Origin of the sequence: Methylobacterium sp. J-048 (assembly GCF_022829515.1) — a bacterium.
Lineage (GTDB): Bacteria > Pseudomonadota > Alphaproteobacteria > Rhizobiales > Beijerinckiaceae > Methylobacterium.
The window spans coordinates 54,683-98,376 of record NZ_JAKSYL010000294.1 but is presented as its reverse complement, the minus strand read 5'-3'; the positions used below and the strand labels follow the sequence as shown (position 1 = coordinate 98,376).

39 protein-coding genes and 1 pseudogene (1 of these 40 cut by a window edge) are annotated in these 43,694 nt (G+C 69.5%); 26 read left to right on the top strand and 14 right to left on the bottom strand.

Annotated features, from left to right (window positions below; all coding sequences use genetic code 11):
- Positions 1 to 482 precede the first annotated feature (482 nt).
- From MKL09_RS30210 to MKL09_RS30175, 8 genes are all read left to right on the top strand, one after another.
- Positions 483 to 2,099: an ABC transporter substrate-binding protein gene (locus MKL09_RS30210; RefSeq protein ID WP_244025641.1), complete on the top strand. Its 1,617-nt coding sequence runs from the start codon at positions 483 to 485 to the stop codon at positions 2,097 to 2,099.
- 9 nt (positions 2,100 to 2,108) lie between these two features.
- A complete protein-coding gene (locus MKL09_RS30205; protein ID WP_244025640.1) occupies positions 2,109 to 3,086 on the top strand; it encodes an ABC transporter permease in 978 nt (325 codons plus the stop codon).
- Between the two features lie 10 nt (positions 3,087 to 3,096).
- Positions 3,097 to 4,068: an ABC transporter permease gene (locus tag MKL09_RS30200; RefSeq protein WP_244025639.1), complete on the top strand. Its 972-nt coding sequence runs from the start codon at positions 3,097 to 3,099 to the stop codon at positions 4,066 to 4,068.
- 196 nt (positions 4,069 to 4,264) lie between these two features.
- Positions 4,265 to 5,245 carry an ABC transporter ATP-binding protein gene (locus MKL09_RS30195; RefSeq protein ID WP_244025638.1) on the top strand — a complete coding sequence of 327 codons (981 nt, stop codon included), beginning with the start codon at positions 4,265 to 4,267 and terminating at the stop codon, positions 5,243 to 5,245.
- A complete protein-coding gene (locus MKL09_RS30190) occupies positions 5,242 to 6,222 on the top strand; it encodes an ABC transporter ATP-binding protein (protein ID WP_244025637.1) in 981 nt (326 codons plus the stop codon). Before MKL09_RS30195 ends, MKL09_RS30190 begins: the two co-directional genes overlap by 4 nt.
- A 446-nt stretch (positions 6,223 to 6,668) precedes the next feature.
- Positions 6,669 to 7,214, top strand: coding sequence for an RNA polymerase sigma factor (locus MKL09_RS30185; protein WP_244025636.1), 546 nt, complete (start codon positions 6,669 to 6,671; stop codon positions 7,212 to 7,214).
- Positions 7,215 to 7,304: 90 nt separating this feature from the next.
- Positions 7,305 to 8,315 (top strand): FecR family protein, encoded by a 1,011-nt coding sequence (locus MKL09_RS30180; RefSeq protein ID WP_244025635.1) that lies wholly within the window; start codon positions 7,305 to 7,307, stop codon positions 8,313 to 8,315.
- 180 nt (positions 8,316 to 8,495) lie between these two features.
- The gene (locus MKL09_RS30175) at positions 8,496 to 10,985 is read left to right on the top strand and encodes a TonB-dependent siderophore receptor (protein WP_244025634.1); all 2,490 of its coding nucleotides are present in this window, start codon (positions 8,496 to 8,498) and stop codon (positions 10,983 to 10,985) included.
- Between the two features lie 398 nt (positions 10,986 to 11,383).
- On the opposite strand, the gene MKL09_RS30170 is transcribed toward MKL09_RS30175, so the two are convergent.
- Both MKL09_RS30170 and MKL09_RS30165 read right to left on the bottom strand, forming a co-directional pair.
- Positions 11,384 to 11,827, bottom strand: coding sequence for an MEKHLA domain-containing protein (locus MKL09_RS30170; protein WP_244025633.1), 444 nt, complete (start codon positions 11,825 to 11,827; stop codon positions 11,384 to 11,386).
- A 77-nt stretch (positions 11,828 to 11,904) separates the two neighbouring features.
- The gene (locus MKL09_RS30165; RefSeq protein WP_244025632.1) at positions 11,905 to 13,074 is read right to left on the bottom strand and encodes an SMP-30/gluconolactonase/LRE family protein; all 1,170 of its coding nucleotides are present in this window, start codon (positions 13,072 to 13,074) and stop codon (positions 11,905 to 11,907) included.
- Between the two features lie 677 nt (positions 13,075 to 13,751).
- Between MKL09_RS30165 and MKL09_RS30160 the strand changes: the two genes are divergently transcribed.
- Positions 13,752 to 14,456, top strand: a complete 705-nt coding sequence (locus tag MKL09_RS30160) for a ParA family protein (protein ID WP_244025631.1) — start codon at positions 13,752 to 13,754, stop codon at positions 14,454 to 14,456.
- On the opposite strand, the gene MKL09_RS30155 is transcribed toward MKL09_RS30160, so the two are convergent.
- Positions 14,447 to 15,832, bottom strand: coding sequence for a M20/M25/M40 family metallo-hydrolase (locus tag MKL09_RS30155; RefSeq protein ID WP_244025630.1), 1,386 nt, complete (start codon positions 15,830 to 15,832; stop codon positions 14,447 to 14,449). The two genes, MKL09_RS30160 and MKL09_RS30155, sit on opposite strands and share 10 nt — an antisense overlap.
- Positions 15,833 to 16,276: 444 nt before the next feature.
- On the opposite strand from MKL09_RS30155, the gene MKL09_RS30150 reads away from it, so the two are divergent.
- From MKL09_RS30150 to MKL09_RS30130, 5 genes are all read left to right on the top strand, one after another.
- Positions 16,277 to 16,801: a (2Fe-2S)-binding protein gene (locus MKL09_RS30150; protein ID WP_244025629.1), complete on the top strand. Its 525-nt coding sequence runs from the start codon at positions 16,277 to 16,279 to the stop codon at positions 16,799 to 16,801.
- Positions 16,798 to 17,805 carry an FAD binding domain-containing protein gene (locus MKL09_RS30145; RefSeq protein WP_244025628.1) on the top strand — a complete coding sequence of 336 codons (1,008 nt, stop codon included), beginning with the start codon at positions 16,798 to 16,800 and terminating at the stop codon, positions 17,803 to 17,805. Before MKL09_RS30150 ends, MKL09_RS30145 begins: the two co-directional genes overlap by 4 nt.
- 8 nt (positions 17,806 to 17,813) lie before the next feature.
- Positions 17,814 to 20,066 carry a xanthine dehydrogenase family protein molybdopterin-binding subunit gene (locus MKL09_RS30140; RefSeq protein WP_244025627.1) on the top strand — a complete coding sequence of 751 codons (2,253 nt, stop codon included), beginning with the start codon at positions 17,814 to 17,816 and terminating at the stop codon, positions 20,064 to 20,066.
- A gap of 143 nt (positions 20,067 to 20,209) precedes the next feature.
- Positions 20,210 to 20,647 (top strand): EamA family transporter, encoded by a 438-nt coding sequence (locus MKL09_RS30135; protein WP_244025626.1) that lies wholly within the window; start codon positions 20,210 to 20,212, stop codon positions 20,645 to 20,647.
- 64 nt (positions 20,648 to 20,711) lie between these two features.
- A complete protein-coding gene (locus MKL09_RS30130; protein ID WP_244025625.1) occupies positions 20,712 to 20,867 on the top strand; it encodes a hypothetical protein in 156 nt (51 codons plus the stop codon).
- A 9-nt stretch (positions 20,868 to 20,876) separates the two neighbouring features.
- Here the strand turns inward: MKL09_RS30130 and MKL09_RS30125 are convergent, their stop codons facing one another.
- The 3 genes from MKL09_RS30125 to MKL09_RS30115 all read right to left on the bottom strand — a co-directional run bounded on the left by MKL09_RS30125 (position 20,877) and on the right by MKL09_RS30115 (position 23,916).
- Complete coding sequence (locus MKL09_RS30125; RefSeq protein ID WP_244025624.1) at positions 20,877 to 21,557, bottom strand: glutathione S-transferase family protein; 681 nt, start codon at positions 21,555 to 21,557, stop codon at positions 20,877 to 20,879.
- A 74-nt stretch (positions 21,558 to 21,631) separates the two neighbouring features.
- Positions 21,632 to 23,119 (bottom strand): M48 family metalloprotease, encoded by a 1,488-nt coding sequence (locus tag MKL09_RS30120; protein WP_409567017.1) that lies wholly within the window; start codon positions 23,117 to 23,119, stop codon positions 21,632 to 21,634.
- Positions 23,120 to 23,124: 5 nt separating this feature from the next.
- Complete coding sequence (locus MKL09_RS30115; RefSeq protein ID WP_244025623.1) at positions 23,125 to 23,916, bottom strand: thermonuclease family protein; 792 nt, start codon at positions 23,914 to 23,916, stop codon at positions 23,125 to 23,127.
- 588 nt (positions 23,917 to 24,504) lie between these two features.
- Here MKL09_RS30115 and MKL09_RS30110 point away from each other — a divergent pair.
- The 4 genes from MKL09_RS30110 (at position 24,505) to MKL09_RS30095 (ending at position 29,076) form a co-directional block, all read left to right on the top strand.
- Positions 24,505 to 24,915, top strand: coding sequence for a helix-turn-helix domain-containing protein (locus tag MKL09_RS30110; RefSeq protein WP_244025622.1), 411 nt, complete (start codon positions 24,505 to 24,507; stop codon positions 24,913 to 24,915).
- Between the two features lie 169 nt (positions 24,916 to 25,084).
- Positions 25,085 to 26,263, top strand: a complete 1,179-nt coding sequence (gene metK / locus MKL09_RS30105) for a methionine adenosyltransferase (protein ID WP_244025621.1) — start codon at positions 25,085 to 25,087, stop codon at positions 26,261 to 26,263.
- Between the two features lie 190 nt (positions 26,264 to 26,453).
- Positions 26,454 to 27,188 (top strand): tRNA (guanine(46)-N(7))-methyltransferase TrmB, encoded by a 735-nt coding sequence (locus MKL09_RS30100; protein WP_244025620.1) that lies wholly within the window; start codon positions 26,454 to 26,456, stop codon positions 27,186 to 27,188.
- 172 nt (positions 27,189 to 27,360) lie between these two features.
- On the top strand, positions 27,361 to 29,076 hold the full coding sequence (locus tag MKL09_RS30095) for an HWE histidine kinase domain-containing protein (RefSeq protein ID WP_244025619.1): 1,716 nt from the start codon (positions 27,361 to 27,363) through the stop codon (positions 29,074 to 29,076).
- Positions 29,077 to 29,089: 13 nt separating this feature from the next.
- Here the strand turns inward: MKL09_RS30095 and MKL09_RS30090 are convergent, their stop codons facing one another.
- Positions 29,090 to 29,923: a hypothetical protein gene (locus tag MKL09_RS30090; protein ID WP_244025618.1), complete on the bottom strand. Its 834-nt coding sequence runs from the start codon at positions 29,921 to 29,923 to the stop codon at positions 29,090 to 29,092.
- A gap of 388 nt (positions 29,924 to 30,311) precedes the next feature.
- Here MKL09_RS30090 and MKL09_RS30085 point away from each other — a divergent pair, with 388 nt between their 5' ends.
- From MKL09_RS30085 to MKL09_RS30070, 4 genes are all read left to right on the top strand, one after another.
- Complete coding sequence (locus MKL09_RS30085) at positions 30,312 to 30,911, top strand: superoxide dismutase (RefSeq protein ID WP_058195058.1); 600 nt, start codon at positions 30,312 to 30,314, stop codon at positions 30,909 to 30,911.
- Between the two features lie 382 nt (positions 30,912 to 31,293).
- Complete coding sequence (gene murJ, locus MKL09_RS30080) at positions 31,294 to 32,820, top strand: murein biosynthesis integral membrane protein MurJ (protein WP_244025617.1); 1,527 nt, start codon at positions 31,294 to 31,296, stop codon at positions 32,818 to 32,820.
- A gap of 79 nt (positions 32,821 to 32,899) precedes the next feature.
- A complete protein-coding gene (locus tag MKL09_RS30075; RefSeq protein ID WP_244025616.1) occupies positions 32,900 to 33,571 on the top strand; it encodes a haloacid dehalogenase type II in 672 nt (223 codons plus the stop codon).
- A gap of 77 nt (positions 33,572 to 33,648) precedes the next feature.
- Positions 33,649 to 33,996: a hypothetical protein gene (locus MKL09_RS30070; RefSeq protein WP_244025615.1), complete on the top strand. Its 348-nt coding sequence runs from the start codon at positions 33,649 to 33,651 to the stop codon at positions 33,994 to 33,996.
- A gap of 209 nt (positions 33,997 to 34,205) precedes the next feature.
- On the opposite strand, the gene MKL09_RS30065 is transcribed toward MKL09_RS30070, so the two are convergent.
- From MKL09_RS30065 to MKL09_RS30055, 3 genes are all read right to left on the bottom strand, one after another.
- Positions 34,206 to 34,949 carry an NADPH-dependent F420 reductase gene (locus MKL09_RS30065; protein ID WP_244025614.1) on the bottom strand — a complete coding sequence of 248 codons (744 nt, stop codon included), beginning with the start codon at positions 34,947 to 34,949 and terminating at the stop codon, positions 34,206 to 34,208.
- Complete coding sequence (locus MKL09_RS30060; protein WP_244025613.1) at positions 34,939 to 35,844, bottom strand: aldo/keto reductase; 906 nt, start codon at positions 35,842 to 35,844, stop codon at positions 34,939 to 34,941. The genes MKL09_RS30065 and MKL09_RS30060 overlap by 11 nt, the downstream gene beginning before the upstream one ends.
- 394 nt (positions 35,845 to 36,238) lie before the next feature.
- The gene (locus MKL09_RS30055; RefSeq protein WP_244025612.1) at positions 36,239 to 36,577 is read right to left on the bottom strand and encodes a hypothetical protein; all 339 of its coding nucleotides are present in this window, start codon (positions 36,575 to 36,577) and stop codon (positions 36,239 to 36,241) included.
- Positions 36,578 to 36,842: 265 nt separating this feature from the next.
- On the opposite strand from MKL09_RS30055, the pseudogene MKL09_RS30050 reads away from it, so the two are divergent.
- Positions 36,843 to 37,995 (top strand): annotated as a pseudogene (locus tag MKL09_RS30050) (IS110 family transposase).
- Between the two features lie 327 nt (positions 37,996 to 38,322).
- Here the strand turns inward: MKL09_RS30050 and mdcE are convergent.
- From mdcE to mdcA, 4 genes are all read right to left on the bottom strand, one after another.
- Positions 38,323 to 39,039: a biotin-independent malonate decarboxylase subunit gamma gene (mdcE, locus tag MKL09_RS30045; protein WP_244025611.1), complete on the bottom strand. Its 717-nt coding sequence runs from the start codon at positions 39,037 to 39,039 to the stop codon at positions 38,323 to 38,325.
- Entirely contained in the window at positions 39,026 to 39,955 is a 930-nt protein-coding gene (locus tag MKL09_RS30040; RefSeq protein ID WP_244025610.1) for a biotin-independent malonate decarboxylase subunit beta, read from the bottom strand. Before MKL09_RS30040 ends, mdcE begins: the two co-directional genes overlap by 14 nt.
- A 2-nt stretch (positions 39,956 to 39,957) precedes the next feature.
- The gene (mdcC, locus tag MKL09_RS30035; RefSeq protein ID WP_244025609.1) at positions 39,958 to 40,266 is read right to left on the bottom strand and encodes a malonate decarboxylase acyl carrier protein; all 309 of its coding nucleotides are present in this window, start codon (positions 40,264 to 40,266) and stop codon (positions 39,958 to 39,960) included.
- Positions 40,267 to 40,465: 199 nt separating this feature from the next.
- Entirely contained in the window at positions 40,466 to 42,112 is a 1,647-nt protein-coding gene (gene mdcA, locus MKL09_RS30030; RefSeq protein WP_244025608.1) for a malonate decarboxylase subunit alpha, read from the bottom strand.
- A 225-nt stretch (positions 42,113 to 42,337) separates the two neighbouring features.
- Here mdcA and madL point away from each other — a divergent pair, with 225 nt between their 5' ends.
- From madL to MKL09_RS30015, 3 genes are all read left to right on the top strand, one after another.
- On the top strand, positions 42,338 to 42,775 hold the full coding sequence (madL, locus tag MKL09_RS30025; protein ID WP_244025607.1) for a malonate transporter subunit MadL: 438 nt from the start codon (positions 42,338 to 42,340) through the stop codon (positions 42,773 to 42,775).
- Positions 42,776 to 42,798: 23 nt separating this feature from the next.
- A complete protein-coding gene (madM, locus tag MKL09_RS30020) occupies positions 42,799 to 43,563 on the top strand; it encodes a malonate transporter subunit MadM (RefSeq protein ID WP_244025644.1) in 765 nt (254 codons plus the stop codon).
- An 84-nt stretch (positions 43,564 to 43,647) separates the two neighbouring features.
- Positions 43,648 to 43,694 carry the 5' end (the start) of a GntR family transcriptional regulator gene (locus tag MKL09_RS30015; RefSeq protein WP_244025606.1) on the top strand. Its footprint extends 625 nt past the window's final position, so the window shows 47 of its 672 coding nt (coding positions 1-47); its start codon is at positions 43,648 to 43,650; its stop codon lies beyond the right edge, outside the window.

The window sequence follows — 43,694 nt, the reverse complement described above, 5'->3', positions numbered from 1 at the left end:
CGCCCGCGCCCGGTTGGGGGGGGTTTTTGGCCCGGTGTCTTTTGGGGGGTGTGGCGCCCGGTTCCGGGGCAAGGGGGGGGGGGGGGGGGGGGGGGGGGAGGGCCCGGGGGGGGGGGAGGGCCATCGGCCCCACCCACCGGGGGGCGGGGAGGGGGGGGGCAAGGGCCAAACCCGCGCCGCCTTTTTCCCCCCCCCCCCCCCCCCCCCCCCCTCTGCGGGGGAGGGCTGGCGCGTGTCACCTCCGGATCGGCCCTCCTTCGAACCACGGATCATCCGACATCTGATGTACGAAGCCGTTGGCTTGCACGAGCCGATCCGTGAACACCGCACCCATCGACCTCGCATTTTGTATACGGATGGTCCGAACCTTGCTGTGGGTGTGTGGCCGGTGCGGTTTGCCCGCGCGCTTCAGTGGGCCTAGGCTCAACCCCTGCGCTTTTGATGGCCGCCAGCCATCAACTTCCACGGTTCCGGAGATCCGCTTGTCCCGATCGACCCTGAAGATCCTCGCCCGCGGCGTGGCCGCAGGTGCGGTCGCGACCTTCGCGCTGGCGGCGCTGCCCGCGCAGGCCGCCAACGTGTTCCGCTTTGCGTTCCAGGGCGATCTCAAGTCCCTCGATCCGTACTCCCTCAAGGAGAGCTTCACGGAGGGCATGCAGCAGGCGACCTACGAGTCGTTGGTCACCCTCGACAAGAACCTGAAATTTGCCCCCGGACTGGCCGAATCCTGGGAGACGCTGGAGCCGACCCGCTGGCGCTTCCACCTGCGCAAGAACGTCAAGTTCCACGACGGCTCGCCCTTCACGGCCGACGACGTGATCTTCTCCGCCCAGCGGGTCCGGGCTTCCGGCTCGAACTTCACCACCAACGTCCCGTCCGACGCCGAATTCGTGAAGGTCGACGACTACACCGTCGACATGGTGCTGAAGAAGCCGAACCCCATCGCCATCGCCCAGTTCCCGACCTGGCTGATCATGTCGAAGGCATGGTCCGAGAAGAACGGCGCCGCCCAGCCGACCCCGGCCAATGCCTCCAGCCCGAGCTACGCCACCCTGCATGAGAACGGCACCGGCCCGTTCGTGATCGCCGAGCATCAGCCCGGCGTGAAAACGGTGTTCAAGAAGTTCGACGGCTACTGGGGCAAGCGCGAGTCGAACCTCGACGAGGCGGTGCTGACCACGATCGCCAACCCGGCGACCCGGGTCGCAGCGCTGCTGTCCGGTGAGGTCGACTGGATCGACCCGGTGCCGCTCCAGGACCAGCAGCGGGTGAACGCCAGTGGCACCGCCACCGTGATGGCCGGGCCGGAACTGCGCACGGTCTTCCTCGGCATGGACCAGGACCGGGATGAGCTGAAGGATGCGAGCGTCAAGGGCAAGAACCCGTTCAAGGACATCAAGGTGCGCGAGGCGTTCTACCTTGCCATCGACGAGGAGACGATCGCCAAGCGGGTTATGCGGGGGCAGGCGGTGCCCTCGGCCCTGATGATCGCCCCCGCGCTCTACGACCGCGCCAACGAGATCAAACGCCCGGCCACCGACCTCAAGAAGGCCAAGGAGCTGATGGCCCAGGCTGGCTATCCGGACGGGTTCTCGCTCACCATGGACTGCCCCAACGACCGCTACGTCAACGACGAGGCGATCTGCCAGGCGGTGGTCTCGATGCTCGCCCGCATCAACGTCAAGGTGAACCTCAACGCCCAGCCGAAGGCGAAATACTTCGCCAAGGTGCTGGCGCCGAACTACGACACCTCGTTTTACCTGCTCGGCTGGACGCCCTCGTCGCTGGACAGCCACAACATCCTCTACGAGATCGTCGGCTGCCGGAAACCCGGCGACAAGTCTGGTCGCGGCAGCTGGAACTTGGCCGGCTACTGCGACCCAAAGATCGATGAGATCGCCGACAAGGTCGAGGGTGAGACCGACAAGACCAGACGCGACGCGCTGATCAAGGACGGCTTTGACGTCCTGAACGCCGACTGGGGCTACATCCCGCTGCACCAGCAGGCGCTCGCCTGGGGCGTCTCGAAGAAAGTCCACCTGACCCAGCGCGCGGATAACCTCCTCCTGCTCTACTGGGTCTCGAAAGACCCCCAGTAGGGGCCGGGCGTGCTCGCCTTCCTGTTGCGCCGGGTGATCCAGGCGGCCGCGGTGCTCGCGGTCGTCGGGCTGATCGCGTTCTCGATGTTCCGGTTCGCGGGCGACCCCGTGAACCAGATCGTCGGGCCCGACACCCCCGCCTCCGAGCGGGCCGAGATCCGCAAGAGCCTCGGCCTCGACGATTCCGTGCTGGTCCAGTTCGCCCGCTACGCCGGCGACGTGGTCCGGGGCCGGCTCGGGATCTCGTACCAGTTCCGCCAGCCGGTCTCGCAGCTGCTGGCCGAGCGCATGCCGGCGACCCTGGAGCTCGCCTTCTGCGCCACGGTCTTCGCCCTGGTGGTCGGCGTCCTGATGGGAGTCTATTGCGCGCTGCGCCGGGAGTCCTGGCTCGCCGGCCTGTTCCAGGCGGTCTCGCTGATCGGCATCAGCCTGCCGACGTTCCTGATCGGCATCCTGCTGATCTACCTGTTCTCGGTGACGCTGGGCTGGCTGCCCTCCTACGGGCGCGGCGACACGGTGCGACTCGGCTGGTGGACCACCGGCTTCCTCACCTGGTCCGGCCTCAAGGCGCTGATCCTGCCGTCCATCACGCTCGGCCTGTTCCAGATGACGCTGATCATGCGGCTGGTGCGCGCCGAGATGCTGGAGGTGCTGCGCACCGACTACATCCGCTTCGCCCGGGCGCGGGGCCTCTCCACCCGCGCCGTCCACCTGCGCCACGCCCTCAAGAACACCCTCGTGCCGGTAATCACCATCGCGGGGCTCCAGCTCGGCTCGGTCATCGCCTTCTCGATCATCACCGAGACGGTGTTCCAGTGGCCCGGCATGGGCCTGCTGTTCGTCCAGGCCGTGCAGAACGTCGATATCCCGATCATGTCCGCCTACCTGCTGCTCGTCGCGCTGATCTTCGTGACCATCAATCTCGTGGTCGACATCCTCTACACCGTGGTCGATCCGCGCCTGCGGCTGTCCACGGCGACGGCATGAGGGCCGGTCGATGAGCGGACGCGATATCGACGCCGGCGACGCCCCGCCGGTCCCGCTGCAGGCGGCGACGCCGGGCCGGATCGCGCGCTGGCGCGATTCCGACCTGCTGGCGAGCTTTTTGGGCTCGAAGATCGCCATGGCGGCGCTTCTGGCCACCGTCCTGATGGTCGGGCTCGCGGTGGCGGCCCCCCTGATCTCGCCCCAAAACCCCTACGACCCGGCCCAGCTCGACCTGATCAACTCCAACCTGCCGCCGATCTGGCAGGCGGACGGGCAGGCGCCGTTCTACCTCGGCACCGACGACCAGGGCCGGGACGTGCTCTCGGCGGTCCTCTACGGCCTGCGCCTGTCGCTGATCGTCGGGGTGCTCGGGGTGATCACCTCGGGGGTGCTCGGCATCGCCCTGGGATTGGTTGCCGGCTACGCGGGCGGTGCCCTCGACACGCTGATCATGCGGATCGCCGACGTGCAGCTGACCTTCCCGGCGATCCTGATCGCCCTGGTGGTCGACGGCGTCGCCCGGGCGAGTTTTGGCGGCGCCCTCGATGTCGGGCCGCTGATCGGGCTGATCGTCATCTCGATCGGCCTGTCGTTCTGGGTCCAGTACGCCCGCACCGTGCGCTCCTCCGTGATGGTCGAGAAGGGCAAGGACTACGTCCAGGCCGCCCGGCTGATCGGCCTGACGCCCCCCGTGATCCTGGTGCGCCACGTGCTGCCCAACGTCACCGGCCCGGTCTTCGTCATCGCCACGATCAACCTGGCGCTGGCGATCATCACCGAGGCGACCCTGTCGTTCCTCGGCACCGGCCTGCCCGAGACCATGCCGTCGCTCGGCACCCTGATCCGCACCGGCAACCGGTTCCTGTTCTCCGGCGAGTGGTGGATCGTCGCCTTCCCGGGCCTGGCGCTGGCCGGCCTCGTCATCGCCATCAACCTCCTGGGGGATTGGCTGCGCGACGCCCTCAATCCGAAGCTGCAATGACTTTTTTTGACTACGGCGCTTCTCTGGCTCATCCCACCCTCCACCGCATCCTGAGGCGCCGGAGCGAAGCGGAGGCCTCGAAGGAGCCTTCCAGGGATCGCGCGTCGTCTGGAGGCCTCCTTCGAGGCTCGCTGCGCTCGCACCTCAGGATGAGGGTGCGGGTAGGAGCAAGCTCCGCCGTGGGAGCCCGCGCGCGATGACCGAAACCATCCTCTCCGTGCGCGACCTCACGGTCACGTTCGACACCCGCCGCGGGCCGCTCACCGCCATCGACCGGGTCTCGTTCGACATCGGCCGGGGCGAGATCCTGGGGGTCGTCGGCGAGTCCGGGGCCGGCAAGTCGGTCACCGGCTCGGCGGTGATCGGGCTGATCGACCGCCCCGGCCGGATCAGCGGCGGCGAAATCCGCCTGCGTGGCGAGCGCATCGACACCCTGTCCCCCGAGGCGATGCGGCGGGTGCGGGGCAAGCGGATCGGCATGATCTTCCAGGACCCGCTGACCTCCCTGGACCCGCTGTTCCGGGTCGGCGACCAGATCGTCGAGACCCTGCGCGCCCATACCGAGCTCTCGGCCAGGACGGCCCGCACCCGGGCGATCGACCTGCTCGCCGAGGTCGGCATCCCGGCCCCCGAGCGGCGGATCGACGGCTATCCGCACGAGTTCTCCGGCGGCATGCGCCAGCGCGTGGTGATCGCCCTCGCGCTCGCCGCCGAGCCGGAGCTGATCATCGCCGACGAGCCGACCACGGCGCTCGACGTCTCGGTCCAGGCCCAGATCATCACCCTGCTCAAGCGCCTGTGCCGCGAGCACGGCACCGCGGTGATGCTGGTGACCCACGACATGGGCGTGATCGCCGAGGCCGCCGACCGGGTCGCCGTGATGTATGCCGGGCGGGTCGCCGAGATCGGCCCGGTCGCCGCCGTGATCGCCAAGCCGCACCACCCCTACGCGGTCGGCCTGATGGGGGCGATCCCGACCCTGTCGCAGGAGGCCGACCGCCTCAGCCAGATCCCCGGCTCGATGCCCCGGCTCACCGCCATCCCGCAGGGCTGCGCCTTCAACCCGCGCTGCCCGAAGGTTTTCTCGCGATGCCGCGTCGAGCGGCCGGAGCCGATCCTGGTGGGCGCCAGCCGAGTCGCCTGCCACCTCTACGACGTGACGGAGAAGGCGGCGTGAGCGCCTATGTCGAGGTCACCGACCTGCGCCGCCTGTTCGATGTCTCGAAACCCTGGCTCAACCGGGTGATCGAGCGCGAGCCCCGCCGCTTCCTCACGGCGGTGGACCGGGTCGGCTTCAGCATCGCCAAGGGCGAGACCTTCGCGATCGTCGGCGAATCCGGCTCCGGCAAATCGACGGTCGCCCGGATGGTGGTCGGCCTGCTGCCGCCCTCGGCTGGCGAGGTTCGCATCACCGGTATCTCGATGACCGATCCCCGGGAGGCGGCGGCCCGGCGGCGCCTGCGCTCGCGGATCCAGATGATCTTCCAGGACCCCTACGCCTCGATGAACCCACGTTGGCGCGTGGGCAAGATCATCGCGGAGCCGATCCGGGCGTTCAACCTGATCCAAGGGGAGGGGGCGATCCGCGCCCGGGTCGGCGAGCTGCTCGGCCTGGTCGGCCTCCACCCGGACGATTCCAAGAAATACCCGCACGAATTCTCCGGCGGCCAGCGTCAGCGGGTCGCTATCGCCCGGGCTCTGGCCAGTCAGGCCGAGTTCCTGGTCGGCGACGAGCCGACCTCGGCGCTGGACGTCTCGGTGCAGGCGCAGATCCTCAACCTGATGCGCGACCTGCAGGACCGGCTCGGGCTGACCTACCTGTTCATCTCCCACAACCTCGCCGTGGTCCGCCACATGGCGACCCGGGTGGGGGTGATGTATCTCGGCCGCCTGGTCGAGGTGGCCGCCGCCCGCGACCTGTTCGCCCGGCCGCGCCACCCCTACACGCGGATGCTGCTCGACGCGGTGCCCGACCTCGCCCATGTCGGCCGCGCCCGGGTGCCGGTCTCCGGCGAGATCCCGAACCCGATCGACCCGCCCCCCGGCTGCACCTTCAACCCGCGCTGCCCGCTCGCCAACGACCGCTGCCGCGCGGAGGTGCCGCCGCTGCTCGACGGCGTCGCCTGCCACGCGGTGCAGGAGGGGCGAGCCTGATTTTTGGGTCGACGCGGGCCGGATCGGATGCTCGCTGCCGTTCGCAGCGGGTGGATTTCTGCCAGTCGGCTTTCGGCTGGTCTGCTTTCGGGAAGGCGTCGAGGCGGACGTTGTTGCCCCGCCCGCTCCCGACCCTATTCCATCGTAGGAGCTGGTTCAGGACGAGCCCAGAAACGGTCGTTTGTCCCACTGTTGATGCCGTGACGCGTTGCCTGAGGCGGATGCCACCTACGTGTCCTTATAATATGCATGCTCACCGGCCACCACACGTGAAAATTTCTCGCAATTAAAGTGCCGTCGCTCATTGATCACTTTCAACGTAGAATAAATACAAACTGATTTCCCGCTCTGAGGTGTAGTTTTTATGTTCTTGCCAAATGGCGTATCGCTACGATACGCCACGACGCTGTTTAATTGCTCCGGCGATCTGTCGCTGGCAGAGGTCGATGCCTGTCGTCACTCCTTCGCGCGAGGCGCGCGCAAGTCATTTAGCGAGACTTTATCGCAGCCATTGTAAAGCATTGCTGCGCTTTCTGGGTCGGAAGGTCGGCCAAAACGATGCGTCGGATCTGGCGCATGAGGCATTCCTTCGGATCGCACATGCGGGACACAGCCAGACACGTCTCCACAACGAGCGCGCCTTCCTGTTTCAGATCGCCGCGAACCTCGTCCTCGACCACAAGCGTGCGCAATTGCGCCGATCTCGCATCCTCACGGCCATCGAGATAGACGAACTCCTCATGGTTGCCGACGAGACACCGGGCCCGGAGCAGTTCGCTCAGTCGCGTGGTGAGGTGCAGGCTCTCGATGCGGCACTGCGCGAACTGCCTTTCCGGCGCGCCGAGGCCTTCCGGCTCAGCCGGATCGAAGGTCTGAGTCACGCGTCGATCGCCGCTCGTCTCGGCGTATCGCTCCGCACCGTGGAGGCAGAGGTCAGGATGGCTCTTGATCATTGTGCCGACCGTCTGCGATCCGGACGGTCGTCGGATTGATCGCGGCGTCGTCCTGATGACAATGGTCCCCGGCATGGAATGCCCTTCAGGAGATCGCTCGAAACGCTCCCGGCAAACGGCGAGAGACGAATGAGCGCGGCGGACTATCATGGCAGACCGTCCGCCGACAGGGACCGACGCGTCGCGCAGGAAGCGCACGCCTGGGTGGTTCGCCTGACGTCAGGCACCGCGACGCAGGACGACGCACAGGCGCTTGCCGCCTGGCGCTCCGATCCAGAGCAGGACGCCGCCTTCCGGGCTGCAGCAGGACTCTGGAAGCAGGCGGGCGACGCCCTTGCCGGCCCAGCGAGCGCGCCGGCCAGCCGCGGTGACCTGCAGACGATGTCCCGGCGCCGCATGCTCCGCCGGGTGGCCGCGGGAGGCATCGCATCGGCCTCGATCGCCGCCGGCGCCACGCTCGCGTTGCGATGGCCGGTGCTGAGTGCGGCCTATCGGACAGGAACCGGCGAGATCCGAACGGTGGTCCTGTCGGGCGGCATCCGCATCGAGCTGGATGCCGAAACCGCCCTGGACGCCCGCCTCGACGACGAGGGTCAGGACATGGTCCTGCATGCGGGCTCGGTGGCTGTCACGGTCCCGGCCGGCGGTGCGGCGCTCTCCCTGGGCGCGGGCCAGGGGCGCCTCGTCACTGAGCCGGGTCGACCCGCGGAGTTCATCGTGCGCTGCAGGCCGAGCGAAGGCCTCTCCGGTTGGGTCGGTGGCGTGGACGCCGACATGTCCTGCCTGTCCGGCGCCATCACGGTCGTTCCCGCTGCGGGAGCGCAGGCGACGCGCCTTACAGCGGGGCAGGAGATCAGGATCGGGCCGGACGCGCGCGGCGTTCACCCCATCGACGTCGCCCATGCGGCGGCATGGCGGCGTGGCCTTCTCGTCTTCCGCGACACGCCCCTGTCGGAGGTCGTGGACGATCTCAACCGATACCGCCCCGGTCGGATCGTCCTGGCCAGTTCGGCGGCCGCCGCGAGACACGTGACCGGGATTTTTCATCTGGCGCGTCCGGAAGAGGCCCTCACCAGCATCCGTACCGCGCTCGCCCTGTCGGAGGTGCGACTCGGCGACCGGCTCGTCGTTCTCCGCTGAGGTCGGCGAGGCCGGCGCGGGAGCCACCGGATTTTTTTGCGGGCTCGTCACCCGGGGCACGTCTGAAGAGTCAGGCGGGCAATCATGACCCGCCGGGCCGCGGTTGCAGACCGCGCGAGGACGGTGGGGCGAATGACGGTGCGAGGACGCGGGGCGAACCGGACGGGGAATGGCTGTCGCATGGTCATCGGATTGAGTGGTGTCGCGGCGCTGGCGCTCGCCATGCCGACGCCGACCTCGGCGGCCATCGACCAAGCGGCGCGGGACGGGACGGCCATCGGCGCGCGGATCACCCGCATTGCCGCGATCGTCGCGGATGCGGACGAGATCCTGGATTTCGCCATCGCGGCTCAGCCCCTGGACGAGGCCCTGGCGGCCTACGGGGCGATCAGCGGCGTCCAGTTGATCTACGACAGTCACGCGACACGCCGTCTCCGCGCGACACCGATCACCGGACGCTACGACCGGGTGGAAGCGCTCCGGCAATTGCTCGCGGGCACGGGTCTGGTGCCGCAATTCACGGCGCAGTGCTCGGCCACCCTCGTGGGCATCGTCGCCCAGGCCGACCCCGCCGGCATCCAGGACGGCGCCGTCGTCCTGGATGCGCTGGAGGTGACCAGCGACACCGCCATCGGACCCACGCATGGCTACGTCGCCCGGCGCAGCGCGACCGCGACCAAGATCGGCACGTCGCTTCTCGAAACGCCCCAGGCGGTCAACGTCATCGGCCGAAAGGAGATCGAGGATCGGCAGGCGCAGAGCGTCAGCCAGGCCCTTCTCTACACGCCGGGGGTTCTCACCCAGTACGGCACGGATGTGCGCTACGATTGGCTCTACGTCCGCGGCTTCGTGCCCGGGCGCTACCTCGACGGGTTGCGCCTGCCGTTCGGTGCCCGCGGATACTCGCAGCCGCGCATCGAATCCTACGGCCTGGAGCGCATCGAATTGCTGAAGGGCCCGGCCTCGGGGCTCTACGGGCAGAACTCGCCGGGCGGTCTGCTCAACCTCGTCAGCAAGCGGCCGAGCGCAGTTCCCGTGCGCGAGATCCAGCTCCAGACCGGCAGCTTCGGACGCGCTCAGGCCGCCTTCGATCTGTCGGGTCCGATCGATCCGGACGGCCGGATCCTGTACCGGCTGACCGGGCTCGCGCGCACCACCGGCACCCAGGTCGATTATCTGGAAGAAGACCGGGTCTTCATCGCGCCGAGCGTCACGTTCCGGCCGGATTCCGACACATCGTTCACGATCCTCTCGCAATACTTGCACATCGCCTCGCCCGGAGGCGGCGCGCCACAAGGCCTGCCGACGCTCGGCACCTTGTACACGAACCCGCGCGGGCGCATTCCCACCAGCCGGTTCATCGGCGAACCGAACTACGACCGCTTCAAGCTCGACCAGGGCTTCATCGGCTACGCCTTCGAACATCGGTTCAACGATGTCTGGACCGTGCGCCAGAACCTGCGCTTCGCCCATGTTGAAGCCGACACCCAGCGGGTTCAGGCCATCGGGCTCGGGGCCGACGGCCGCACGCTCTCCCGCTATGCCTGGGCCTTCCCGGAGCGCTCGAACCTGTTCAACGTCGACAATCAGGCGGAGGCGCGCTTCTCCACGGGCCCCTTCGACCATACCCTGCTCCTCGGCGTCGATGACCTGCGCGAGGATGCCCGCTACGACGAATCGCAATTGCGGGCCGTCCCCTCGGTCAACATCTTCGCGCCGGCCTACGCGGGCACGGTCACCCGGCCGCCGCTGGGTACACGGATCACGCAGAGCCGCAACCAAGTCGGCCTCTACGCCCAGGACGAGATCCGCTTCGGCGGCTTCAGCCTCACGCTGAGCGGGCGGCAGGACTGGGCGGACGCCGTCACCCGCACCCGGACGGCAGCGACCGGCGCATTGGCGCGGGTGAAGCAGGACGATGCCGCCTTCACCGGGCGCGTCGGCCTGAGCTATCTCTTCGACGGTGGCTTCGCCCCCTATGTGAGCTACGCGACCTCGTTCCAGCCGACCTCCGGCACGAACCGGCTCGGCTCACCGTTCGCGCCCACCACGGGGGATCAGATCGAGGGCGGCATCAAGGTGCAGCCGACCGGAACGAACCTCCTGCTGACCGGGGCGGTCTTCGACCTGAACCAGCAGAACGTGCTGACGCCCGATGCCGTCGACTTCCGCTTCAACACCCAGGCCGGCGCGGCACGGGTCCGCGGGCTGGAACTCGAGGCCAAGGCGAGCCTGACCGACAGTCTCGACCTCGTCGCCTCCTATGCGGCCATGACCAGTCGATTCACCAAGGCGAACGCCGATGCGACGGGAGCCAGCATCGTCGGGAACGAGTTGCCGTTCGTTCCGCGCCATCAGGCGTCCGTTTGGCTCGACTATACGATCCGGACGGGTGACTGGGCGGGCCTCGGCCTGGGAGCGGGCGTCCGCTACATCGGTGTTTCGGTGGGCGACAACGTCAATCTCTATCGGACACCGGTCGTCACGCTCGTCGACGCGGCCTTGCGGTATGATTTCGGGTATCGCTATCCTGCCCTGAGGGGCGTCGATCTCGCGCTCAACGCGACGAATCTTTTCGACAAAACCTACGTGACGACGTGCATCGCTGCCACTGGGTGCTTCTATGGCAATAGGCAGACGATCCTCGCAACGCTGCGATATCGTTGGTGACGGACAGGAACATCGGCGAAAGAGCCCCGACAGATCGTTAACTCAGCCGGGATGGCCCTGCGCGTCGAGGACGCGCAGGGCTTTTTCAGCCGGAATCCCGCTTGAGCATAGTCATGCGAGAACCGTCTCTTTGTCTTGGCCTGCGCCAAAGGCGCCGATTCATGCGCGGCATTGGCCTTGTCGGACGCGGCCAAACCCAGTCGACGACAACTGCCGGATCAATCCTTCGCCCGAGAGCAGTCCAGCTGAAGAGTACCTCAAGCCGAAGCTGCCAGGTGACCGACGAATGGCTGCGTTCGGCAATTGTCGATTGCTGTCGGCGTGACCGAGATGGGGTCACAAGCAGCCGCAGCCCCCCAAAAAAAAACCATTCACCCGCTCACTCGCAAGCGGACGCATCACGCGTCGCGCCACTCCGAAAACATCGCCGCCTGGCCCACCGTCACGCCGTCGCGGTCGAGCTGCCAGACCACCGCCTGCTCGATCCAGAAGCGCCGGCCGCCCTTGGCGATCCGCAGGCCCCGGTAGCCGCGGGTGAAACCGTCCCGGGCGACGGCGTCGAGGAGGCGCTGCCGCTCGGCGCGCTCGGGCGCCTCGGCCGAGAGCCGCGACGGCAGGCCGACCAGCTCGTCCCGGTCGTAGCCGAAGCAGGCCTGCGCGGCCCGGTTGGCGTAGACGAAGCACGGGTCGGCGGCGCCGTCATGGGCCAGCACCACGAAGGGTGCCTGCCCGTAGAGCCAGGCCGCATCCGCCCCGTCCGGCACCAGCGCCGTGCCGAGGCGCCGCCGGTAGCTGCCGGTGAGGACGACGAAGAAGTCGGGATCGTGCGAGAGGTCCATCACGGCCGTCCGGAAGCTGCAGCTCAAGGAGAGCAGCGCATACCCGGTCCCGCGCCGATCGCGGTGTGCCGAACTTCACCCTACAGCACCGGGTCCGCGTCGATCCGCATCCGCAGGATCGCGTAGGGGCGCTGCTGCAGGTCCTGGCCGCGGTTGAATTCCGGCCGGCGGTTGACCTGGGCGCTCGAGATGTAGAGCCAGCGGTCCGGGGTGATCCAGAACGTGTCGGCCCAGACCAGGCGGTCGTCGGCGGCGAGCACCTCGACGGTGCCGTCCGGCAGGCGCCGGCCGATAGCGTTGTGCTCCTGCAGGCTGAGATAGACCCGGTCCTGCGAATCGGTGGTCAGGCCGCCGGTCATGCCCTTCTCGCCGAGGTCCTGGACCTTGGCGGCCAGCGCCGCGTCGGTGATCGCAGGGTCGAGGAGTGCCGCGGTCTCCACCGCGTAGAGGCGTCGGCTCATCAGCGGCGCGTAGTACAGGCGGCTGCCGTCCGGGCTGATCGCGATGCCGTTGGCGCCGCCTTTGGGATGCTTGGCCGGAGCATCGCCCTTCTGCTCCATCACCGGCCGCAGTTCCACGAACTTGACCACGCCCTCCTGCGTGGCCGTGCTGGGGTGATCGGCCAGGCGCCGGGTCACCCGCCCGCTGGCGAGGTCGACCGCCAGGATTGCGCCCTGGCCGCCCTGGCCCTGGTCGGTGATGTAGGCGAGCGCCCGGCCGTCGCGCACGTCGACCCGCAGGTCGTTCAGGGAGGAATCCGCGACCACGCCGGCATCGAGCGGGATCACCCGGCGGATCCTGTCCTGGGTGATGTCGATCTCCAGGAGCTTGGCGGCGCCCGGCACCGGCTTGCCCTTGCCTTCGGGCAAGCCGGAATCGAGGATCCAGAACGCGTCGTTGCGGTCGAACACGCCGTTGGGCACGTGGAACAGGGTCGCCTGCGGGTCCTTCGGGTCCGGCTTATTGGTCCGGGCGTCCGGGTAGGGCTTCACCGAGCCGTCGGGCAGCACCTCGCCCAGCGTCACCGGCTCCGCCCCGGTGAAGCGCGGCATCATCACGAACATCCGGCCGCCCCGGGCGATCGCCAGCCCGGTGGGCGTGGACGGGGCGTCGGCACCCATCGCCAGCTCCAGCACCCCGGCGGGGCGGCTGGTGGGGGGCTCGCGGCGCGAGGACGGCTCGGCTTTTGCCGATCCGGCCGCGAGGGCGACGAGGCCCGATCCGATCAGGCGGCGGCGGTCGAGGGGCATGCGGATCCTGTGGCTTGGCTGTCGGGCCGGCGGCCTCGCGACCCGCGGAGGCGGACATGCCGGCCCAACGCGCCGCGGGGGCAGGCGATCCCGCCTCGGATCGAGGCGCGCGGCGCTGCGATCCGGCGTTTGGATCACAGGACGTTTATCGGCGCTCGAAGTTGGAGCGCCCTGGGTCAAATCCAGCATATCTGAGCTCAAAACCATAGATGTGCTATATATCCATATAAAGTCCGGAATTACTCTAGATTTTTATGATCGAATAGAAAAAGATTTAAAGCAAATGACATGAGTTTGATTACTGATAAAATTGTTGACACTCATGTCACGGCTACGCTACAGGCGGCTCAGTAACAATAATGTCCGCGATGGCCTGCTAGGCATCCGATCGCACTGCAGGCAGTGAAAACGTAGACTCGGATTGAACCGGAGGCCGATGGTCGCCGGTAAAGATCTGGCTCTGCTTTCGGAAGGCCGGGATCGTTTGCGGATGAACCGCTTGCCGGCCTCCGGTGTTCATGATCTCACCGTCATGATAGCTGGAGTACGGTCGCCGGGTGCGTCGGTCGGTCGCTCAGGACAGGCCCGCGCGACAGGGCCTCGCGCACAACACGGGTCCGAACGGCCGTCTTCCGGCACTGCGGGGACCGGGCCCGAGATCGACAGGTAGGAGAGGCATGGATCCCCAAGGATCCGGACACGAGCCGGAGGCCGCGCCGCAACGGAGCGCCCAGCCGCGGGTCCTCGCGGTGGCCGTCCAGAAGGGCGGCACCGGCAAGACCACGCTGGCGGCCTCGCTCGCCGTCGCGGCGGCGGAGGCCGGCGAGCGCGTGACCGCTCTCGATCTCGACCCGCAGGGTTCCCTGGCCGGCTGGGGCGCGACGCGCGAGAACGACGCCGTGGCGATCGACCGGCTCCAGCCATGGGAGATCGGCCAGCTCCCGGAGATCCTGGACATCCTGGCCCAGCAGGGCACGACCCTCGTCGTCCTCGACACCGCCGGCAGCTCGACCGGGCTGGCGCCGGCCCTGAAGGGCGCGGATTTCGTGCTGATGCCGGTGCGGCCCTCGCGCCTCGACATCGTGGCGGCGCGACCGACCCTCCAGGCCCTGGTCGGCCTCGGCCTGCGGGACCGGCTCGCGCTGGTGCTGAACCAGTGCCCGCCGCAGCCGTCGCCGCGCACCAGCGCCTATGCCGCGCAGTTGCGGGCGCTCGGGGTGCTGGCCGAGCCGGGCATCAATCACCGGGTCGATCACCAGGACGCCCTGGCGGTCGGGCTCGGCGTCACGGAATACGCGCCCACGAGCCCGGCCGCGGAGGAGATCCGGGCCCTGTGGGCCTGGATCGACGCGAAGATGCGGGTGTCTGACGCTCAGCCTTGACCGAGCGCCGCGAGGATCCGCGCCCAGGAGCGCGTGCCCTTGTGGAAGCTCGTCAGGTCGTACTTCTCGTTGGGCGAGTGGATGCGGTCGTCGTCCAGGCCGAAGCCGATCAGCAGCGTGTCCCGGTTCAGGAGCCGCTTGAAGTCGCCGACGATCGGGATCGAGCCGCCGGCACCCACGGTCACGGCCGGCACGCCCCATTCCTCGGCGAGCGCCGCCTTGGCGGCCCCGAGCTGCGGCATGTCGAACGGCAGGCTGATCGCCCGTGAGCCCTTGTAGGTGATGACGTCGACTTTGCAGTCGGACGGCACGCGCTCCCGCACGAAGGCCTCGAACCGTTCGGCCAGAACCTTCGGGTCCTGGTCGTCCACGAGGCGGAACGAGATCTTGGCCGAGGCCGTGGAGGCGATCACCGTCTTGGTGCCCTCGCCGGTATAGCCGCCGATGATGCCGTTGGCGTCGCAGGACGGGCGCGACTGCACCAGCTCGATCGGCATCCGCCCGCGCTCGCCGGCCGGCTCCTTCAGGCCGATCGGCCCGAGCAGGGTCTCGGGGGTCAGGCCCAGGCCGCGCCACTGCTCCAGCACCTCGGGCGGGCGCTCGTGCACGCCGTCGTAGAAGCCCGGGATCGTCACCCGCCCCTCAGTATCGTGCAGGTCGGCGATGATCTTGGCGAGCACGTGGATCGGGTTGCGCGCGGCGCCGCCGAAGAAGCCCGAATGCAGGTCGCGGTCAGCGCAGGTGACCTTCACCTCGAAATACGCGAGCCCGCGCAGCGACGAGGTGATGGCCGGGGTGCGCCGGTCCCACATGCCGGTGTCGCACACCAGCACCACGTCGCAGCCGAGCTTTTCGCGATTCTGTGCGACCCATTCGGGCAGCCCTTGCGAGCCGCTCTCTTCCGCGCCCTCGATCAGGATCGTGACGCCGCAGGGCAACTCGCCGTTCATCGCGATATGGGCCCGGCACGCCTCCACGAAGGTCATGACCTGACCCTTGTCGTCGGAAGACCCACGACCGACGATGGTCTTGCGACCCTCCGCATCCGCCGCGATGCGCGGCTCGAAGGGCGGCGTCGTCCAGAGGTCGAGCGGATCGACCGGCTGCACATCGTAATGGCCGTAGAAAAGCACGTGCGGCGCGCCGGGCTTCGACTTGGTGGCGAGGACCACCGGGTGCAGCGACGTGTCCTCCACGGAGGTCTCGAAGCCGAGCGCCGTGAGGTCTTGGGCGAGCCACGCGGCGGCGGCGCGGCAATCGCCGGCATGCGCCGGCTCGGTCGAGATCGACGGGATGCGCAGGAAGGCGAACAGCCGCTCCAGGGCGTTCTCCAGGTCCGTGTCGATATCGTTGAGGATCGCGTCGAGCGCGGCCATCGGGGGCTCCGGGGTTTTTTCGCAGGCTGAGGGTTAGCCGAAGCGGGGCGGGGGCGGCAATGTCGGGCGGTGGAGCGGCGGGATTTTGAGCCGCTGCGCGACAAGTCCCGTGCTGGATCCCGGATCAGGTTCCGCTGCGCTCCACCTGCCCGGGAAAGGGGCGTGGTACCGGTTGGAACGCGCCGCCCCTTTCCCGGACGCCTGGAACGTCAGTGGAAGGCGTTCCGGGACCCAGCACAAAACTTGCCGCGTAGCGGCTCCCCATCGCCACGAACCCGAAACCCGGCCATCCGATCCGGGCCTGAGTCCGTCTGCCTCGGAACAGGCGTAGTTTGGAATGGTTATCGACGGAGCTGGATGCTCGGCGCCCTGCACGGCGCCGCCCCAGACCGATCTTCCGTTTCCCGCTCGGCCCTGCGGCCGGCCCCAGATCGTGGACAGCCCATGCTACGCGAACACAGCCCGCCGGTGCGGGCCGATACCGGCCTCGACATCACCCTCACGATCAACGGGCAGCGGCGCGAGCTCACGGTCACGCCCTGGACCACCCTGCTCGATCTTCTGCGCGAAAGACTCGACCTCACCGGCACGAAGAAGGGCTGCGACCACGGCCAGTGCGGCGCCTGCACGGTGCTGGTCAACGGCACCCGGGTGAATGCCTGCCTGACGCTGGCGGTGATGAAGGACGGCGCCGAGATCACCACGGTCGAGGGTCTGGCCGGCCTCGGCGACCGGGGCGGCAGCAACGCGCTCCATCCGATCCAGGAAGCGTTCATCGAGCACGACGCCTTCCAGTGCGGCTACTGCACGCCGGGCCAGCTCTGCTCCTCGGTCGGCCTGATGAACGAGGGTCACGCCCACAGCCGCGAGGAGATTCGGGAGGCGATGAGCGGCAACATCTGCCGCTGCGGCGCCTACACCAACATCGTCGACGCCATCGAGGACGTGATGCAGGGAGCCGCGCGATGAACCGCTTCGATTATGTCCGCGCCGGCACGGTGGCGGAGGCGGTGCAGGCCTACGGGGCGGGCGCACGCTTCATCGCGGGCGGCACCAACCTGATCGACCTGATGAAGTACGACGTCGAGAAGCCCGGACGGCTGATCGACATCACCCGCCTGCCGCTGGACGGCATCGAAGAGCATGACAGCGGCCTGCGGCTCGGGGCGCTCGCGACCAACGCCAAGGTCGCCTACGACGAGCGCGTCGCCGCACAATACCCGCTGCTGCGCAACGCCATCCTGGCCGGCGCCTCGGCGCAGTTGCGCAACGCCGCCTCCACGGGCGGCAACCTGCTGCAGCGGACCCGCTGCTACTATTTTTACGACACCGCCACGCCCTGCAACAAGCGCGAGCCCGGCACCGGCTGCCCGGCGATCGGCGGCGTCAACCGCATCCACGCGATCTTCGGGGCGAGCGAGAGCTGCATCGCCACCCACCCGTCCGACATGTGCGTCGCCCTGGCGGCGCTCGAGGCGACGGTCCGGGTGAGCGGGCCGCAGGGCGAGCGCAGCATCCCGTTCGCGGATTTCCACCGCCTGCCGGGCAACACGCCCGAACAGGACACCAACCTCGCCCCCGGCGAGATCGTCGTCTCGGTCGATCTGCCCGAGAGCAAGTTCCCGCAGCACTACACCTATCTGAAGCTGCGCGACCGGCTGTCCTACGCCTTCGCGCTGGTCTCGGTGGCGGCCGGCGTCGAACTCGACGGCGACACGATCAAGACCGCCCGTCTGGCGCTCGGCGGCGTCGCCCACAAGCCCTGGCGCAACCGCGAGGCCGAGGCGCTGCTGGAGGGCAAGCCCGCCACCCGCGAGAGCTTCCAGCAGGCGGCCGACCTGATCGTGTCCGAGGCTAAGCCGCAATCGGCCAACGGCTTCAAGATCGACCTCGCCCGGCGCGCCATCGTGCGCGGCCTCGAACAGGCCGCTGCCGGCACGCCCCAGTCGCTCAGCGACAAGCGCATCCAGTAGGCATTCCGATGACCCAGACCTTCAGCTCCACCGGCCACGACACCTTCGTCGGCAGCCCGCGTAGCCGCATCGACGGACCCGCCAAGGTCACCGGCTTGGCCAAATACGCGGGCGAGTTCGCCGCCCCGGACCTTGCCTACGGCTATGTGGTATCGAGCGCCATCGCCAAGGGACGGATCGCGGCGATCGAGTCCGCGGCCGCCGAGGCGGTGCCGAGCGTCCTCAAGGTGATCACCCACGAGAACCGCCCCCGCACGGCCTGGCGCGACAAGAACTTCCAGGACGCGGTGGCACCCCCCGGCTCGCCGTTCCGCGCGCTCTATGACGACCTGATCGTCTACAGCGGCCAGCCGGTCGCCCTGGTGGTGGCCGAGGATTTCGAGACGGCGCGCTACGCCGCCTCGCTGATCCAAGTCCGCTACGAGGCCCAGGAGCCCACCACCGACCTCCGGGCCGTGCGCGGCGACGCCTACGATCCGCCGGGCAAGCGCGAGGGCATCAAGCCGCCGCCGGAGCCTTGGGGTGACGCCGACCAGGCCTTCGGCAGCGCGCCAATCCGCGTGCAGGGCGCCTACACGCTGGCCAACGAGCACCACAACCCGATGGAGCCGCACGCCACCACGGTGGTGGTCGAGGAGGACGGAACCTACACGGTCTACGACAAGATCCAGGGCGTCTCGAACAGCCACCAGTATCTCGCCAACGTGTTCGGCCTGAAGCCCGACCAGGTGCGGGTGCTCAACCCCTATCTCGGCGGCGGCTTCGGCTCCGGCCTGCGCCCGCAATACCAGGCCTTCCTGGCGATGCTCGCCGCCCAGGAGCTGAAGCGCTCGGTCCGGGTGACTCTGACCCGCGACCAGATGTGGTCCTTCACCTACCGGGGCGAGGCGCTGCAGAGCGTCTCCCTCGGCGCCGAGGCGGACGGCACCCTGACGGCGCTCCGGCACGATGCCGTGCAGGGCACCTCCCACTACGAGGATTACCAGGAGGTGATCGTCAACTGGTCGGGCGTGCTCTACCGCTGCGATAACGTCGCCCTGACCTACCGGATCGCCAAGCTCGACACCGCCACCCCGGGCGACATGCGCGCGCCCGGCGCCGTCACCGGCGTCTTCGCCATCGAGACCGCGATGGACGAGCTCGCCTACGCGACCGGGATGGACCCGATCGCGCTGCGGCTGAAGAACTACGCGGAGTCGGACGCCACCGCCGAGGGCAAGCCGTTCGGCTCCAAGGAGTTGAAGGCCTGCTTCACGCAGGGCGCCGAGCGCTTCGGCTGGTCCAAGCGCAGCCCGGAGCCTCGCTCGATGCGCGAGGGCCGGGAACTGATCGGCTGGGGCGTCGCCACGGGCGTCTGGGAATCGATGATGATGCAGTCGAACGCCATCGCGACGCTCACCGCCGACGGCCGGCTGACGGTCGGCAACTCCACCGGCGACATCGGCACCGGCACCTACACGATCCTGACCCAGATCGCCGCCGACACCCTCGGCCTGCCCATGGAGGCGGTCACGACCAAGCTCGGCGACACGCGCCTGCCCGAGGCGCCGGTCGCCGGCGGCTCCTGGACCGCGGCTTCTTCCGGCACCGCCGTGATGAAGGCCTGCCGCAACGTCGGCGAGCAGGTGTTCAAGCTGGCCCGCGGCCTGGAGAACTCGCCGCTCGCCAATGTCGACTTCGACCGCGCCGTGTTCGCGGATGGCCGCATCGCGGTGGCGGGCGATCCGAGCCGCAGCGTCTCGATGGTCGAGGTGATGCGGGCGGCCGGGGTCGACAAGCTCGAGGCGGTCGAGGAGGCCGGTCCCGACAAGGACTTCAACGCGGCCTACCAGGCCTACACCCACGGGGCGATCTTCGTGGAGGTGAAGGTCGACGAAGAGCTGGGCCAGGTCCGGCTCACCCGGGTCGTCTCGGCGATCGCAGCCGGCAAGATTCTGAACCCGAAGACCGCGCGCAGCCAGATCCTCGGCGGCGTGGTGATGGGGATCGGCTCGGCGCTCGAAGAGGAGTCGATGCTCGACCACCGCTTCGGCCGGTTCATGAACCACAATCTCGGCGAGTATCACGTGCCGGTCCACGCCGACATCTACGACATCGACGTGATCTTCGTGGACGAGGAGGACAAGGCCAACCCGCTGGGCGTGAAGGGCCTGGGCGAGATCGGCATCGTCGGCACCGCGGCAGCGATCACCAACGCGGTGTTCCACGCCACCGGCAAGCGCGTGCGCGACCTGCCGATCACCATCGACAAGCTGCTGTAAGGCTGGGCGGCGGGTGTTTCACGGGAAACATTCGTCGCTTCTTTACCTTTGCGAGTCCGACAGGAAGGCCTGCCGCACCATCCGTGCGGCGGGCCTTCCTGTGTCGGGCCTTACAAATCCCGGCCCGCCTGCACGAGGAGCCCATGAGCCACCTGCTGCAATCCTGGCGCTTCTGGGCGCTCGCCGCCGCCGGTTTCGCGGCGCTGACCGCGATCCTCGCCAAGGTCGGGGTCGCGGGCGTGCAGTCGGATGTCGCGACCTTCGTGCGTACCCTGGTGATCGTCGCCTTCGCGGGCGCGATCGTGGTCGGCTCCGGCCAGACCGGGGGGCTGGTGCAGATCTCCGGCCGCAGCCTGGTCTTCCTGGTGCTGTCGGGGCTCGCCACCGGGGCGTCCTGGCTGTGCTATTTCCGGGCGCTGTCACTGGGCGATGCCGCCCGGGTCGCGCCGCTCGACAAGCTCAGCGTCGTGCTGGTCGCGCTCCTGGGCGCCAGCCTGCTGGGCGAGACCCTAAGTCTCGCGGCCTGGGCCGGCGTCGCGCTGATCGCCGCCGGGGCCGCCCTGGTCGCCTCCGGCTGGTGAGCCAGCGCACCGATCCGTTTACCGGTCGGGCGCATCCTGCGGTCTCGTGCGAAGGAGACCTCCCATGGAATCGGTCTATCGCGGCTTCGAGACCTCGCTGCTCGGTCTCGCCCTCTGTCTCGGCCTCGGCGCCTGCCTGATGCTCGGCACCCCGCCGGCACCGGGCGACGGGTTGGCCGTCACCCTGCCGATGCTCTCCGTGACGCTCGCCGGCCCCTGATCCGGCGCCTTACGCCACGCGCCGGGTCGCGCGGAACATGAAGCCGCGCGCCTCGTCGTCCATCTCGGCCTTGAAGCTGTGCTTGTCCTTCAGCCCCTGCGCGGCCTCGGCGGCCGGGCGGGCGTTGATCGCGTCGAGATGGCGCTTGACGTGCGGCAGGTCCGCGAAGGCCTCATCGCCCAGAACGAACGGCACCATGCGGGCCCAGCCCCACACCGCCATGTCGACGATCGTGTAGGTCTCGCCAAGCACAAACGGCCGGTCCGCGAGCCGCTGGTTCAGGATCTCCCAGTGGCGGCGCGCCTCGAACGCGTAACGCTCGGTGGCGTAGGCGCCGCCGTCGCGGGCGAAGTGGTGGAAATGGACGCATTGGCCGGAGAACGGCCCGAGGCCGGTGGCCACGAACATCAGCCAGGACAGCATCTCGCCCCGCACCGCCTCGCCCTCGGGCAGGAACAGGCCGGTCTGGCCCGCGAGGTAGAGCAGGATCGCGTTCGAATCGAACACCGTCACGTCGTCGTCGACGATGGTCGGCACCTTCGCGTTCGGGTTGAGCGCCGTGTAGGCGGGATCGAACTGCTCGCCCTTGCGCGTATCCACCGGCACCGGCTCGTAGGGCAGGCCCATCTCCTCCAGGCAGAGGGCGACCTTCATTGGGTTGGGGCTGAGATTGTAGAAGAATCGAATCACGGCGCGCTCCCTGAACGGCCCTCGGACGGTCGTCCCGGGGCCGCGCTTGCGCAACCCGCGGCGGAGCGGGGCGGCTATTCCACCACGATCTTGTAGCTGCGGCCCGGCACCAGGGCGGCGCCGCGCTCCAGGCCGTTGAGCACCAGGAACCGGTCGAGCGCCCGGTCCGGCACCGCCATGCGGCGGGCCAGTTCCTCGGCGCTGGTCGAGCCGGCCTGGACCACCTGCAGACGCAGGGGCCGCAGCACCGCCTCCTCGGGGGTGATCGCCCGCAGGCTCGCGACCCAGGGGCGGAAGGCCGGGTCGGGATCGGTGGCGCCCTTGGCGGCCATGATCATCCGGAAGGCCGTGTCGTCGATCCGGATCGCCGCGAGCCGGAAGGTCCAGTCCTTGCCGCGCGACAGCGCGAAGGCCGCCGGGTGGCCGCCGACCTCGCGGGTCTCGAAGCCGGCCGGGTCGAGGGCGTCGTTCCAGCTGCCCTTCAGGGCTACGTCGAGGGGCTGGCCGTCCTTCGCCTCGATCTGGTCGAACAGCAGGCGCCGGTTGCCGTCCGGGGTGGTGCCGAGCACCGCCGAGCGGGTGTTCTCCAGGACGAACCCGTCCGGCACGTCGAAGGCGATGCCGAGACCCGGATGGACGAAGCGGTGGCCACGCACGGCGCCGTCGCGGGGGTTGTCGCCGTAGGGTAGCCCGTCCACCGCAGCGAGATACTGCGCCCGGTCGTCGGCGCCGATGCCCGGCGCCCCGATCCGGCGTGCCGCCCGGATGACCTGGGTGATGCGCTCGGCGGTGCCCGGATGGGTCGCCAGCAGGTCGGGCTCGCCCGCGCTGCCGCTGCCGCTCTTCAGGTTGGTCGAGCGGTTGAGCGCGGTGAGGAAGCGGCCGGCCGCGAACGGGTCGTAGCCGGCCTTGGCGAGGGTGCGGACCCCGGTGGCATCCGCCTCCAGCTCCTGCTCCCGGGAGAACCGGGCGAGCGCGAAGCGCGACTGGTGCTGCAACTGCGCGCCGGTATCGGGGTCGTTCAGGACGTCGGCCACCACCCGGCTGACCAGCGCCGAGCGCAGCTCCAGCTCGCTCCGGGCGGTGGCGTGGTTGAGGGTCACGTGCGCCATCTCGTGGGCGAGCACGGCGGCCACCTCGGAGGTGTCGCTCGCCAGCGCCACCAGCCCGCGGGTGACGTAGAGCCGCCCGTTCGGCAGCGCGAAGGCGTTGACCACGGGGGAATCGAGCAGCGTGACCGCGTAGGCCTGGTCCGGGCGCTCGCTGGCCTTCACCAGGCGGTCCGTCACCTCCGTCAGCATCCGCATCACGTTGGGCGCGCGCACCTCGCCCCCGAACGAGGCCACGAGCTTGAGGTGGTCGGCATCGGCGGCACGCTCCCGCCCGGTGGTGCGCGGCGCCTCGGCCGGCACCCGAACCGCCGCGGGGATCGCCGGGCCGGCGGCCTGGTCGGCCACGCAGGCGGCCAGGCCGGCAGCCACGAGCATCGACCCGGCACAGGCCGTTGCAAGGCCGCGCAAGCGCCGCCCCACCCCCCGAAATCGCTCCGTGATCCCCCCCATCGCGATCAGCGCCGCAGCTCCCGTTCCTCCGCCGGCCCGGCCTCGCGCCGGTCGGGCTCGCCCAGGATCTCGACCGCGTCGGCGTTGGCCTCCAGGGTCGGGCCGCGCCAGACCTCCAGGATGCCGCGGACCCGCACGCGCCGGCCTTCGAGCGAAGCCGCACTCAAACCACGGGTACGCATCGTTCGCCAAGTGCGTTTCGATACCGTGACCGTGAGCCCGTCCTCGCCGCGGGCCGCGAAATCGAGATAGGTGCGGGCGCTGCGCTCGCCGACATGGCGGATCCGGCCCTCCACCACGGCGAACCGGCCCTCCCGCGCCCGCAGCGCCGGGCCGTCGGTGGCCTGGAGCACGGCGTCGCGCCACAGGCCGAGCCGCTTCGCCCGGGCGGCGTCTTCCACCGCGCGCAGGGCCGGGCGGCAGAGCGAATCGCGCTCGTCGGCATCCGCGAAGGCCAGCCCGGCTCCGATCAGGCCGCCCGCGAGGTCGATGTCGCTGTCGGCCACCTGGATGTCGGCCTGTTCCCGGCCCCAGCGATCGGGTGGCCCGCGCGGGACCAGGATCAGGCTAGCGCCCCGCCGGGCCTCCAGCCAGGCCCGCGCCGCCCCGGCGACCTCCGGGGCGTCAGGCCAGCGCAGGGAATCGAGCACGGCGCGGGCGCCGGAGGCGAGGCGGATCTCGCCGCGCGGCCCGATCCCGTCGAGGATCTCGCTCCGTGCCGGCCCCGGCCGGCATTCCGTGGGACCAGCCTGGATCGGCGTGGAGAAGCCCGTCCCCGCCAGGACCAGCGCCGCCATCGCGCAGGCCCCCCGGCCCCGTCGCCCTCCTGCCGCTCTGCCGTCTGTCCGGATCATCGAACGCATCCCGGGCGATGTTGGCCTGTCGGGGTCTTGATGCTATGGAAATCCCGGTCGTCTCCGTAGCTCAGCTGGACAGAGCACAGGTTTCCTAAACGGTCACAATTGGGCGTCGCGCCGGGAAACCGCGCGGCGGATCCGCTCAAAGTCGGGGAAAGCTCCCGGCGCCGGTTCGCCGGTGCCCTGCCGATCCCGAGCCAAGCCCGCCCGGCGCCGATGCGTCGAGCGGGAAGGTGTAGAGACTAGACGGGCGGCACCTAACGGTCGGGCGCAAGCACGGCCCAGGGTGAAGGGATAGTCCAGGCCACGAACGCGGCCCGCAAGGGCGGCGGCGGCGAAAGTCGAAGTGGTATGAAACCTGGGGTCGCAGGTTCGAGCCCTGCCGGGGACACCAGATTCCGGGCCGCCGATGCGTAATCGGCGCCGCGGCAAAACATTTACCGCGATGGTCACCCGCCGGTGACACGCACGCGCTATGCGGTTAAGCTTCGCCGCCCGAAAATCGCGGCAGGAGTGGGCAAGTTATACATGGCGGGTCAGAAAACCGATCAGCGTGACGTGTATGTCGGTCAACGCATCGCCGAGCAGCGCCGGAAGGCGTCGCTGACGCAGCGTCGTGTCGCGCAGAGCTTCGGGATGTCGGCAGCGCAGTTGCAGAAGTACGAGAAGGGCACCAACCGGATCAGCGCCGTCCATCTCGATATCTTCTCCCGGATGACCGGGGTGCCGATGGATTACTTCTTCAAGGGCATGCCCCGCACCGACGATTTCACGGCACCGGGCTTCTCCGAGCCGGAGCAGACTCCCCTGACCGAGGGCGGCGGCCTGCAGGGCCTGGCCGAGATCGTGGGCCGCCACATCAACGAGCATTTCTCCGAGGAGACCCGCCGCGACGTCGCAGCCGCCATCCGGGCGCTCGACCACAAGCTCAACGGCTGAATGCTGAGTTGTGCCGCAGGCGGACGTTTTTCCGTCCGTTCCGTGCGTTATAGCGGATCCGTTCGGCGATCCGGCTTGACCGTGATCCGGCCCGGTGCGAGAACCCGGACCCCATAAGGGGTTGAACGCCGCGATCGCGACGGCGTACCCGCGCTCGGGATCCGTCCACATGCCGCGTTCCAACTACCTGTTCACCAGCGAGTCGGTCTCGGAGGGCCATCCCGACAAGGTCAGCGACCGGATCTCCGATACGGTGGTGGACGCCTATATCGCGGCGATGCCGGAGGCGCGGCTCGGGGTCGAGACCTTGACCACCACCAACCGCGTCGTGATCGCGGGCGAGGTGCGCGGCCCGGATTCGGTGACCTTCAAGGATCTCGAGGAGCTGACCCGCCAGGCCGTGAAGGAGATCGGCTACGAGCAGGACGGCTTCCACTGGAAGAACAACGAGGTCGCGATCTACCTCCACGCCCAGTCCGCCGACATCGCGCAGGGCGTGGACGCGGCCGGCAACAAGGACGAGGGCGCGGGCGACCAGGGCATCATGTTCGGCTACGCCGCCGACGAGACGCCGGAGCTGATGCCGGCGCCGCTGTTCTACGCCCACAAGATCCTCAAGGACCTGGCCGACGCCCGCAAGAAGGGCGAGGGCGATGCCGGCAAGCTCGGCCCCGACGCCAAGAGCCAGGTCACGGTCCGCTACGAGAACGGCCGCCCGGTCGAGGCGACCCAGATCGTGCTCTCCACCCAGCACCTCGACGAGTCGCTGGATTCGGCCGACGTGCGCGCCATCGTGGAGCCCTACATCCGCGCGGCCCTGCCGCAGGGCTGGGTCAACGAGGGCACCGTCTGGCACGTCAACCCGACCGGCAAGTTCGTGATCGGCGGCCCGGACGGCGATTGCGGCCTCACCGGCCGCAAGATCATCGTCGACACCTACGGCGGCGCGGCCCCGCATGGCGGCGGCGCGTTCTCGGGCAAGGATCCGACCAAGGTCGACCGCTCGGCAGCCTACGCGGCGCGCTACCTCGCCAAGAACGTCGTCGCGGCCGGCCTGGCGCGGCGCGCCACGATCCAGCTCGCCTACGCGATCGGCGTCTCGAAGCCGCTGTCGATCTACGTGGACCTGCACGGCACCGGCCAGGTGGACGAGGCCAAGCTCGAATCCATCCTGATGGACGCCATCGACCTGTCGCCCCGCGGCATCCGCACGGCGCTCGGCCTGAACAAGCCGATCTACGCGCGCACCGCGGCCTACGGCCATTTCGGCCGCGCCCCGGAAGCCGATGGCGGCTTCTCCTGGGAGCGCACCGACCTCGCCCCGAAGCTGAAGTCGGCCCTGTCGTAAGGCGGCCCGCGCTCCAGCGCTGAACCACCCGCCAGCGCGTCGTCCCCGATTCGGGACGGCGCGCTGGCGTTTTCTCGAGTCCCGGTTTCAAAAGGTCTTGGACCTTTTGCGGGTGCAGGGCAGAGCTCTGCTTCGGGGCCGTGAGCCCTCTGGAACCGTCCTGCCCGCGCGGACGACGTGTTGGTAGCCGATGCCTGACCTGAACGGACGACCCGGTCGCGAGGCCGAGGAGCCGGAGCGCGCCTTTTTCGGGCGGCGCAAGGGCAAGCGCCTGCGCGGCCTGCAGGAACGGCGGCTCGCCGAGCTGCTTCCGGCCCTACGGATCGACCTGCCCCCGGATGACCGGCCGCTCGATCCGCGCACGCTGTTCCCGGCCCTCGACGGCGCGCCGGAGGAGATCTGGCTCGAGATCGGCTTCGGCGGCGGCGAGCACCTCGCCGCCCAGGCCGAGGCCCATCCCCGGATTGGAATCATCGGGGCCGAGCCGTTCGTCAATGGCGTGGTCAAGCTGCTCGCCGCGATCGAGGCGCGGTCCTTACGCAACGTCCGCATCCGCGACGAGGACGTGACCGCCCTGCTGGCGCGCCTGCCGGATGCCTGCCTGGACCGGGTCTACCTGCTCTATCCCGATCCCTGGCCGAAGCGCCGCCAGCGCAAGCGCCGCTTCGTCTCGGACGCCTCGCTGGCCGAGATCGGCCGGGTCCTGAGGGACGGCGGCCGGTTCCGCTTCGCCAGCGACATCGACGATTACGCCGGCTGGACCCTGGTCCGCGCTGCCCGCTGCCCGGTCCTGGCCTGGACGGCGAGGCAGGCTCGCGACTGGACCGAGCCCTTCCCGGGCTGGCCCGGGACCCGCTACGAGGCGAAGGCGCTGGCGGCGGGCCGGCGCCCGACCTATCTGGAGTTCGTGCGCCGATCGCGCTGAACGCCGAGCCGCCATCCTCTGCGGTGCAGTGCGGACGGGTCGCCGCAGCCGGGCCGGACGCCTTGCAACGGCCACGCTCGGGCGCCATCCTGAGCTGCCTTCGCGGTCGGGACCGCGGCAGGGGGGTATCTCGTGCGAGGGCGCGCTGCGGCGCGCTCGAGGATGTTTCCGAGTGGGCGAGAGCGTGGGTCAAGACCCGGCGACGGACGATCCGTATCGCGCGGGCTTCGACGATGCCGCGATCGGCCTCGTCGTGCTGTCGGCGGATGAGGCGACGATCGTCGCCGCCAACCGGATCCTGCACGATCTGCTCGGCTGGCCGCCGGGCCAGCTGACCGGACGCGCGACCGCGGATTTTCTGGCCGACCGGCCCGAGGGCCTCGGCGACGGCATCCAGGCCTGGCGCCGGGCGGACGGGACCGGGCTCGACGTGCGGGTGCGGCGCTCCGGCCGGACCCTGGTGGTCGAGACCGTGGACGCGGACGCGGCCGCGCATTCCGAGGCGAACCGCGAAGCGCTGGAGAATGCCGGTCTCGGCGAGTGGCGCTGGGACCGGGCGAGCGGCCTGCTGACCCTGTCGCGCCGGGCGGCCCGGATCCTGGGGCGGCAGCCCGGGCGGTCCGTACCGTGGGACGAGCTCAAGACCGGCCTGTCCGATCCGGAGCTGGCGCGCCTCGGCGCGACCGTCACCGAAGCCTGCCGGGCCGGCAAGCCCTACCATTTCGATACCCCGGTGACGGTGGCCGGGCGCACCGTGATCCTGCGGGTGCGCGGGCAGGCCGTGCCGGGCCGCGACGGCGCGCTCGCCGGCATGGTCGGCGTCGTCCAGGACATCACCACCCGGGTCGAGGCCCGGGACGAGATCCTGTCGCGCGATCAGCGCCTGCGGGTGGCGACCACCATCGCCAAGCTCGGCATCTTCGAGTGGCACATGCTCGAGGACCAGGCGATCTGGGAAAACGAGCACATGTACGAGATCTTCGGGCATGCTCCCGAGGACGGCACCATCGGCAAGAACGAGTTTTTGAACGACATCCTCCACCCTGACGACCGGGCCGCGGTCCGCCACGCGATCTCGAAGGCGCTGCGCGAGGACGGGATCCTGCAGATCGGCGGCCGGATCCGGCGGAAATCCGACGGGGCGTGGCGCACCATCGACATGGCCGGCCGGTTCGAGCGGGACGCGCCGAGCCGCCTGCCCCGGCGCCTGATCGGCGTGGTCGCCGACGTGACCGACCGACGGATCGCCGAGGAGCGGCAGAGCCTGCTGATCCGGGAACTGCACCACCGGGTGAAGAATACGCTCGCCACCGTGCAGGCGATCGTGGGCTCCACGGCCCGCACGGCCTCCAGCATCGAGGATTTCTACGAGGCGTTCGTCGGCCGGATCAAATCCCTGGCCCACACCCACGCGGTGCTCACCGAGGATACCTGGCAGACCGCCTCGCTGGCGAACCTCCTGCTCAGCGAGCTGAAGCCCTACGCGGAGGTCTCGGTGGAGGGCGGGGCCGAGGGGCGGATCAGCCTCGAAGGGCCGGCGATCGACCTGCCCTCCGAGATCGCGGTGCCGATCGGCATGGCGATCCACGAGCTCACCACCAACGCGGCGAAATACGGGGCGCTCTCGAACCGCACCGGGCGGGTCGCGGTGGCCTGGACCCTGGAGCCGGGCGGGCCGGCCGGAATCCTGCGCTTCCACTGGCGCGAATCGGGCGGGCCGCCGGTCCGGCCGCCGAGCCGCCAGGGTTTCGGCTCGCGCCTGCTGCAGCGGGTGCTGATCACCCAGGTCCAGGCCGAGGTCGAGACCGACTACGATCCCGAGGGGTTTTCCTTGACCATGCGGGCGCCGATCCCGCCGCGCAACGACAGCCTCAACCCGTTGGTCTGACCGGAGGGTCCCGTCAGGCGGCGCCGCGCGCGCCGGATTCGCCGCCGCCGTCCACGAAAGCCTTCAGCTCGTCCAGGGACGCGAAGGTGAAGCGGCCCTGCGGCGTCTCCGCCTCGATCGAGCCGTCCTCGAACATCACGTAGGTGTTGCCGCCGGAAGCGTAGCGCCCGACCACGGTGCGGGTATCCGGTTTCGCCTCGGGATCGGGATCGGGTGCCGCGTCGAGGCTCGGACGCAGGGCGGGGGCTTCCGGCTGCGGCTCCGGATGGATCTCGGGCTTCGCGGGCGCTTCGGGCGCGGCGAACAGGTCGTCCTCCGGGCTGCGCTCGGCCGCGGGATCGGGGATCGCCTCCACGACGGGGCGGTGGAGGGGCGCCTGCTCCGGGACCTGCGCTGCCGGGAAGGCGTGGATCGGAAAATCCGATTCCAGCGCGGCGGGCTTCTTCGGCTCGGCGGCCGTCGAGGCCTCGGCCGGCCGGTCCTCCACGAGACTCAGATGGGGCTCGATCCGCGGCCGCTCGGGATCGAAGGCCGGCTCGACGATCGGAGGCACGAGGAAAGCGGGGGCGGCGGGCAGCACCGGCGGCAGCCGCGGCTGGCCCTCGGCGACGGGGCTGGCCTCGGAAGGCGCGAGCGCCGAACCGTGCCCGACCGCCCGCTCGACCCGGCGGAACGTGAGAGCGAGCACGCCGATCCCGAACAGCACGGCGCCCGACGAGGCCGCGACGGAACCCGCGATCACCATCGCGAGGCCGCTCTCCAGACGCACATAGGGGAAGCCCTGGATCACGGCGGCGCAGCCCCCGATGGCCATGGCGGCGGCGAGCGCGAACAGCGCAGCGATCATGTTACTCTCTGACACGGGCCGGCTAACCGCCGGAGCTTGAGGCGTGTCTCACAGTAAGGCCTTGCGGTCATATTGCAAAACCCGCCGGTGAGATTGCCCGGGATACCGGTTCTCGCCGGTTGTCGGCCCGGGCATCCGCCGCGGCGGCGCCCGCATCCGCCGGAACTTCGCGCCAAGCCTGGCCGCAGCGGCGTTGCCGTCGCGCGGGCACCGACTTACCTAGCTGATGTGACCCGGACGCCCCCGCCGGGGACGAGGCCGCCCAAGGCTGGCGCGGGCCGCTGTTTCTCGCGAAGCACGGCAGGCTCCAGCCCATTGTTATCGCACGATGATTTCGGGTGACCGGCTTCCGGTTTTCCGCATCGTGCTCCAAGCGGAGACAGACCCAATGACGTTCACGCTGCCGGAACTGCCCTACGCCTACGATGCGCTCGGGCCGTACATGTCGAAGGAAACCCTCGAGTTCCACCACGACAAGCACCACAAGGCCTATGTCGATACCGGCAACAAGCTGCTCGAAGGCACGGATCTCCAGGGCAAGAGCGTCGAGGAGATCGTCAAGGCCGCCTACAACACGAATCAGCCGCTCTTCAACAATGCCGGCCAGCACTTCAACCATCTCCATTTCTGGAACTGGATGAAGCCCAACGGCGGCGGCGCGATTCCCGGCGCGATCGCCAAGAAGATCGACGAGGATTTGGGCGGGGCCGAGAAGTTCAAGGCGGACTTCATCCAGGCGGGCGTCAGCCAGTTCGGCTCGGGCTGGGCCTGGCTCGCCGTCAAGGACGGCAAGCTCGCGATCCTGAAGACCCCCAACGGCGAGAACCCGCTGGTCCACGGCGCCAAGCCGATCCTGGGCGTCGACGTGTGGGAGCACTCCTACTACATCGATTACCGCAACCGCCGCCCCGACTACCTCAAGGCGTTCATCGAGAACCTGGTGAACTGGGAGTACGTCGAGAAGCTGCACGGCGAAGCGACCGCCTGATCCGGTATCCATGAGCCGGCGTCGCGGACCGATCGTGTCTGCGACGCCCTTGAGGTAGCGGCCGAAACCGGCTCTTGATGCGCCCGTTGCCGGATGACCCGGTGCAGAAGGGTCCGGCCATTCCTTCCCATCTTTCCAACGCGACGACTCTCTCATCGCCCTCTTCCTGCTTTGCGGGAAACCCGATTCAGACATTGCCGGACGAAGCACGGGTCCCCTCTCCCGTGCGGGGGAGGGACAGGGTGAGGGGTGCGACCTCTCCGGAAAGTCCTGGTCCCTCACCCCAACCCTCTCCCGCACGGGAGAGGGGGCCCGTCGCGGTCTTCGCGAGGCAATACGTGGTCACCCTCCCCCGCAAAGGGGGGAGGGAGGTTTGCCTCCGATGATCCGCTCCATCCTCTCGGTGGGCGGCTGGACCCTGGTCTCGCGCGTGACCGGCTTCGCCCGGGACGTGGTGATGGCCGCCGTGATGGGGGCGGGGCCGATGGCCGACGCCTTCGTGGTCGCGTTCCGGTTGCCGAACCATTTCCGCGCGATCTTCGGCGAGGGCGCGTTCAACACCGCCTTCGTGCCGGCCTATGCCGGGCTCGCCGAGTCGGGCAGCTCCGGCGAGGCGCATCACTTCGCCGACCGCGTCTTCACCCTGATGCTGATCGTGCAGCTGGTGCTGCTGAACCTCGCCCTGCCGGCGATGCCCTGGGTGGTGCATGCCCTGGCCCCGGGCTTCGCCGAGGACGGCGAGCGCTTCCAGCTGGCGGTGGCGCTGACCCGCATCACCTTCCCGTACCTGCTGTTCATGACCCTGGTGACGCTGCTGTCGGGCATCCTCAACGCCCACCGGCACTTCGCCGTGGCGGCAGGCGCCCCGGTGCTGCTCAACCTCGCCATGCTGGCGGCCCTGTCGGTGAGCTTCCTGTTCCCCAACGCCGCCTATGCGGCCGCCTGGGGCGTGGCGGTCTCGGGCGTGCTGCAATTCGGCCTGCTGTGGTGGGGCTGCCGCCGCGCCCGGGTGATGCCCGACCTCGCCGTGCCACGCTCCGACCCGGCGCTGAAGCGGTTCTTCGTGGTGCTCGGACCCGCGGTGATCGGGTCGGCCGGGTTCCAGATCGCGGCCTTCGCCGACACGATCATCGCCAGCTGGCTGCCGACCGGTGCGGTCTCGGCCCTGTACTACGCCGACCGGCTCTACCAGCTGCCGTTCGGGGTGATCGCGATCGCGGCCGGCACCGTGCTCCTGCCGGAGATGAGCCGGCGGATCGCGGCCGGCGACGTCGCCGGCGCGCACGCGGCGCAGAACCGGGCGGCGGGGTTCTCCCTGGCCCTGTCGGCGCCGTTCACGGTGGCGTTCCTGACCATCCCGGGCCTGATCATGGCGGCTCTGTTCCAGCGCGGCGCCTTCAGCGCCGAGGACGCGTCCAGGGCCGCCTCGGTTCTGGCCGCCTACGGGCTCGCCTTGCCGGCCGTGGTGCTGGTGCGCAGCGCGGTGGCGAGCTTCTACGCCCGACAGGACACCAAGACCCCGCTCTGGGCGTCGCTGACGGCGATCCTCGTCAACGTCGCGCTGAAGCTCTGGCTCACCGGGCCCTACGGCGTCACCGGGCTGGCGCTGGCGACGGCGGTCAGCCAGTGGGTGAACCTGCTGATCCTCGTCGTCCTGGCCAAGCGCCGCGGCTGGACGGCCCCGGGCCGCACCCTCGGCCTCACGGTTCTGGGCGTCGGTCTCGCCTGCCTCGCGCTGGCGGGCGTGGCCGTCTACGGCCAGGGGCTCGCCGAGGCGCTGGTGCCGGCCCTGTCGCACGGGCGCGAGATCGCCGTCCTGGCGGTGCTGGGCCTCGCCGGAGCGGCCATCTATGGCGGCCTGCTGGCTGGCCTGCTGCACCTGTTCGGCCTGCGCCTGCGCCGCGCCTGAGAAACACCGTCCCATCGAGCCGGACTCGCCGCCGCGCCTGCGAGTCCCAGATCGTCCCTGAGCGCCATTGAGGAATGCCATGACCAAGGACTTGCTCCCGGGCGTGAAGGCCGTTGTGTTCGATGCCTACGGCACGCTGTTCGACGTGAACGCCGCGGTCCAGCGTTACGCCGACGCGGTCGGGCCGGATGCCGAACACCTCTCCGAGGTCTGGCGCAACAAGCAGCTCGAATACAGCTGGACCCTGTCGCTGATGGGCCGCTACGCCGCCTTCTGGGACCTCACCGTGCGCGCCCTCGACTATGCCCTGGCGGTCCATCCGAGCGTGGATCCCGGATTGCGCGAACGACTCCTCGACGCCTACCGCGACCTCGATGCCTATCCGGAGGTGCCGGGCGTGCTGGCATCCTTGTGCAAGCGCGGCCTGCGCACGGCGGTGCTGACCAACGGCAACGCCGCGATGGTCGACCGGGCGGTGGCCTCGGCGGGGCTCGCCGACCATCTCGATGCCGTGCTCTCGGTGGACGACGCGCAGGTGTTCAAGACCCATCCCGACGCCTACCGAATCGCGCTGCTCCGGCTCGCGGTGGGGGAAGCGGACGTGCTGTTCTGCTCCTCCAACCGCTGGGACGTGGCCGGCGCCCACGCGTTCGGGTTCCGCACCGCCTGGGTGAACCGCCGGGGGCTGCCGGACGAATACGCCGACCTCGCTCCCACAGGCGTGATCGGGTCCCTCGACGGGCTGCTCTGAACCTGCGCGCTCGCAGTGCCCGGCTTCGGAGATTTTTAATCGTCCCGGTGTTGGATCCTCCTCAACACGAACGGGAGATGTTGCGCGTGGCCACGAACGGTTCCTTCACGACGATCCGCGCCGGGGCCGCAGCCCTCGCGGCAGCCCTGGTGCTCGGGGCCGTCGCCCCGGCCACCGCCCGCGACCAGACCGGCGCGATCCTCGGCGGCCTCGCGGCCGGCATGGTCGGCGGCGCTCTCATCGCCGGCGCGAACCAGCCCCCGCCGCCCCCGCCGCCGGAGTACCGCCCGCGCCGCGTGGTGGTCGAGGAGCCCGAGACCGTCGTGGTCCGCGAGCGCCGTGGCCCGATCTGCCATTACGAGCGCCGCAAAGAGTGGCTCGGCGACGGCGAGTTCACCTACCGCCGCGTCGAAGTCTGCGAATAAGAGGCTGCGCCGATCCCGCTTCTTCCCTCCCCCCTCTGCGGGGGAGGGTGGCCCCTGCGTCAGCAGGGGTCGGGAGAGGGGAGCGACGGAGCCGTAACGGTCGCGATCGGTGTCATAACCTGAATCGTCGCGCTGCCCCTCTCCCCCCCTGCCGCGCAGGGTACTCTCCCCCGCACAGGGGGGAGGGAGAAGCGGCACGGCCGCGCCCGTCACTTCCCCAGTCCGAGCTTCTCGCGCAGCTCCGGCGCGGTCGCCTCGTGGCCGAAGCCGGACGACCCCATGGCGAACTTGTCGGCATCCTTGAGCGGGCCGACCACCACCGGGTCGAACCCGGCGTCGCGGACCAGGCCTTCGGCGACCTTCAGCGCCGCGGGATCGTCGCCGGCGATCGGGATCGCCATCCGGCCGCCCGGCCGGTCCTTGCCGCCATCGGCGCCGGCCTTGGCGAAGACCTTGTAGTTGGCCGCATTGAAGGCCCGCACAAGCTTCGCGCCCGGGAAATACTTGGCCGAGGTCGTCCCGATGCCGTTCGCCTGGACCTCGTCGTAGAGCGCGCCGTCGCGCTTCTGCGTGGCGTTGCCGGCATCGAGCACGACCTTGCCGGCAAGCGACGCCGCCAAGTCCTTCGCGAGATCGGGATAGGCCTTGTAGGGCACCGCAACGAACACCGCGTCGCCGAACGTGATCGCCTCCTCGGGTGTCCCGGCCTTGGCCTTGGGGCCCAGCTCCGCGATCATCGGCGCCAGGGTCTCGGGATGGCGCGAGGCGAACATCACCTCGTGGCCGTCCTTGACCCAGAGGGTCCCGATCGTGCCGCCGATATTGCCGGCCCCGATCACCCCGATCCGGATCTTTTTGGGACTGTCCTGGGCCAGCGCCGGAAGGGCCGCCGCGACGGAGAAACCGGCGGCGAGGGCGAGCGCAGCGCGCCGCGTGGTGCGATCAGACCGCATCGATGAAGGTCTCCATCTGCTTGCGCTGGGCCGCATCGGGGAGTGGGCCCCGGGCGGCGGCGAGGTTGTCCTCGACATAGGCCACCTTGGCCATGCCGGGGATCGGGCAGGTCACGGCCGGATGGCCGAGTACGTATTTCAAGAAGAATTGCGGCCAGCTGGTGCAGCCGAGATCCTTCGCCACCGATGGAAGATCCTTGCCCTGCACCGCCTTGAACAGGCGGTCGCGGCCGAAGGGTACGTTGGTCATCACCGCCACGCCCGTCTCGGCGGCGAGCGGCAGCACGCGCTCGGCCGCGGCGCGGTTGTCGATGGCGTAATTCACCTGGATGAAGTCGAGCTTTTCGCGCTTCATCACGGCCTCGAGGGCGTCGAGCTGGCCGTCCCGCCAGACCGTGACGCCGACATAGCGAATCCGCTTGGTCCCCTTCAGGTCGCGCAGCACGGCGAGATTCGCATCCACGTCGATCAGGTTGTGGACCGCCACGAGATCGAGGCTCTCGACCTTCATCCGCTTCAGCGACCGCTCGAACTCGGCGAGCGTCGCGTCGCGGCCCTGGGTGTCGACCTTGCTGGCGAGAAAGATTTTTTGGCGCAAGCCGGGCTCGGCCAGGATCAGGCCCAGCACATCCTCGGCGGTGCCGTAGCTCGGCGCCGTGTCGATCACCGAACCGCCGAGCGACACGAAGCTCTGCACCGCCGCATTGAGCGGCGCCACCGTCTCGGGATTGGGCTCGACCTCGTAGCGCCGCGATGTGCCGATCCCGATCGCCGGCAGCATCTCGCCGCTGGACGGGATCGGCCGGCGGATCAACGGCTCGGCGGCCCAGGACGATCGCGCGGCAAGCGGCGCGAGGGCGGAGGCCGCTAGGACGGCACGACGGGATACGGGCATGGCCGGCCTCCGGCGGTGTCAGGACACAACCGGGAGATAGGGCGGTGCTCGGCGGATGTGTATTCGTTATTCTCACGCTTGCGCGAGCGCAGGGCGGCTGGACCGGCGGCGGAACGCGTCTGGTGACGCCGCGGTCGCACACCAGGACAAGGCGCCCCTTTTCCCGGCACCCGGAACGTCAGCGGAAGGCGATCCGGGACCCAGCAGGCGAGGCGCCGCGAGGCGGCATGATCCGGAAGCGCCTCGGTTGCAGGCGGACGCTGCGCGTCTTGTCGCGCTGGGTCCCGGGCGCATTCCGCTGATGCCGCATGCACCCGGGAAAGGGCGCGACGACGATGGCGACGCTCTCCAACGTCAACGGCGCGTGCGCGGCAGTTCCACCCGGCCCAAAACCCTAATCCTCCTCCGGCGGGTCCTCGAACGCGGCGCCCTCGGTATCCGGCGCGATCCGGAACCGGTACTCGTCGATCGCCAGGAAGGCGCGGTGGACAATCTGCGGGTCGAGGCCGTCGCGGACCACGATCGTCTGGAAGTCGATGAATAGCCGGGCGACGCGCGCCTCCTCCGACAGGGCCGCCAGCGCGGAGGAACTCGCGCCCGCGCGCATCACGTAGCGCTTCGCCGCGCCGGCCTCGTCGGGCGCCGGCAACACGACGATCTGCCCGGCCGTCTCGGGTTTCAGCTCCGCCCAGCGGGCGGGCGTCCACGCAATGATGGCCTCGATCTGCTTCATCGGCACCTCCGGCGGCTCGGGATGATCCGCCTAAGCATCATTTGCCGGAGGGGTCACCGGGTGGGCGGTGAAAATGTTGCGGGATTCAGAATTTCGCCCCTCGGCGCCTTCTTGCGCCGATTGTTCGCGAGGATAAGTCGGTTCAGGTCAATCATCGCCGATCGTCATTGCGAGCGCAGCGAAGCAACACAGTGCAGCGCGCGATCCCCGAATGTCGCCCTTCCCTGTTGGTGTGGACGGCCCCTGCCCGGGACGGTGTGCCATGATGAGGGTGTCGAGCACGCATCAGCAGGAGCCGTCCACGGAGCATCCGATCCGCATCGGTCTGGATACGTCGAAGCGTTTGTTTCAGGTGCACGGGGTCGATGCGCGCGAGCGGGTCGTGCGGCGGCGGCAACTCAAGCGCGATCAGCTGTTGGGTTTCTTTGCGTAGCTGCCGCCGACGCCGGTGGCGCTGGAGGCCTGCGGGGCCTTGCATCACTGGGGGCGTGAACTCACGACGCTGGGCCATGATGTGCGCCTGATCGCGCCGCAGCTGGCCAAGCCGTACGTGAGCCGGGGCAAGAACGACGCCGCCGACGCCGCGGCGTTGTGCGAGGCGGCGAGCCGGCCGACGATGCGGTTCGTTCCGGTGAAGTCGACCGAGGAGCAGGCGGCGCTGATGCTGGCGGGCCAGCGGGTGCGTCGGGTGCGCCAGCGGGTGCAGCTGGCCAACACGGTCCGCGGGCATGCGGGCGCGTACGGGATCGTGGCGCCCAATCGTGGCGCCCAAGGGGGCGGCGGCGATCGGGCCGCTGCTGCGGCAGCTGGCGCACGCCGACATCCCGGATCTGGCGCGGACGCTGTTTGCCGAGATCGAAGAGGAATACGCGGCCCTGCGCGCGCGGATCGCGGCGATCGATGCGCGGATGCGGGCGTGGTCGGCGGCCAACCCGACCGCGGTCCGGCTGCAGGCGATCCCCGGGGTGGGGCCGCGGATCGCCGCGTTGCTGGCGATGAAGACGCCCGATCCGCACCGCTTCGCCTCGATGCGGGACTACGCCGCCTGGCTGGGGCTGACGCCCAAGGACCACTCCACGGCGGGCCGGCAGCGGCTCGGATGCATCACCCGGGCGGGGGATCCAATGCTGCGCAGCCTGCTCGTGGTCGGGGCGACCGCGATCGTCTGGCGGGTTCGCGGCAAGATGCCGGCCAAGGGGGCGTCGGCCAGGAGTGAGCCAGGCGAGGCAGCGGCCGAAGCGGTCGCCTCCCGACTGGAGAGCTGGGTACGCGACCTGCTGGCGCGCAAGTCGCCCAAGCGCGTGGCGGTCGCCATGGCCAACAAGATCGCCCGCATCGCCTGGGTGCTGATGGCCCGGGGCGAGAGCTACCGCCAACCGGGCCTGTCCGGGCTGATCCCGATGCAGGCCGCCGCCTGAGGCGGCGAACCGCCCACCCGTCACGCGGCGCCCCCGACCGGGCCGGCGCCGCTTGAAGCGCTTGCAAGCAGAAGATGAGGAACCGGGATCGTTCGATCCGAGGCAGGCGATAAACCGTGCAACCCAGTGGCCGACCTTCAGGTCGTCTCTCTGTTTGGATCGCCCGCCGTGGACCCCAGCTTCGCCAGCAGCCGTGCTGCACCCAAAGGCCGGACACAGGGAGGCAAGCGAACGCCCGAGAAATCCCTCACCACCCCTTGCGAGAACGGGGCCGTCTACACATGGGTTGCTTCCCTCCGCTCGCGATGACGGTTTTCGGTGTGGGCCCTACCCGCGCCCGGCCTGCGCGATCACCGCCGCGCTGATCCCCCGCGCCACCGGCCGGCCGCCGCGCTCTTCGCCGAGGCGATCCCGGTCGTCGCCGGGCTGCAGGTTGGCGATCAGGTCGCGGATCTGGCCGTCGAGCGGCTGGCCTGGATCGAGCACGACGTGGACCGCGCCGGTCGCCACCATGTTGTCGAGGCCGGGAGCGAAGACCGGGGTCGATTTCGCCATCTCTCGTAGCGTGTCGAGCGGCAGCTTGGTCACCTTCGCCACCGAGGGCAGGTCCATCACGCTCGGGTTGGCGCCGGGCAGCGCCGCCAGGATCCGGGTCGCCAGCGCGGTGGCGATGAAGGCGCCGGCGGCCGAGTGGCCGTAGATCAGACCGATGGTCGGGTGGGCGGAGCGGTCGGCGAGCAGCAGCGCCTTGGCAAGATGGGCCAGATACTCGTTGAGCCCCAAAAGCTCGTCGCGCCGGCTCATGCGCTGGCTGTCGGAATCGACCACCACCAGGATCGGCGCCTTGTCGCCCGCCCGCACCGCGTCGAGCACGGCGCGCGACAGGATCAGCGCCCCGTCGACCCCGAGCGGCGTGTCGCCGTCGACCCCGACGACGAGAAGGTTGCCTTGCCCGAACGAGCCGCTCCCGGTCACGAGACCGTCGCGGACCGTGACGGAATGGCCCTGCGGAAATAACCCGGCCAGGATCTCAGCGAGCGTCATGGTCGGCCTCCCTCACCCGGGACACGGTCTCGTCGAAGGCGCGCGTGTCCATGGCGGGCACCGCCTCCGAGTCGTTGACGCCAAGCCGGGCCCAGATTTCGGTGGCGTCCCGGCAATCGCCGAAGCGCGCGATCCGGGATTCGAGCCGCGCCTGCTCGGCCTCCAGGGTCGCGAGGTCGAAGGCGGGCGCCCGGCCGATCAGGTCGAGGGCGGCTTCGCGGAAGGCCGAGACGCTGTCGGTGCAGAAGGCGTCGGCGCCGCCGATCAGCCGTCGGTGCTTTCCGCCCATGGTCCGCCAGACCAGCGCCCGGTCGCGGGAATCGAACTCTTCCGCGCCCTTGTTGGTCTCGATCACCTCGGGGCCCGAGACCGAGATCCGGCCGCCCTCAGAGACGGCGAGCCGCGAGCAGGTGCCGGCGATCAACCCGCCGCCGCCGTAGCAGCCGGCCCGGCCGCCGATCAGCCCGATCACCGGGATGCCGGCCGCGCGGACATCGACGATCGCCCGCATGGTCTCGGCGATGGCGGTCTCGCCGGCATTGGCCTCCTGGAGCCGGACGCCGCCGGTATCGAACAGGATCAGCACGGCCGCGGGCTTCAGGGTGAGCGCGGCGCGCAGGAGCCCGACGAGCTTCGCGCCGTGGATCTCCCCGAAGGCGCCGCCCATGAACCGGCCCTCCTGGGCGGCCACCAGCACCGGCTTGCCGTCGAGCGCGGCGCGGCCGACCACGATGCCGTCGTCGAAGGCCCGCGGCAGGTCGAACAGCGGCAGGTGCGGGCTCATGCGCCGCTCGGTCGGGGGCAGGAACTCCTGGAAGCTGCCGGGATCGGCCAGAGCGACCACGCGCTGGCGGGCGGTGGCCTCGTACCAGCTCAGGGCGTCGGGATCGGTGCTCGCGGCGTGCGCGCCAGCCATGGTCAGGCCTCCATCAGCCGGGCGCCCTGGAGCAGGCGCAGGGATACGGTGTCGGGACGGGCGCCGCCATCATTGATGCTGATGCGCAGGCCGCCGGGCTGGGCGCGGGCGACGAAATCCGCCACCACCGCCTCCCAGACAGGGCCGTAGCCGGCGATCGGCGTCTCGATGGCAACCTCGCAGGCATCGGGCGGCAGCACCCGCTCCAGCAGGATCTCCAGATTGCCCGACGCTACCACGCCTGTGATGGCGTTCGGCACCGAGCCGGGCAGCGGCTTTTGGGTGGTGTGGCGGAAGGTCAGGGATTCCATGGTCGGTTCCTCGCAGGACGTCCCGTCATCCAAACAGAACACCTCATCCTGAGGTGCCGGAGCGTAGCGGAGGCCTCGAAGGAGCCCTCCCGTGATCTGAGCGGCCTCTGGAGGCCTCCTTCGAGGCCGTGCGATCTGCGATCGCGCGGCACCTCAGGATGAGGGTGCGGATGGGAGTGGCCGGCCCATCGCGGTCGTCTCACCAGTTCCGGAACTTCGCGGGCGGCTCGTAGAGGCCGCCCGACCAGTGCACCAGATCCTTGATCGATTTCGCGGCCAAGAGCGCCCGGTCGGCGTCGAGGGGTTCGATGCCGAGATCCTCGGGACGGCGGATCACGCCGCGGGCGCGCAATTCTTCGACCTTGGCGCGGTCCCGGCCGCGGCCGACATCGGTGTAGCCGGCGACGCCGCGGATCGCCTGCTCGCGCTCGTCGGCGTCGCGGCACAGCAGGAGGTTGGCGATGCCCTCCTCGGTGACGATGTGGGTGACGTCGTCGGCGTAGATCATCACCGGCGCCAGCTCGAGCCCGATCTTCTTCGCCAGCTCCAAGGCATCCAGCTTCTCTACGAAGGTCGGCACCAGCTTCTCCCCGAAGGTCTCGACCAGTTGCACCACCAGCTTGCGGCCGCGCATCAGCGCCGGATCGCCGACGATCTGGCCCTCGCGGCCGGCCTTCATCCAGGGATCGGACGGGTGGCGGCGGCCATGCGGGTCGGAGCCCATGTTGGGCGCGCCGCCGAAGCCCGCCACCCGCGACTGCGTGATCGTCGAGGAATGGCCCATCAGGTCGATCTGGAGCGTCGCGCCGATGAACATGTCGCAGGCGTAGAGGCCGGCGGTCTGGCAGAAGGCCCGGTTCGAGCGCAGGGAGCCGTCGGCCCCGGTGAAGAAGATGTCCGGGCGTGCGCGGATGTAGCGGTCCATGCCGACTTCCGAGCCGAAGCAGTGGACCTGCTGGACCCAGCCGGATTCGATCGCCGGGATCAGGGTCGGGTGCGGATTGAGCGCCCAGTGGGTGCAGATCTGGCCCTTGAGCCCGAGCTTCTCGCCGTAGGTCGGCAAGAGCAGTTCGATGGCGGCGGTGCCGAATCCGATCCCGTGATTGAGGCGGCGGATGCCGTATTCCGAATAAATGCCCTTGATCGCCATCATGGCGATCAGGATCTGGGTCTCGGTCATCGCCGCCGGGTCGCGGGTGAACAGCGGCTCCACATAGAACGGCGTGTCGGCTTCGACCACGAAGTCGATCCGGTCGCCCGGGATGTCGACCCGCGGCACCGTGTCGACGATCTGGTTCACCTGGGCGATGACCACGCCGTTCTTGAAGGCGGTGGCCTCCACGACGGTGGGCGTGTCCTCGGTGTTGGGGCCGGTATAGAGGTTGCCGTCCCGGTCGGCCGAGACGCCGGCGATCAGCGCCACGTTCGGCGTGAGATCGACGAAGTAGCGGGCGAACAGCTCGAGATAGGTATGCACCGCGCCGAGCTGGATCTGGCCACCGTAGAGCATCTTGGCGATGCGGGCGCCCTGCGGGCCGGAATAGGAATAGTCGAGCCGTTTGGCGATGCCGGTCTCGAACACGTCGAGATGCTCCGGCAGCACGATGCCCGACTGGACCATGTGCAGGTCGTGGACCTTGCCCGGGTCGCAGGCGGCGAGCCCCCGGGCCAGGCAATCGGCCTGCTTCTGGTTGTCGCCCTCCAGGCAGACCCGGTCGCCGGGGCGGAGCACCGCCTCCAGCAGATCGACCACGGCATCGGCCGGGACGACCTTGCCGTCGGCATGGGCGCGCCCCGCCGCGATGCGGGCGTCGCGCGCCTCTCGTTCGCCGCGCCACTGGGTCATCCAGCTGTCTCCTATGGTATGCAAGAGGCAGGATATGCCCGCGATCCGGCATTTTCAAAGCGAAAGTTATCACGGTTTCGTATACGGGATTGCCGAAGTGTCAATATCTTGCATACTGGTCGACAACCAACAACGGACTGATTCGGGAAGGAAACGCCCCATGCCGAGCGCGTCGAAACGGGCGCTGCGCTGCGCCGAGAACGGTCCTGCCGGAGGGCAACGCCGATGATCGTCCTGGGTGTCGCCCTCCTGGCCGCGTGCACGCTGATCGGCGTGTATCTCGGCGATCTCCTCGGCGTCGCACTGGGGGTGAAGGCCAATGTCGGCGGCGTCGGCATCGCCATGATCCTGCTGATTCTCGCCCGGCTCTGGCTGTCCCGCCGGGGCGGCCTGACCAAGGGCATCCAGTTCGGCGTCGAGTTCTGGGCCGGCATGTACATCCCGATCGTGGTCGCCATGGCGGCCCAGCAGAACGTGGTCGCGGCGGTGAGCGGCGGCCCGATCGTGATCATCGCGGCGACCGGCTCCCTGGTCCTGTGCTTCGGCGCCGTGGCGCTGCTCAGCCGGATCGGGCGGCGCGACCCAGGCAGCCCGGCGGTCGAGCACGGCGGATCGGTGATCGGCGGCGAGGCCGATCCGGTGCCGGCCGGGAAGCAGGGGTGAGCGCCATGGAACTCGGACATCAGATCTGGCACGGCATCGAGCATGTCTTCATCGAGCAGAGCCTGGTGGCGGCCTTCGCGGTCGTCGGGGCGCTGATCCTCGTCTCCAACCTGGCAGCCAAACGCTTCACGAAGGGCCGCGTTCACGGCTCGGCCATCGCGATCGTGCTCGGGCTGGTGCTCGCCTATTTCGGCGGTCTGTATACCGGCGGGAAGAAGGGCATCGCCGACATCCCGGCGCTGGCCGGGATCGGCCTGATGGGCGGGGCGATGCTGCGTGACTTCGCCATCGTCGCCACCGCCTTCGAGGTGGACGTGACCGAGGCCCGGCGGGCCGGGCTGATCGGCGTGCTGGCGCTGGCGCTCGGCACGATCATTCCGTTCCTCGTCGGCACGCTCACGGCGGTCGCGTTCGGCTACCACGACGCGGTCTCGATCACGACGATCGGGGCCGGGGCGATCACCTACATCGTCGGCCCGGTGACCGGGGCGGCGATCGGGGCGGATTCCACCGTCATGGCGCTGTCCATCGCGACCGGGGTGACCAAGGCCGTGATGGTGATGGTCGGCACGCCGCTGGTCGCCAAGCTGATCGGCCTCGACAACCCGCGCTCGGCCATGGCCTATGGCGGGCTGATGGGCACGGTGAGCGGCGTCGCCGGTGGCCTCGCGGCGACCGACCCGAAGCTCGTGCCCTACGGGGCGCTCACGGCCACCTTCCACACCGGAATCGGCTGCCTGGTCGGTCCCTCGATCTTCTACTTGACGGTGCGGGCGCTGGTCGGTTGAGCGTTCCGAAGCGCTCGCCGTCGCAGGGGATACCGGTTCGGCGTCAGTGAGCGCGCCCGATCTGAAGGGGCGCGGGACCAGCGGATGCACGGCGAAATCCAGACGATCGACAGCGGCCTGCTCTCGGACCG

Coding starts and splice junctions, on each gene's coding strand:
- MKL09_RS30200 (WP_244025639.1), top strand. CDS start 3,097: ATGAGCGGACGCGATATCGACGCCGGCGACGCCCCGCCGGTCCCGCTG.
- MKL09_RS30195 (WP_244025638.1), top strand. CDS start 4,265: ATGACCGAAACCATCCTCTCCGTGCGCGACCTCACGGTCACGTTCGAC.
- MKL09_RS30185 (WP_244025636.1), top strand. CDS start 6,669: ATGCCTGTCGTCACTCCTTCGCGCGAGGCGCGCGCAAGTCATTTAGCG.
- MKL09_RS30180 (WP_244025635.1), top strand. CDS start 7,305: ATGAGCGCGGCGGACTATCATGGCAGACCGTCCGCCGACAGGGACCGA.
- MKL09_RS30175 (WP_244025634.1), top strand. CDS start 8,496: ATGGTCATCGGATTGAGTGGTGTCGCGGCGCTGGCGCTCGCCATGCCG.
- MKL09_RS30165 (WP_244025632.1), bottom strand. CDS start 13,074: ATGCCCCTCGACCGCCGCCGCCTGATCGGATCGGGCCTCGTCGCCCTC.
- MKL09_RS30160 (WP_244025631.1), top strand. CDS start 13,752: ATGGATCCCCAAGGATCCGGACACGAGCCGGAGGCCGCGCCGCAACGG.
- MKL09_RS30155 (WP_244025630.1), bottom strand. CDS start 15,832: ATGGCCGCGCTCGACGCGATCCTCAACGATATCGACACGGACCTGGAG.
- MKL09_RS30150 (WP_244025629.1), top strand. CDS start 16,277: ATGCTACGCGAACACAGCCCGCCGGTGCGGGCCGATACCGGCCTCGAC.
- MKL09_RS30145 (WP_244025628.1), top strand. CDS start 16,798: ATGAACCGCTTCGATTATGTCCGCGCCGGCACGGTGGCGGAGGCGGTG.
- MKL09_RS30140 (WP_244025627.1), top strand. CDS start 17,814: ATGACCCAGACCTTCAGCTCCACCGGCCACGACACCTTCGTCGGCAGC.
- MKL09_RS30135 (WP_244025626.1), top strand. CDS start 20,210: ATGAGCCACCTGCTGCAATCCTGGCGCTTCTGGGCGCTCGCCGCCGCC.
- MKL09_RS30130 (WP_244025625.1), top strand. CDS start 20,712: ATGGAATCGGTCTATCGCGGCTTCGAGACCTCGCTGCTCGGTCTCGCC.
- MKL09_RS30120 (WP_409567017.1), bottom strand. CDS start 23,119: ATGGGGGGGATCACGGAGCGATTTCGGGGGGTGGGGCGGCGCTTGCGC.
- MKL09_RS30115 (WP_244025623.1), bottom strand. CDS start 23,916: ATGGCGGCGCTGGTCCTGGCGGGGACGGGCTTCTCCACGCCGATCCAG.
- MKL09_RS30110 (WP_244025622.1), top strand. CDS start 24,505: ATGGCGGGTCAGAAAACCGATCAGCGTGACGTGTATGTCGGTCAACGC.
- metK (WP_244025621.1), top strand. CDS start 25,085: ATGCCGCGTTCCAACTACCTGTTCACCAGCGAGTCGGTCTCGGAGGGC.
- MKL09_RS30100 (WP_244025620.1), top strand. CDS start 26,454: ATGCCTGACCTGAACGGACGACCCGGTCGCGAGGCCGAGGAGCCGGAG.
- MKL09_RS30090 (WP_244025618.1), bottom strand. CDS start 29,923: ATGATCGCTGCGCTGTTCGCGCTCGCCGCCGCCATGGCCATCGGGGGC.
- MKL09_RS30085 (WP_058195058.1), top strand. CDS start 30,312: ATGACGTTCACGCTGCCGGAACTGCCCTACGCCTACGATGCGCTCGGG.
- murJ (WP_244025617.1), top strand. CDS start 31,294: ATGATCCGCTCCATCCTCTCGGTGGGCGGCTGGACCCTGGTCTCGCGC.
- MKL09_RS30075 (WP_244025616.1), top strand. CDS start 32,900: ATGACCAAGGACTTGCTCCCGGGCGTGAAGGCCGTTGTGTTCGATGCC.
- MKL09_RS30070 (WP_244025615.1), top strand. CDS start 33,649: ATGTTGCGCGTGGCCACGAACGGTTCCTTCACGACGATCCGCGCCGGG.
- MKL09_RS30065 (WP_244025614.1), bottom strand. CDS start 34,949: ATGCGGTCTGATCGCACCACGCGGCGCGCTGCGCTCGCCCTCGCCGCC.
- MKL09_RS30060 (WP_244025613.1), bottom strand. CDS start 35,844: ATGCCCGTATCCCGTCGTGCCGTCCTAGCGGCCTCCGCCCTCGCGCCG.
- MKL09_RS30055 (WP_244025612.1), bottom strand. CDS start 36,577: ATGAAGCAGATCGAGGCCATCATTGCGTGGACGCCCGCCCGCTGGGCG.
- mdcE (WP_244025611.1), bottom strand. CDS start 39,039: ATGACGCTCGCTGAGATCCTGGCCGGGTTATTTCCGCAGGGCCATTCC.
- MKL09_RS30040 (WP_244025610.1), bottom strand. CDS start 39,955: ATGGCTGGCGCGCACGCCGCGAGCACCGATCCCGACGCCCTGAGCTGG.
- mdcC (WP_244025609.1), bottom strand. CDS start 40,266: ATGGAATCCCTGACCTTCCGCCACACCACCCAAAAGCCGCTGCCCGGC.
- mdcA (WP_244025608.1), bottom strand. CDS start 42,112: ATGACCCAGTGGCGCGGCGAACGAGAGGCGCGCGACGCCCGCATCGCG.
- madL (WP_244025607.1), top strand. CDS start 42,338: ATGATCGTCCTGGGTGTCGCCCTCCTGGCCGCGTGCACGCTGATCGGC.